Below are 57,671 nucleotides of genomic sequence, written 5' to 3'. Positions count from 1 at the left end.
AGTACCGCAACCAAGGAATCACCGCGCGGCTGATCGCGCCGGCGGCGCGAATCGTCAAGGGAACCAGCACGCTGGTCAGCACCGGCGACGACGACAAACGCTCGCAGTTGAAGCCCGACGTGGCCATGCACTTGAAGCTGACCGTGCAGCGCCGCGCGGCGCCGGATACCTATCCGGGCTCGCCGATGGGGGCGCTGGCCCTGGTGCGGCAAGCCTTCTACGACGCGCGCTGGTACGCCCAGGCGTGGCAGAAGTACGAGCAACCCGGCGTGCCTCGCCCGGAACAAAGCGCCGCGCTCGCCGTGCTGGGCAAGTATCTCGATCGTCAGGGGCGCGTGATCGTCTCGGCCGACGATCTGTTGTACTTCTTCCGCGCCGACCGGTTGGCTCGCGAGTTCGATTTGGATTTGATCGTGCGCGGCAGCGGCGAGGAGTATCAACGACTCGACGAGGTGCGCGCCGCCGGCTGGCCCGTGATCGTCCCGGTCAACTTCCCGCGGCCGCCGAACATGCGGACGCCCGAGGCGGCCCTGTCGACGTCGCTGCAAGGATTGATGCATTGGGATCTGGCCCCCGAAAACCCGGGCCGGCTCGACGCGGCCGGCGTGCCGATTGTCTTGTCGACCCACGGGCTGAAAAGCACCGATCAGTTCCTGGCGAATGTGCGTCGGGCGGTCGAGCGCGGCCTGACGGCCGACGCGGCTTTGGCGGCTCTGACCACGCGGCCGGCGCAACTGGCCGGCGTCGACAACCGGCTGGGGACATTGGACGCCGGCAAGCTGGCGAACCTGATTGTCACCGACGGCGAGTTGTTCGATCGCAAGACCAAGCTGGTCGAAACCTGGGTCGATGGTCAGCGCTACGAAGTATCGCCGACCAGTCAGATCGATCCACGCGGCACGTGGCAATTTCAACTCACACGTCACGACGGCGGCAGCGAAACGATCATCTGCGAATTGGCCGGCTCGCTCGACAAACCGACGGGCACGATCCAGCGCGGCGACAAGAAAATCAAGTGCAAACAAGTGTTGTTCGAAGGGGGACAACTGACGCTGCTGGTCGAAGGAGACGCCGTTGGGCAGAAAGGCTTTGTGCAACTGAGCCTGACCGTCACGGCCCAGCGCGATGGCAACGCGAAGTCCGCGGAATCGGGCGAAACGGCCAAGGCCCTGCGCGGGGAAGGCTCGACCACCTGGCCCAATGGCCACACTACGCCACTGAGCGGCAAGCACGAACCGGCCAAAAAGAAGGACGATAAGCCCGGCGACGACGAGGCCAAGAAGACGGACACGGACAAGAAGGATGAAGAGCCGAAGCGTCCGAAAGCGGCTCTTTACGCCGTGAACTTTCCCCTAGGCGAGTTCGGCTGGGAACAGCCTCCCGCGGCACCGAGTGCCGTCCTGTTCAAGAACGCCACGGTCTGGACCTGCGCCAAGTCGGGCACCACATCCGAGACCGACGTCCTGGTGCGCGACGGCAAGATCGCCGCCGTCGGCCGCGAACTGGCAGCGCCCGAGGGGGCCACGACGATCGATTGCCGCGGCAAGCACCTGACTCCTGGAGTCATCGATTGTCATTCGCACATCGCCACCGATGGGGGCGTGAACGAGATGACCCAGACGATCACGTCCGAGGTCCGGATCGGCGATTTCATCGACCCGAACGACATCAACATCTACCGCCAACTTGGCGGTGGGGTGACCGCGGCGAACATTCTGCACGGCTCGGCTAACACCATCGGTGGCCAGAACCAGGTGATCAAGTTCCGCTGGGGGCTGAATGCCGAGCAGATGAAGATGGCCGAAGCCCCACCGGGCATCAAGTTCGCGCTGGGTGAAAACGTCAAGCAGAGCAATTGGCCGAGCGCCACGCACAAGCGCTACCCGCAAAGCCGGATGGGGGTCGAGCAGTTGCTGCGCGACGCCTTCCGCGAGACGCGCGAGTACCAGGCACGACACCAGGCCGGCCGCGCCGACGCGAACGAGCTGCCGCCACGGCACGACCTGCAATACGAAGCGCTGGCCGAAGTGCTCGCCGGCAAGCGACTGATCCATTGCCACTCGTATCGCCAGGACGAAATTCTGGCCTTCCTCAAAGTCTGCGAAGAGTTCAACGTCCGCGTGGCCACGCTGCAACACGTGCTGGAAGGGTACAAAGTAGCCGACGCCATCGCCCGACACGGGGCCGGCGGGTCGAGCTTCTCGGACTGGTGGGCGTACAAGTTCGAGGTCTACGAGGCGATTCCCTACAACGGCGCGGTGATGCACCAGAGGGGCGTGGTCGTCTCGTTCAATTCCGACGACGCCGAAATGGCGCGTCGCCTGAACGCCGAGGCAGGCAAGGCGATGAAGTATGGGGGTGTCCCGGCCGACGAGGCGCTGAAGTTCGTCACGCTGAACGCGGCCAGGCAGTTGGGCATTGACCGTTGGGTCGGCTCGATCGAGGTCGGCAAGCAAGCGGACCTGGCCCTGTGGAGCGGGCCGCCGATGTCGAGCTTGTCGCGCTGCGAGCAAACCTGGATCGACGGTCGCAAGTATTTCGACCGTGCCGAGGATATCCAGCGTCGCGCCACGGTGGCTGAGCGTCGGGCCGCGCTGATTCAAAGGATTCTGGCATCGGGCGAGCCTTTTGCCGACGGGGATGACAACAAGAAAGATCAATGGCCGCGCGAAGATTTGTTCTGCCACGACCATGATGAAGAGCATGACCATGCCCACTAAGAAGCTTTCCAATTGTTTGAGCCTGTTGGTCGTCGTGACCGCGTTAGCGATGACCGGCGTAGCAATCGCATCCCCCGAGGTGCCCGGCGCGCCGCAAGCGGCGCCGATCGCGCTCGTCGGCGGCACGGTCCACACCATGACCGGCCCGACGCTCGACAACGCCACGGTCCTGTTCGAGCGCGGCAAGATCACCGTCGTCGGTCGCGAACTGCCGATTCCAGCAGGCGCCGTGCGGGTTGACGTGACCGGCAGGCATGTTTACCCGGGATTGATCGATGCCATGACGACGCTGGGGCTGGTCGAGATTCCTTCGGTGCGCGGCTCGGTTGACGACGCCGAGACTGGCGACATCAATCCGAATGTTTGTTCCTGGCAGGCGATCAATCCCGATAGCGAACTGATTCCCGTTACGCGGGCGAATGGCGTGCTGGTCACACACACGTCGCCGGTCGGCGCGCTAATCACCGGCCGCTCGGCCCTGATCCAGCTTGACGGCTGGACCAACGAACAGATGACCGTGCGTAAAGACGTGGCGGTCCATGCCCACTGGCCGCGGATGGCGCCGATCCACACCTGGCGGCTCGAAGAAACCACGGCCGATCAGTTGTCCAATCGGGACAAGACGCTGAAGCGGCTGCGCCAGACGATGCTCGATGCCCGAGCCTACTGGCTCGCCAAGCAAGCGGCCACCGACGGCAAAGCGCCGCAGCCGGCGCACGACGAGCGTTGGGAAGCGCTGATTCCGGTACTGGAACGGAAGCAGCCGGTGATGATCCACGCCGATGAGATTCAACAAATCCAGTCCGCGGTCGCCTGGGCCGCTGAGTTCAACTTGCGCGTGATTCTGTGCGGCGGCTACGATGCTCCGCGCTGCGTCGATCTGCTGAAGAAGCACGACATTCCGGTGGTGGTGACCGGTGTGCATCGCTTGCCCCAGCGGCGGGATGACCCTTACGACACGCCGTTCACTGTGCCGGCTCAGTTGCACCAGGCGGGTGTGAAATACTGCATCGCCGGGCTCGGGCGGATGGGCAATGTTCGCAACCTGCCGTATCATGCCGCGACAGCCGTGGCGTTCGGACTGCCTCGCGACGAAGCCGAGCGTGCGCTGACGCTGTACGCTGCCCAAATTCTGGGCGCGGCCGATCGGCTTGGCTCGCTCGAAGCCGGCAAGGACGCCACCCTGTTCGTAGCCACCGGCGACACCCTGGAAATCGACACGCACGTCACGAGCGCCTACATCCAAGGACGCCAGGTCGATCTGTCCGACCGGCAGCAGAAACTATGGAAGAAGTATCAAGAGAAATATCGCCAGCTCGACGCGGCGAAAAAGGATTAAGCCGCATGCGTCGACTCTCGTTTGCTGAACACGCCATGTGGCAACACACCTTCCGGCTGGTCGCCTTGGCCACGGGCTTTATACTTGGGAATATGAGCAGCGCCCGCGCCGATGACCGAGATCAACAGGTAATCCTGGCCATCCACGGCGGCATCGGCTTGGAGCGTCATGAAATGACGCCCGAACTGAGCAAGGAGTTGCGTGCGGCCCTGCGCGTGGCGATCGAAACCGGCCGCAAAGCCCTGGAAGCCGAGCGCGGCAGCAGCCTGGATGCGGTCGAGGCGGCGATTCGCTCGCTGGAAGATTCGCCACTGTTCAATGCCGGTCGGGGCGCAGTCTTTACTCACGAAGGTCGCAACGAACTCGACGCCTCGATTATGAACGGCCGCACCAAGGCGGCCGGCAGCGTGGCCTCGGTCACGATCATCAAGAATCCGATTACCGCGGCCCGGGCCGTGATGGAGCGCTCGCCGCACGTGATGTTGATTGGTCGCGGCGCCGAAGTCTTCGCCACGCGGCAAGGACTCGACATCGTCGACCCGGGCTACTTCTGGACCGAACAACGCTGGCGCGACATTCAGCGCCGCTGGGAGAAGGAGCGCCAAGAGAAGAAAACTCGCGACCAGCAAGGCGCGGCCGTCGAGCCGGGACACGCCTGGGGAACCGTGGGGGCCGTGGCGCTCGACCGTGGCGGCGACCTGGCGGCCGGAACCTCGACCGGCGGAATGACCAACAAGTTGTTTGGCCGCGTCGGCGACTCGCCGATCATTGGGGCCGGCACCTATGCCGACAACGCGGGCTGCGCGGTCTCGTGTACCGGTCACGGCGAGTTCTTCATTCGCTTCGGCGTGGCCCACGAGATCAACGCCTTGATGAAGTATCGGAACCTGTCGATTGACAAAGCGGCCGGCGAGGTGATTCACCAGCAACTGAAACCGGCCGGTGGCGAGGGGGGCGCGATCGCCTTGGACAAGCATGGAAACTTCGCCGCGTCGTACAACACCGACGGCATGTACCGCGCTTGGCTCACGCGCGACGGGAAGACTCAGGTCAAACTGCACGACGATTGATTTCACCCTCGCCCCTTGCGGGAGAGGGTGGCTTGCGTAGCAAGCCGGGTGAGGGGTCGAGGCTCGCGCGACCTTCAACGCCTTTACCCCCTGCCCCTCCCTGAGAGAGAGGGGTGTTGATTGATGACGATTGAAGCACGAACACGGACGTATGAACTTCTTGACGATCGTCTGGTTTCGCCACGATCTGCGCTTGGCCGACAACCCAGCGCTGGCGGCCGCGCTCGAGCGGCGAGGGCAGATTCTCCCGGTTTTCATCTGGTCGCCCGAGGAAGAGGGACGCTGGACGCCGGGGACCGCTTCGCGCTGGTGGCTGCATCATTCGCTGAGCAGTTTGTCGAAGAACCTGCAGGCATTGCACGCGCCGCTGGTAATTCGCCGTGGACCGGCGCTCGAAGCTCTGAATCAACTAATCGACGAGACTCGCGCCACGGCCGTGGTCTGGAACCGGCGGTACGAGCCGGCCGCGATTGCCCGCGACAAGCAAATCAAACAAGCGTTTCGCGAGCGTGGGATTGACGCCGAGAGTTACAACGGCTCGCTGCTATACGAGCCGTGGGACGTGGCGACCAAGACCGGCCAGCCGTACCAGGTGTTCGCGCCCTTCTGGAAAGCTTGCACCGCGCGCGAAGCGCCGACCGAGCCGCTCGACGCGCCGGAATATTTGCCGGGACTGCGCACGAAAGTGGCGGGTGAGCCGCTTGAATGCCTGGGACTGCTGCCCAAGCTCGACTGGGACGCAGGCATGCGCGAGCATTGGACACCCGGCGAGGCGGGCGCTCACGCGCGCCTGAAACAGTTCACTGACCGCGCTTTAGGTGAGTATCACGAGCTGCGCAATCGGCCCGACCTGGAGGGCTCGTCACAGTTGTCGCCTTACCTCCACTTTGGCGAAATCAGCCCGCGGCAGGTCTGGCATCTGGTCGATCAGTTCCGCCGAGTCCATCGCACGCCCACCGTCCAACAGGCGACCAAAACATTCCTGGCCGAGATCGGCTGGCGCGAGTTCGCCCATCACTTGCTGTACCACTTTCCCCACACGATCAACGCGCCGCTGCGCGAGAAGTTCACCCGGTTCGCTTGGGAGCAGGACGCCACGGGGTTGAAGCACTGGCAGCGCGGGCAGACGGGCTACCCGATTGTCGACGCGGGAATGCGTCAGCTTTGGCAGTGGGGCTGGATGCACAATCGCGTGCGGATGATCGTGGCGTCGTTTCTAGTCAAGGATCTGCTCATCTCGTGGCATGCTGGCGCCGAGTGGTTCTGGGACACGCTGGTCGACGCCGATCTGGCCAACAACACGCTGGGCTGGCAATGGACCGCCGGTTGCGGCGCGGACGCGGCGCCGTTCTTTCGCATCTTCAACCCCGTCTCGCAGGGACAGAAGTTCGACGTCGATGGCGAGTATGTCCGTCGCTGGGTGCCCGAGCTGGCCAGGCTGCCGACCGAGCATATTCACGCACCGTGGGAAGCCCCGGCCGACGTGTTGGCCGCGGCGGGCGTGCGCTTGGGTCAGGATTACCCGCGGCCGCTGGTCGATCACGCCCTGGCCCGCACGCGAGCGCTGGAACGGCTGGCAGCGATCAAGGATGGATGACAAGCTGAATCATTTCTGATGAGGTAGACTTGTCGGGGCCGGCTGGTTCTAAGCTGGCCATTTACGACTCCATCACCACGTGGCGCGCAGTAACCCTTCTCCCGCCGGGAGAAGGTGGCCGATAGGCCGGATGAGGGTCAGCTTTCCACTGTCCAAACCTGTGACGAGTTCACGTGGACCCTCATCCGGTTCGCNNGCTGCGCTCACCACCTTCTCCCCGAGGGAGAAGGGTTATTCGCATGCCATCTTCCGAAGTCAATCAGGCCCAACATGACGACTTGGCCAGGGCGTCCCGGCGCTGGCTTTGGCTTGCGGCGTTGATGTTCGTGGCCACGCGAGCCTATCTCGTCGGCTGGTTTCACCCGGCGGGGAGCGATGCCGACGTCTATTGCCAGACGGCGCTGCTGACCGTCGATGGCGGCCAGGTGGCCTATGCCGACGTGGCGGTGGAATATCCTCCGCTCGCGTACGCGGCGATCGCGCTGCCGCGCTGGCTGGCCCACGAACGATTTCCTCGCTTATCCCAGCCGCTGTTCCAGGAATTGCTGCCCGGCTATCTGCGGGCGTTCCAGCGGGAGATGTTCGCCGCCGACCTGGTGGCGTTCGCTTGCTTTGTCGCCGTGGTGTGGCGGCGCAGGCCGGAACTGGCCGCGGTTGCCACGTGGGGCTATGTGCTCACGATAACGCTCTTGGCCCATGTGTTGTACCAGCGGCTCGATGTTGGCCTGTGGATGTTCGTGGCCGTCTGGGCCTGGGGTGCAACGCGCGCGGAAACCTGTGAAAAGCTTGGTTGGACCTTGCTGGCGACGGCGGCTTTGGGACTTGGCGCCGCCTACAAGGTGTTCCCCGCGTTCATGGCCCCGGCTTTTCTGGTCGCCACATGGCGAGCCTCGGGCCATGCGTCGGCCGGGCGAAAGCTGAATCCCGTCGGCGTGTTTGCCTTGGCGGTGGTGCTGCCGCTGGCCGTGGCGGCGTGGAGTTCCGAGGGGGGCGTCTGGAAGCTGTTTAGCGCGCATGGGGCGCGCGGCTTGCAGATCGAATCGACCTATGCGTCGGCGCTGATGCTGTTGCGCGGCGCGGGCGTGGCGAGCGAAGTCGTCGGCCTGGCGCGCTGGACCGAGTTGCAAAGTACGGCTGCGAACCTGCTGGCCGCCGCCAGTCCCTGGATCACCGGGGCGTTAATCATGGCGGTCACCGGCTGGCTGGCCATCTTGAAGCGTTCGATCGACCGACGCGACGGTTATCGCTGGGGGCTCTGGTCACTGGCCGCGGCTGCAGTGACGTGCAAGGTGTTGTCGCCGCAATTCATGGTCTGGGTGTTGCCGACCCTGCTGCTATTGGGGCTCGACGTGCTCGAGCGGCGCGAGTTCTTCGTGCTAGTCGTATTGCTCGTCGTGGCAGCAGCGCTAACCACCGCAGTGTTCCCCTACCACTTCATGCCAGGGTTGGCGGGACTAAGCGATCAGCCGCGGGCGACATTGATTCCGAATCTTGACACATCGCCGGTCGCGTTACTGGCCGCGAGGAATGCGCTCTTGGTCGCGATTACCAGTTGGCTAGGCTGGCGCAGTTACAAAACGTCGCCGATTAACGCCGCTTAAAAAAGCGCTGTTAAGAGTGAATTCGACCACGACGGCACGACGTAGTTTCCAATTTGTCTTACGTCGTGACCGTCGTGCCGTCGTGGTCGATTTTCTCTCTGCCCGGCTGGGCTTGAATGAAGCATACTTTACGGCGCCAGCAGCAGCCGGCCCGGCACTTGCAGATAGTTCTTCACGTCGTTCAAGAACCGCGCCGCCGCGGCTCCGTCAACCACGCGGTGATCATACGAGATCGACAACGGCATCATCAGACGCGGCTTGATCGAATCGTCTTCCATCACCACCGGCAGCTTGCGCGAACGACCGGTGAGCAGGATGCCGACTTGTGGCGGGTTGATGATCGGCGTCGAGTAGACGCCACCGACCGCGCCCAGATTGCTGACCGTGAACGTGCCGCCGATCTGATCGTCGGGCATGAACTTCATGGTGCGGGCCTTCTCGGCCATTTCCTGCAAGGCCAGCCCGATTTGCGGAATGGTCATCCGGTCGACGTTGCGGACCACCGGCACGACCAGCCCCCGCTCGGTGTCGACGGCCACGCCCAAGGCCACGTAGTCCTTGTAGGTCAGCTCGGCCTTCTCCATGTCGAGCGAGGCGTTCATTAGCGGGTGCAGCCGCAGCGCCTGGGCCACGGCCTTCATCACGAACGGCATCATGGTGAGCTTGATGCCCTGCTTGGCGTAGTCGTCCAGGTTCGACTTGCGAATCCGTTCGAGTTCGGTGATGTCGGCTTCGTCAAAGTTGGTGACGTGCGGAATCGAAGTCGACGAATAGACCATGTTCGCCGCGATGGTCTTGCGGATGCGCGTCAGCGGTTGACGAACGATCGTCCCCCAGTTGTCGCTGCTTTCCTCGCCGGCGGGAAGATTTGGCTTGGCGCCGGTCGCCAGGGCTGGCGCGTGCGCCGCGGCGTTGCGAACCGCCGACACGATGTCTTCGCGAGTGATACGGCCGCCCGGGCCGCTGCCTCGGACGCGATTGATATCCACGCCCAGCTCGCGCGCCAGTCGGCGCGTCGAAGGACCGGCGGCCGACGACGCCGAGGCGGTTTCGTACTCGGGTTCGAGGACCGGCTTGCGCGCGGGGCCGCCGTTCGAGGCGGCAGCCGGGGCCGACGCCGGGGCCACCGGGGCAGCAGCCACCGGAGCGGGCGCGGGAGCCGCCTTCGGCGCCGCGGGGACCGGCGCAGGCTTGCTCGCGGCGGCGGGAGCGGCGGGCTTGGCGGCCGGGGCGGATGCCGCGCCAGCCAAGGCTTCGATCGAGATCAGCGTACCGCCGACAGGGACGCTTTGCCCCACTTTGACGTGAACTTTGGTGACCTTGCCCGCGTGCGGGCAGGGAATCTCGACCGTGGCCTTGCCAGTTTCCACTTCGACAATCGGCGTGTTGGCACCGATCTGGTCCCCTTCGCTCACCATGACATTCGTGATGTCGCCGGCTTCGATGTTTTCGCCCAGGGTGGGCAGCTTAAAGTCCACGGCCATCCAACAGTCTCCACTTGCGTCAGCAAAGTTAGATTAAAAGTTAGTGCGCACGCCGTCCGCCTAGGCGCGCATCGGGTCGATCTTGTCAGGGTTAATGTTCAGCGACTTGATCGCTTCGGCCAAGCGCGATTTGGGAAACTTGCTTTGTGTCGCCAATTCGTTGAGCGCCGCCAGCGTGATGCACTCGGCGTCAACCTCGAAGTGGCGCCGCAAGTTCTTGCGCAGGTCGCTGCGTCCCAGGCCGTCGGTCCCCAGCGCGCACAAGCCGCCGGGAATCCACGGCGAAATCTGCTCGGCTACCAGTCGCACGTTGTCACTGCTGGCGATGAAGGGGCCTTCGACGCCTTGGATGATCTGTTCCAGATACGACTGCTTCGGCGGCTCGTTCGGGTGCAGGATGTTCCAGCGTTCGCACTCGTGAGCGGCGCGGCGCAACTCGCTGTAGCTAGTCACGCTCCACACGTCGCTCGACACCTGGAAACGATCAGCCAGAATCTTCTGCGCGCGAAGCGCTTCGCGCAAGATCGCGCCGCTGCCCAGCAACTGGACGCGGGGCTTGCCGCTGCCGGCGTCGAGCGAGCTGACGCGATACATCCCCCGGACGATGCCTTCTTCGACGCCGTCGGGCATGGCGGGCATGACGTAGTTTTCATTGTGCAGCGTCATGTAATACATGACTTCGTGCCCCTGCTCGTACATCTTGCGTAGGCCATCCATCGTGATCACAGCCGTTTCATAGGCATAAGTCGGATCATAGGCGCGAATGCTCGGAAACGCCGTACAGAACAAATGGCTGTGGCCGTCTTGGTGCTGCAACCCTTCGCCGTTCAGGGTGGTGCGACCGGCGGTGCCGCCGAGCAAGAAGCCTTTGCAACGCATATCTTGAGCGGCCCAAATCAAGTCGCCAATCCGCTGGAAGCCGAACATTGAGTAGTAGATGAAGAACGGCATCATGTTGATACCATGCGAGGCGTGCGCGGTGCCGGCGGCGATGAACGACGACATCGACCCCGCCTCGGTGATCCCTTCTTCCAGAATCTGGCCGTCCTTGGCTTCGCGATAGTACAGGAAGTTGTCCGAGTCGACCGGTTCGTACAACTGGCCGGTGTGGGCGTAAATGCCGCACTGCTGGAACAACGGGTCCATGCCGAAGGTGCGCGATTCGTCGGGCACGATCGGGACAATGTATTTGCCAATGTCCTTGTTCTTCAACAGCCGGCCAAAGTGTTTGACAAAGGCCATCGTCGTCGACACTTCGCGGTCGCCGCTGCTGGTCAGCGAGTCGGCAAAATCAGACAACGGCGGAATCTTTGAAGTCGGCGAGGCCGGAACGCGCGTTGGCACCGGCCCCCCCAGGGCGGCGCGGCGTTCGCGCAAGTAATTCATCTCGGCGCTGTCCTCGGGCGGCTTATAGAACGGCGCCTTGGCGACGTCGTCGTCCGAGATCGGAATGTTGAAGCGCGTGCGGAACTCGCGAACCTCCGCCTCGTTGATTTTCTTTTGATTGTGGGTGGTGTTGCGGCCTTCGCCCGATTCACCCAGCCCGTAGCCCTTGATGGTATGCGCCAGAATCACCGTGGGCTTGCCGTTCTTGACTTCGGTCGCTTGCTTGTAAGCGGCGTAGACCTTTTCAGGGTCGTGGCCGCCGCGATTGAGCGAACGGAGCTTTTCGTCGGACAGGTGCGAGACCAATTCGAGCAGTTCGGGGTACTTGCCGAAGAAGTGCTCGCGGATGTAGCTGCCCGGCATGACGGTGTACTTCTGATACTCGCCGTCCACCACTTCGCCCATGCGTTGAATCAGCAGCCCGCTCTTGTCTTTCTCGAGCAAGGTGTCCCAGCCTTCGCCCCAGATCACCTTGATGACATTCCAACCGGCGCCGCGGAAGGCGCCCTCAAGCTCTTGAATGATCTTACCATTGCCGCGCACTGGCCCGTCGAGCCGCTGCAAGTTGCAATTGATGACAAAGATCAGATTGTCAAGCTTTTCGCGCGAGGCCAGCGTGATCGCCCCCAGCGATTCGGGCTCGTCACATTCGCCGTCGCCAAGGAACGCCCACACGTGCTGGCCCGAGGTGTCCTTGATACCGCGGTCGGACAGATACTTGTTGAATCGCGCTTGATAGATCGACATGATGGGCCCCAAACCCATCGAAACGGTGGGGAACTCCCAGAAAGTCGGCATCAAGTGCGGGTGCGGATAGCTCGACAGCCCGCCCCCTTCGGCCAGTTCCTGACGGAAGTTCTTGAGATTGGTTTCGGTGAGGCGACCTTCGAGAAAGGCGCGCGAGTAAATGCCCGGCGAAGCGTGCCCCTGGAAATAGATTTGATCGCCCGAGTAGTTGTCCCCTTTGCCCTTAAAGAAGTGATTGAAGGCCACTTCATACAGCGTGGCGGCCGAGGCAAACGTGCTGATATGTCCGCCCAGGCTGCTGTCAAACCAATTGGCCCGGTTGACCATGGCCATGGCATTCCAGCGGACAATGCTCTTGATGCGGCGCTCGATCTCGCGATTGCCAGGGAACACGGGCTGGCGATCGGGCGGAATCGTGTTCACATAGGGCGTGTTGATCGAAAACGGTAGCTCGACCCCTTGGCGGAAGGCCGCTTCGTCCAACACGCCTAGCAAGTACCGAGCCCGCTCTGGCCCCTTGGCCTGCAGAACGTACTGCAACGATTCGAGCCATTCTTTGGTTTCGGCTGGATCGACGTCTCCACTGGTGTTGGTCACCGTATCGACTTGCGCCATGCACACGACTCCCTGTGGTAATTCGCCGACCACCGATGCCCGTGGCGGTCGCCAACGCTAAAACTTGAGAAGACGGACAAACCTGGCCCGCTCGGCGGCGGTTCCAGCCCACCCCAGGCAGCCCCAGACAGACATCAAGCGCAGACCGGCGCGAATGCTACGGCCAACTCTCGGCGTACGACGGTATTATTTCCGCCGCACGGGCTTACGTAAAGCCCACCGGTCGCGCACCGGGGGCCAAATGGCACGCCGGGAAGGGTCAAAATGGCCGGAAATGGCAGGTTCGGCGCGCGAGAAGCATTACTAACCGTTAATCGGCCCGCGGGAGTGCCGGCTATTTCGCCGGAGCGCCGTAGAGCGATTGGGCTTCCTTGAGGTATTCAGCCAGCGGCGAAAGTCCCACCTGGGCTCGGCGCTGGTCGACGTGGTCGGGTTCTTCCAGGGGACGTGGCTGCCATTTCCCAGCCACCACCTCGAACTGAGTTCCGTAAACCTGTTTGCGTCCTTCGGCCAGGAACACCCGATCGGTCAAATAGGCCAGGTTCTCGGGTACTACCTGATCCTTGGGCAAGCGGGTCATCAGGTCCAGGCAGCGGCGCTGGAACTTCGGCTCGGCGTCGGCATGTTGAACGAGCAGCCATGCCGCGTGGGCGCCGTCTTTGCCAACTTGGGTGATGGTCGGCCAGCCTTGCTGGTCAACGATTTCGACGAGCCGTCGCGAGTTCTCGCGATCGACCTGCTTGCCGACGGCCGCGAGTTGATCGAACTCCGCCTTATCTTCGCCCCGCAGCGTGGCAGGGTCGATCATGACGCCGTTGCCTCGCTTTTGCAGCCACGACATGACCGCAGCCCGGGCGTCTTGGTCGCGCTGCACGCGCTCGAGCAGTTCGCGCCGCAAATCGGGCTGTTGCGCTATGCGTGGCGGCGGGGAGTCCTCGGCCGCGGCAAGTGCGGTCAGCGCGCAACACAGAATCGCGGCCCAGCGCAAATAGCTCATCCCGCCCCTCCTTGTCGGTACTGTCCGACTGGCCTCGCCGGCGAACGACTGTCCCAGCGCCAATGTCCCTGCGCCTAGTCGCGCTTGGGTCGATAGATTTCCGTGGCCGTGCCGAAATAAGCTTCGCTGCCAAAGGCGATCGTCTCGCTCAGCGTCGGGTGAGCGTGGATCGTCTGGGCCAGGTCGCGGGCGTCGCAGCCCATCTCAATGGCCAAGCCGGCTTCGGCGATCAGGTCGCCGGCGTTCACGCCGACGATCCCCACGCCCAGTACCCGATCGGTTTCCGGGTCGATGATGATCTTGGTCATCCCCTCGGTCCGCGCCAGAGCAATTGCCTTGCCGCTGGCCGCCCAGGGATAACGCGAGATTTCCACCTTGCGACCTTCCTTGGCCGCCTGGGATTCGGTGAGACCGACCCAGGCCACTTCCGGGTCGGTGAACACCACTGCCGGAATCACCAGCGCGTCGAATTGCACCGGCTCGCCGTGGATCACTTCAACGGCCACACGCCCTTCGTGCGACGCCTTGTGCGCCAGCATTGGCTCGCCCGCCACGTCGCCGATGGCCCAAATGTGCTCGTCGGCCGTGCGCAATTGCTTGTCGACCTGCACAAAGCCGCGCTGGTCGATCTTAACCTTGGTCTTTTCCAGCCCGAAGCCGGCGCTCGTCGGCTTGCGTCCCACGGTAACCATCACGCGGCTGAACGATTCCTGCCGCTTCCCCTCGGGCGTCTCGAAGGTGACCTCAATGTGGCTCCCCTTGTCGACCAGTCCGGCGACCTTGGTCCCCAGATAGATGTTCGCGAATTGCTTCTGCAAGCGAGCTTGCAGCGGCTTGACCAGGTCGCGGTCAGCGCCGGGAAGCAACGTATCGGTCAATTCGACCACGGTGACCTTCGAGCCGAGTTGCGCGTAGACTGAGCCCATTTCCAGGCCGATGTAACCACCGCCGATCACCAGCAGCGTCTCGGGAATGTCGCGCAGTTCGAGCGCGCCGGTCGAATCCATCACGCGATCGGTCGGCAGATCGAAGGCCGGAATCTTGGCCGGCACACTGCCGGTGGCCAGCACGCACTTGTCGAACGTGAGCGTGCTCCCTTCGGGGTAGGTCGCGGGATCGCCTCCTTCGAGGCGCAGCGTCGTCGAGTTCTCGAACACGCCGCGGGCGTTGATGATACGGACCTTGCGCTGCTTGGCCAGACTCTTCAGCCCGCCGGTCAGGGTGCTGATCACTTTTTCCTTGCGGGCGCGGAGCGCATCGAGATTGATCTGCGCCTTGCCGAGCGTCACACCCCATTCGTCACCGAGGTGTTGCGCTTCGTCGATCACTTTGGCCACGTGCAGCAGGGCCTTCGATGGAATGCAGCCGCGCAGCAAACAGGTACCGCCCAAGCGAGGTTCCTGCTCGATCATGATGACTTCCATGCCCAGGTCAGCCGCCAAGAACGCGGCCGGATATCCGCCGGGGCCCCCACCAAGCACCACCAATGGACTGTGCATTGCGACAACTCACAAGTGACGGTCAGACTGTAAAAGTCGCTCCATCTTAATAGCCACATGGGGCGTGCGGAAGGACGCCGGCGCGCGACGAAGAAGGATTTAACCATGACGAAAGGGCTGGATTCGACCACGACGACACGACGAACACGACGTAAATACAGAAAAGGCACGAGGAATAGAAACACTCGTCTTTCCGACGTCGTGTTCGTCGTGCCGTCGTGGTCGAACTTCCGCTTATGACGCGGCTGGAATGCAGAATTGCCCCAGGGCGCGGCTCAGGGGGTCGGCGTCGGCTGCGCAGAAGCCCAAATGCAAATGTTTGCGCCAGCCTTCGGCGAATTCGAACTTGCCGGACATCCGACCGACCTCACAGCCGACTTCCTGCATTGAGTGCAAATACGAATCGAGCCCCTGGCTCTGGTCGAGCCAGAGCTTCTGGCTGGCGTGGCAGGCCAGCATCTTGGTCTTGGTCGCCATGTGTTCGCCGATGTCGACGAACAACCCGGGCCGGATCGGATGCCCCAGCGGGTCGCAATTGCCGTGCGGCTGGGCATGGTAGACGGTCACTGGCTGCTCGACCGCCGGACGCGGCGGCGTGGTGGGAAAGTTCGGCATGCACCGCGCGAACGCCGCCGTCACGGCCAGCCGGCAGGTGTTCATGTGATCTTCCATGTAATCGGACGGGCCATGCGTTAGCACGATCTCCGGCGCCACCTCGCGGACCACGGCCGACAAGCGGGCCAGTGTCTCGCGATCGTAAAACACGTCCATGTCGTGGGCGATCGGCGTGTGGAAGACCGCGCCGGCCACCTGGCAGGCGGCCCGGGCTTCGTCGGTTCGCATTCGCGCCAACTCGTTGCGGCCATACACCGTCGAGCCGCAACAACCGTCGGCCACGTTCAGGTAATGGATTTCGTAGCCGGCATCGCGCAAGCGCAACAACGTGCCGGCGGCGACGAACTCGATGTCGTCAGGATGAGCAAAGATGGCGAAGGCGGTAGGCATGGGTGGGGGAGAAAGGTTGCTAGTTGCTGGTTCCTAGTTGCTAGAAGGAGGCAGAAGGCCGCTGCTTTTTACTAGCAACCAGCAACTAGCCGCTAGCAACTTCCCTCAATGCATCTCCGTGTCGCACGAGCCGATGCCGGGGCGGAAGTAATGGAACTGCACGTTCGGGTGATCGGCCAACAGCGACATCGGCACCGCCGAGTCGGGCAAGCGCTTCGAGATCATCAGCGCCGTCAGCCGGATGCCGAACGGATTGTCGTGATGGCCGTAGTGCCAGATTGACACTTTCTCGGCCAGCCAGGTTTCGGCGGGCCCGACCGAAATCGCTTGCATCGGCACGTTGGTCACCACGCCGCCCCCCGAGGTGCGAGCGTTCTGAATGATCGTCATCGGGTGCAGATCGACGATCCGCGTCGACAGCTTGCGATACTCGGCCGGCGGCGGCGGTTGATCGACCCATTTGCCGGTGCGGCGCGGCGGGTCGTTGAACGCCCAGTGCTTGACTTCCCCCTGCCCCCCTTGCATGACCACGCACCGCGCCTGTTGATAACTCTTCACATACTCGGTCGGGTCAGCGGCCGGAAAGTGCAAGTTCTTCATCGGCATCCGCAACTCGGGCCGAATGCGATTGAAGCACAGGTCCATGTCGGCTTTGGCAAAGCTGAGCGGGAAGTCGATCGACGCTTCGCGCCCGTCGACCAGCCATTCGTCCATGCCCCAAAAGTGGGCGTGACGCAGATCGAGTTCCAACTCGTTGACCAGTCGCGCCACCAGCGGCAACTGTTCGGTCGGGCCGATGGGACCACAGATTCCGGCGGGCCGCTCGGGTGTCGCTTGCTTCCAAGCGGTGATGTATTCCAGCGCCTCGGCCAGGTAGAAGTCTTCGCGAGTGTCGTAGAACTTCACCTGAAAGCCAGGCCGCGACAGGGCGAGCAAATCGTCCGCCGTCAACCGCGCCGCCTCGTCCAGCAAACCGCGATCCAGGGTCGTATAGTCCCACCACTCGGGACTGATCTTGCTCAATGGCCGCATGTTTCTCTCGAATGAATGTTTTTTAGTTTGCGCGATGAGCGGCAATGATCGCCACGCGTGCCTTACTTCGGCGCTGGGACGTTTTCCAGGGGGCCGACGCAGAGTGTTGCACACTGCGTCAGTCGGTATTGTTTCGCGACGGCGGCCAGTTGCTCGATTGTCACCGCGTCGACCACGGCCAAGTCGTCAGCCACGCTCCGGTATTCCTGCCGGTAGGTCCAATTGGCCCCGACGTTGAACAGCCGGCCGCGAGGGCGCTCGCTCGACAACACCACGCGCGAGTTGATCTTGTTCTTGGCTTGTTCCAACTCAGCCGCCGCGACCGGCTCGTTTTCGACTTGTCGATACAGATCGTGGATCGTCTGTAGGTTCTCGGCCACCGCTTCCGGCGCGCAGCTCATATAGGTCATGAACAGCCCAGCGCCGTGATAATCGTGATGGCCGAGCGACACCGACTCGGCGCGCCCCGGATCGATCAGTTCCCAGTACAGCCGGCTGCCACTGTCGTCACCCAAAATGCAGCCCAATATCTTGGCGGCGAATCGGGCATCGTCGGTCGCGGCGGGGCCGCTGGCCAATTGAATGACGTATTCCTGCGTGGCCGTGGCTTTGTGCATCGTTTGCTGGCCAAGGTGCCCTTGCGGTCGGGCGACGGCGCGCGGCGCCTCGACCGGTTGCCAAGCGCCGCAGTAACGCTCGGCCGCGCGTACCAGAGCGGCGAAGTCGACTTGCCCGCTGGCCACCAGGGCGATGTTGCCGGGGCTGTAGCGGCGGCGGAAGTAATCGCGCATCTGATCGACGGCCAAGCCACCCACGCTGGCCGTCGTGCCCAACACGCTGCGGCCCAGCGGGTGGCCGCCATAGAACATCTCGCGCACGCGGTCATCCGCGCCAAATGGCGGCTGGTCCTCGTACATCTTGATCTCTTCGAGGATCACCTGCTTTTCGGTCGTGAAATCCTCATCGCGCAAACTAGGGCGCATGATATCGGCCAGCAGCGCCACGCTGGCGTCCTGATACTCGGGCAGCACGGCCGCGTAGTAGACCGTGTTCTCCTCGCTGGTAAACGCGTTGTAGTGCGCCCCCATTGCGTCGAACTCGCGGTTCACGTCTTCGGCCGAGCGCGTGGGAGTTCCCTTGAAGACCATGTGCTCCAGGAAGTGACTCACGCCCGAGATGGCGTCAACTTCGTCGCGCGCGCCGGTCGAAACGAAAAAGCCCAGCGCGGTCGAGCGCGCTTGGCCGTCGCACTCGGCCACGACTTGCAATCCATTGGGGAGCGTGTGCTTCAAGAACTCCATTAATGAACCTCCAGCGCGCGTGGGCCCAGCGTGACGACCGTAAACTTTTCGGGCGGATGAGCCTCGAGATACTTGTGGATGCTGTCGCAAGTCAAGGCGTCGACCAGCAGCCCCACTTCGTCCAACGTCCGGGCTTTGCCCAGATAGTACCAGTCGCGCGAAATCGACGACGCCCGGGCGCCGCTCGACTCGCCTTGCATGACCAGCGAGCTTTTGATCCGAGCTTTCAGGCGGTCGAGTTCTTGCGGCTCAATGCCATTGGCCAAGCGGCGCAGCTCGCCGAGCATGACGTCCAGCGTCTCTTGGGCCCGATCGGCCCGCGTGCCGGCATAGGCCACTACGCTGCCATGGTTGCGCAAGGAAGTTTGCGTGGCATAGACGCTATAGCACAGGCCGCGCTTCTCGCGCACTTCGGTGAACAGCCGCGAGCTCATACCGCCGCTCAACACGCCGACGGCGCCGGCGGCCTGGTAATAGTCGGGATCGCGATATGGCACGCTAGGGTACGCAATCGCGACCTGGGTTTGACCCGATTCGAAGTTCATGTGGGTGTTGATCGGCGCGCCGGTCCCCTCGGCGGGCTCGTCGGCCGCTGCCCGCGCCCAGTCACCGAACAACTTCTCGACGTGTGCTTTCAATTGGGGCCAATCGACCCGACCGGCCACGCCCAGGATCGCGCCGTTCGGCCGATAGCCGCGCGCGAACATGGCGCGCACGTCGGCCATCGTCGAGCTTTCCAGGCCGGCTTCGGTCCCCTGACTGGGTCGGCCCCACGGCTCGACGTAGTACCGCTTGCGCAGCTCGAGCATTACCTTCTGGCTCGGCTCGTCGGCCACGGCGGCCAGTTCTTGCAGCGCCATCGCCCGGGCGGGTTCCAACTCGTCGTCCGGAAAATGGGGCCGGCGGACGATGTCGGCGTAGATTTCGAGTGCCGGAAACAGATTGCGGGCCAGCGTCGCGCCGCTGAACGTGGTGTGTGAATCGGCCACCCCTTCGCCACGTTCGACGCCCAGATTGTCGAGCGCGGTCACCAGCGCCCGGCTGTCGCGATTGCCACAGCCGCGCATCACCAGTTCCGAGACCAGGGTCGCCAGCCCGCCCCGCTCGGCCGGCTCATAGACACAGCCCGAGGGGACACGCAGCGTGAAGGCGGCCGACTCGACCGAGTCCATCGGCTCGGCCACCAGAACCAATCCGTTGGGAAACGTGTGCGAATAGATGGCTTGCGTCAAAAGAGGCTACCTCCGCCGATCCGTCCGTGCCGCGGGCAATCAAGCGGTTGAGCGTAACCCGACGCGAGAAACTACGCAACTGGCGAGGACAGAAGAGACTAAAAGCCCGGAGCAATCGACCACGACGGCACGACGGACACGACGTAGGAAAAGGTCGAATGGCGAAGCACGAATGACGAAAAGTTCGGCTTGGGCACGAGATCCTATGGCCCTGCGGCTAAGCGTACTTCCTCTCCCCTGCCCCTTTGCGCATTTACGTCGTGGTCGTCGTGCCGTCGTGGTCGAATGCGTCTTATTCAGAAATGCCAGCAAACGACCCGTGCTCACCGAACCGCGTACGACATCAGCTCGACGGCTTTGTAGACGGTGCGCGCTTTGTAGAAGCCGATGCGGCGGTAGAGGCGCACCGCCCCTTCGTTCTGGGCGGTGACTTCCAGGAACGCGCGGCGCAGACCGGCCGCGCGGAAGCCTTCGATCGCTTTCAACAGCAACATGCTCCCCACGCCGCGACCGCGATGCTCGGGCGTGACGCCCAGGTTCTGCACGGCCCCCATGCCGGTTCGATCGCGGATGCCTTGAATGGTGCCGCAGTTGACCAATTCGCCCGACTCGTTGCGGTTGACGATCAGCCACGTCGCGCCGGGCAGAAAGCCGTCTTTATGCGCGATCTCGTGCATCAGCCGCAAGCAGCCGTCGTAATCGCCCAGGCACGGAAAGACGTTCGAGTCGATCTCGGCGCGGAAGCTGTTGAACTTGGCGTCGGCGTGCGCGGTCAGCAGATTCGCATCCCAGCCGACGAACCAATAGCCCTCGGGCAACATCGGCGACGGCACCGGCCGGCCGAGGTCGATCTCCATCCGAAAGCGTTTGAAGTAAGTGAGGCCCATTTCCGGTAGCTCTGTCCGGTGGCTCTGTCGCGTAGCCCTGGCGGCACGCCTGATGCGGCCGCGATCCCCAAACCGCGGCCAACCTCTCTATTGTACTGGCCGAATTGGCGTTGCCCAGTTTTTTCCGTTAGGGCGGGATTTCGGGGGTGAAATCCAGCCCAGCCAGCAAAGTTTCCCACCGGTCAAATTGCCCGACCGGCGAACCTTGCCGGGGATGCGTCTTATGAGAAAGGGATGGAACCGCAAAGACGCAAAGGTCGCCAAGGAAATGCGGGGAGATTAATCGCAGAGAACGCAGGGGATCGCGGAGAATAAAGGGCGACCATCCCTACTCTGCGGCCCCCCGCGCCCTCCGCGTTTCAAATTACCTTTTGCCTGCTTTGCGCCCTGTGCGTCTTTGCGGTTCCACTCCCCGTCTTCTTCCTTCGTAGTGCCGTAGTGCCGTCGTGGCTGGTCTTTTCCTCCGTCAAGCGACGAGCGACCGGAGGGTTTTCAGGTTCACCACGTCCCAATCCTCGCCCCGGTCGGTCTTTTCCTTGGCCGTTTCCAGGTACATCGGCACCCGGGCGAAGCGAGGGTCGTTGACCAAATGCCGGAACGGTTCGAGCCCCAGCTTGCCGTGGCCGATGTGGGCGTGCCGGTCCACGCGCGAGCCGAACGGCTTCAAGCTGTCGTTCACGTGGAACGCCTTCACCCGTTTCAGGCCGACCGTCTTGTCCAACTGCTTCATCGTCGCCGCATATTCTTCCGGCGTCTCCAGCGGGTAGCCGGCCGCGAACGTGTGGCACGTGTCGATGCAGACGCCCAAGCGCTCGGGCTGCTTGACGTGCTCGATGATGTAGGCCAGGTGCTCGAACCGCCAGCCGAGCGACGAGCCCTGCCCGGCCGTGTTTTCGAGCAGGCATTGCGAGCGAATCTCAGGCAACTGGTCGTGGACCTCGTCGAGGGCTTTTACGATCCGATCTAGCCCGGCTTCCTCGCTGCTGGTGGTGAACGCGCCCGGGTGGGTGACGACGTACGGCACTCCCAATTGCTCGGCCCGCCGCAGCTCGTCGGCAAAGGCGTCGATCGATTTCTGCCACAGGGCATTGTCCGGCGCGGCCAGATTGATCAGGTACGAGTCGTGGATGATCGGATGGGTAATCCGCAGCTTGGCCAGCGCGCCAATGAACTCGGCCGCGTCGACCGGCTCGATCGGCCGCGCTCGCCACTGGTTGTTGTTCTTGGAGAACAACTGAACGCACTCGCAGCCCGCCTTGTGCGCCGCAATGACGGCGTTATCCAGGCCGCCAGCAATCGACATGTGAGCGCCTAGTGGGGGCATGCGAAACCGGCTCCGAATACAACAATGAACCTTGAGCTGCGAAGCGATGTCTTCACAGCTTAGAAACGCACTGCCGGGTGGGTCAACTCGCCGATTTGGTTTGTCATCCGCCGCCGTCACAGGGGTTTTGATTTTACGCACCCTGCGGGGTAGCATGGTCGTTTCAATTTGGCGTGCCGATGTCGTTTGATCGGTGCTTCGGCAGCACGCAATGCCCCCGGTCATTGACCGGGGGCCAGTAGCGTGTACCAGCACCGGCCCCCGGTGACTCACCGGGGGCTAATGAACATTGCAAAACACATAACGCCTCAAACACAACCACCGCACGACGTTCTTTCGACCAGGACTTCCCGCATGTCGCAGCCCTTGAACAAGTACAGCTCGCAAATCACCAGCCCCAAGTCGCAAGGGGCGTCGCAGGCCATGCTTTACGCCACCGGCCTCAGCGAAGCCGACATGCAAAAGCCGCAAGTCGGCATTGCCAGCGTCTGGTACGAGGGCAACCCGTGCAACATGCACCTCAACAAGCTCTCCGAGCAGGTCAAAGCCGGCGTGGTCGAGGCCGGCATGGTCGGCATGCGGTTCAACACCATCGGCGTCAGCGACGGCATCTCGATGGGAACCGACGGGATGAGCTACTCGCTCCCCTCGCGCGACATCATCGCCGACTCGATCGAAACCGTCATGCACGCCCAGTGGTACGACGGCAACATTTCGATCCCGGGCTGCGACAAGAACATGCCCGGCTGTCTGATCGCCATGGGGCGCGTCAATCGGCCGTCGCTGATGGTCTATGGCGGGACGATCCGCGCCGGGCACGGCGCCACGGGCGAAGCGCTCGACATCGTCTCGGCCTTCCAATGTTACGGCGAATACATCGCCGGCCGGATCGACGAAACGCGTCGCGCCGACGTGGTTCGCCATGCCTGCCCGGGCGCGGGCGCGTGTGGCGGGATGTACACGGCCAACACCATGGCCTCGGCCATCGAGGCGATGGGCATGGCGCTGCCGTACAGCGCCTCGATCCCGGCCGAAGACCCGGGCAAGCTCGACGAATGCCTGCGGGCCGGCCGAGCGATTCGCACCCTGCTCGAGCGCGACATCAAGCCGCGCGACATCATGACCCGAGCCGCGTTCGAGAACGCCATGGTCGTGGTGATGGCCTTGGGAGGTTCGACCAACGCGGTGTTGCACCTGATCGCCATGGCCCGCGCCGTCGAAGTGCCGCTCGCCATCGACGACTTTGCCACGGTCAGCAAGCGGATTCCTTACCTGGCCGATTTGAAGCCGAGCGGCCGCTGGGTGCAGGAAGACCTGCATTCGATCGGCGGCACGCCCGCGGTGATGAAGTACCTGCTCGAAAAGGGTCTACTCAACGGCGACTGCTTGACGTGCACCGGCAAGACGCTGGGCGAAAACCTTGGCAGCCTGCCGGGCCTGAAGCAGGGCCAGACGATCGTGCGGCCGCTCGAGAACCCGATCAAGCCGACCGGTCACATCCAGATCCTCCGCGGCAACCTGGCCCCCGAAGGGGCCGTGGCCAAGATCACCGGCAAAGAAGGCTCCAAGTTCAGCGGGCCGGCCAAGGTCTACGACGCCGAAGAAGACATGCTCCACGCCTTGGAGCGTAAGGAAATCAACAAGGGCGACGTAGTGATCATCCGCTACGAAGGCCCCAAGGGTGGCCCTGGCATGCCCGAGATGCTGACACCGACGTCAGCGATCATGGGGGCCGGGCTGGGCAGCGACGTGGCCTTGCTGACCGACGGGCGGTTTTCCGGCGGCTCGCACGGCTTTATCGTCGGGCACATCACCCCCGAGGCCCAGGAAGGTGGCCCGGTGGCGCTGGTGAAGAACGGCGACCAGGTGACCATCGACGCCGAGAGCAACAGCATCGCGTTCGACATCAGCGACGCCGAACTGGCCGCGCGGCGCAAGGCCTGGAAAGCACCGCCGTACAAAGCCTCGCGCGGCGTGTTGTACAAGTACATCCAGCGCGTAAAGAGCGCCAGCCTGGGCTGTGTGACGGATGAATAGGAGCGGAGCGTCCGTTGTCAGTTGTCCGTGGTCCGTTGCAAAGGACGCGGACACCGATTGAATATCGGCGGTGATCGCCAGGCGGAGTGCAACGGACAACTGACCACTGACAAGATAGGCCTCGGCTCGGCAGTCTCAATCCATGCCCACGCTTCGCATCGCTAGCGCTCAATTCTCCGTCGAAGCTGACATTGCGCAGAATCGCGATCAGATTCTGCAACTCATTCGCGATGCCGCCGACGGCGGCGCGCGGGTAGTACACTTCTGTGAAACGGCCCTGTCCGGCTACGGCGGCTTCGAGGTGCCCGACACACGCGCGCTGGACTGGGCGTTGTTGCACGACGCCACGGCGGCCATCTGTGAAGCAGCCCACAACACGCGGACCTGGGTGCTGCTGGGCTCGACGCATCGGCTCAGCGGTGAGCACCTGCCCCACAACTCGGTCTATGTGATCAACGACCAGGGGCAAGTCGTCGACCGCTACGACAAGCGATTCTGTACCGGCACGGCGGGCGGTGACCCGACGCTCGACCACCAGCAATACACGCCCGGCGATCGGGCCTGTGTGTTCGAGCTGGACGGCGTGACCTGCGGCGTGGGCATTTGCTACGACTATCGCTTTCCCGAACTGTATCGCGATCTGAAGCGGCGCGGCGTGCAGTTGCTGTTCCAGTCGTTCCACAACGCCCGCCGCGACTATCAGACCTATCGCCGCAAGAACATCTGGCGCGAGCTAGTGCCGGCCGTGATGATGACCCACGCGGCCACGAACCATTTCTGGGTCAGCGCCGTGAACAGCACCACGCGGTATTCGCTGTGGGGGAGCTTTTTCGTCCAGCCCGATGGGCGCGTGACGGGTAAGCTGCCGGTACACAAAACCGGAGTCCTGATCAGCGAATTGAACACGGAAAGCGAGATTTGGGACGCCTCGGCCCCCTGGCGCAACACGGCCCTCGAAGGTACGCTACACAGCGGCACGCTGGTCGACGACCCACGGAGCAAGGACCGGAACTGTTTTTAAAGTGATGAATGATGATTGATGAGTGCGGAATGAAAGACCCAATTGGCTGGCAACGATCCGCTACCCTCCTGATTTCATCCCGCGACACTATTCATCACTCTGCACTCATCATTCATCACTTCTGCCATGACTGACTCCCCTTCCCTCCCCGCCGCTCTCGCCGCCCACAACATCGCGCTCCCCGAGGACCAGATTGCGCAACTGGCCGATTACTGTGCGCGGCTGTGGGACTGGAACGAGAAGCTGAACCTGACGCGGCACACCGACTATGAAAAGTTCGTGGCCCGCGACGTGGTCGACACGCTCGAACTGTCCAAGGCGCTGGCGGCCGACGAGCGCGTGCTCGACGTCGGCACCGGCGGCGGAGTGCCCGGCGTGGTGCTGGCGATTGTGCGCCCCGACTTGCACGTGGCGCTGTCCGAGTCGGTCGGCAAGAAAGCCCGAGCCGTGGCCGACATTGTGGCCGGCATGAAGCTGTCGATCCACGTGCATGCCGGCCGGGCCGAAGACCTGCTCAGCGAAGATTACTTCGACACCTTGGTCGCTCGGGCCGTGGCACCCATGCACAAGCTGCTGCGCTGGTTCGAGCCGCGCTGGGGCTCGTTCGGCCGGCTGCTGCTGATCAAAGGGCCGGCCTGGGTCGAAGAGCGATCCGAGGCGCGGCACATGGGATCGCTGCGCCGGCTGGAGCTGCGCAAAGTCGCGTCCTGGCCCGTGCCGGGAGCCGAGAGCGAGAGCGTACTGCTCGAAATCCGTCCCAGCGAATCGTCCGGCGAATAGCCACGCCTTACTTGTGCTTCCTTGCGGCCGAGATTTGACCACGACGCTATCGTTATTAAGGCAGTGAAAATCGACCACGACGGCACAACGAGCACGACGTAGGACAATTTCAAAAATGCCTTTTTCTTACGTCGTGTCCGTCGTGCCGTCGTGGTCGAACCCCTCCGATCCTTGAGCGCGGCCGCGTCAGTCGAGGTGGTCAGTCTTTTCCATGAAGCGTCTGGTGGCCTCAGCGCTCGGGTAGTCAATCGGCGGCGAATTCGCTAACTTGCGGTATTACGCCGTTAAGATATGCCTGCCAACGCGCCCTGCTAATGGGCGCAAACGGCGCAGTCTAGCTAGCACGCGAGGCTTTAGCTCCACCGATGTCGGCCCATCCTTATTCTCTGACACACTTGAAGCTGCTGGAAGCCGAGAGCATTTACATCATCCGCGAGGTCGCCGCCGAGTTCGACAACCCGGTGATGATGTTCTCGATCGGCAAGGACTCGATGGTGATGTTGCGCCTGGCGCAAAAGGCGTTCTCCCCGGCGCCGCTGCCGTTCCCGTTGTTGCATGTGGACACGACGTGGAAGTTCCGCGACATGTACGCTTTCCGCGAGCGCGTGGCCAAGGAGATGGGCGTCAAGCTGATCGTCCACATCAACCAGGAAGGGATCAAACAAGGCGTTGGCCCCATCACGCACGGCAGTCAGAAGCACACCACGATCATGAAGACCGAGGCCCTGAAGCAGGCCCTCGACATGTACAAGTTCGACGCGGCCTTCGGCGGTGCTCGGCGCGACGAGGAAAAGTCCCGCGCCAAGGAGCGCGTCTATTCGTTCCGCGACCAGTTCCACCAGTGGGACCCCAAGAACCAGCGCCCCGAGCTGTGGAACATCTACAACGGCAAGGTCAACAAAGGCGAGAGCATTCGCGTGTTCCCCCTGTCAAACTGGACCGAGTTGGACGTGTGGCAGTACGTCCAACTCGAGAACATTCCGATCGTGCCGCTGTACCTGGCCAAGGAACGCCCGGTGGTCGAGCGCGACGGCAATCTGATCATGGTCGACGACGAGCGTTTCCCCCTGAAGCCGGGCGAAAAGCCCATGATGAAGAAGGTGCGCTTCCGCACGCTGGGCTGCTACCCGCTAAGCGGCGCCGTGGAATCGTCGGCCACGACGCTCCCCGAAGTCATCCAGGAAATGCTGCTGGCCCGCACGTCGGAACGCCAAGGCCGGGTAATCGACTACGACGAACAAGCGTCGATGGAGCAAAAGAAACGGGAAGGATATTTCTAGTTCGCGCCGAATCCCAGAACTGGCGTTGCGCCGGGGCTCCCTGTCCGTTGTCAGTGGTCCGTTGTCAGTTGCAAAAGACAGCAATCAAGGACAACGCACCGCACAACGGCTCTCCAACAACTGACAACTGACAACTGACCACGGACAACTGACAAAAAAGCCAATGACTGCCACCAGCGACTTAGACCTGATTGCCAAAGACATCGACGCCTACCTGGATCAGCATCAGCGCAAGGAGCTCTTGCGGATGCTCACCTGCGGCAGCGTCGACGACGGCAAAAGCACCCTCATCGGCCGGCTGTTGCACGACTCGAAGCAGATCTACGAAGATCAACTGGCCGCCATTCAGCGCGACAGCGACAAAAAAGGCTCGGCCGGCGGCGAAATCGATTTGTCGCTGTTGGTCGACGGCCTGAAGGCCGAGCGCGAGCAAGGCATCACCATCGACGTCGCCTATCGCTACTTCTCGACCAGCAAGCGCAAGTTCATCATCGCCGACTGCCCCGGCCACGAGCAGTACACCCGCAACATGGCCACCGGCGCCAGCACGTGCGATCTGGCCATCATCCTGATCGACGCCCGCCACGGCGTGATGCAGCAAACCCGCCGGCACAGCTTCATTGTCTCGCTGCTGGGTATCAAGCACGTGGTCGTGGCCGTCAACAAGATGGACCTGGTCGACTGGTCGCAAGCCAAGTACGACGAGATCAAAGCCGACTACGCCGACTTCGCGGCCAAGCTCGAAATGGGGGACGTGCACTTCATTCCCATCTCGGCTCTGCGCGGCGACAACGTCGTCGAGCCCAGCGTGAACATGCCCTGGCACCAGGGTGGCACGCTGATGCACTACCTGGAAAACGTCTACATCGGCTCGGACCGCAACCTGATCGACCTGCGCTTGCCGGTCCAATATGTCATTCGCCCGAACCTCGACTTCCGTGGCTTTGCCGGCACGTTGGCCGCCGGCGTGATCCGCCAGGGGGACGAGGTGATGGCCCTGCCGTCGGGCAAAAAGAGCCGCGTCACGGCGATCACCACGTTCGAGGGGAACTTGCCCCAGGCCTTCGCGCAACAGGCGGTTTGCGTCTCGCTGGCCGACGAGATTGACATCAGCCGCGGCGACATGATTGTCCACCCGAACAACCTGCCCCGGGTCGATCGGCAGTTCGAGGCGATGCTGGTCTGGATGGCCCAAGAGCCGATGCTGCCCGGCAAGCAGTATTGGATCAAGCACGCCAACAAGCTGTCGCTGGGGACGGTGAACACCCTGCGCTATCGGGTCGACGTCAACACATTGCACCGCGAGCAGACGCCGGCTTTGAACATGAACGAAGTCGGCCGCTGCAACGTGGCGGTCAATCAGCCCCTGTGCTTTGACCCTTATCGCCGCAACCGGGTGACCGGGGCGTTCATCCTGATCGACCGACTGACCAACGGCACGGTCGGCGCCGGTATGATCATCGACCAGACAACCGCGGCGGCCGGCGCAATTGGCCACGATTACTGGAACACCGAGGCGCCGACCGCCGACAAGGGCGCCCACAGCCAGGTGACCGCCACCGAGCGCGAAGCCCGCTTTGGCCAAAAGCCGGTGACGCTGCTGCTTACCGGTCTGACCGGCGCTGGCAAGACCACGCTGGCCTATGCCCTAGAACGCCGGCTGTTCGAGGCCGGCCGCACGGCCTGCGTCCTCGACGGCGAGCAGATGCGCCGCGGCATTAGCCGCGACCTGGGCTTCTCGGCTGGCGAGCGGAGCGAAAACCTGCGCCGCAGCGCGGAAGTGGCCCACCTGATGAACGACGCGGGCATGATCTGTATTTGCGCCTTCCTGGCCCCCGACGCTGGCGTGCGCGGGCGCGTCCGCGAATCGCTCGGCGCCGAACGGTTCCTGGAGGTCTACCTGTCAGCGCCGCTCGATGTGTGCCGCAAGCGAGACGCGTCGGGCATCTACGGCAAGGCCGACCGGGGCGAAATCGCGGAAGTGCCGGGCGTCACTGCCCCGTACGAGGCGCCGACGTCGCCGGACCTGACCCTGGCCACGCACGAACTGTCTGTCGACCAATGCGTCGACCAACTGATGAAACTTCTGACCGCGAAGAAGTTCATCTAACACAGTCAGGGCAATCAACCGCGACGCCTTCGTGTGATCGAGAGAAAGCAAACCGACCACGACGGCACGACGATCACGACGTAAGACAAATGCGTTGATGGCCTCTTCCGACGTCGTGTCCGTCGTGCCGTCGTGGTCGAATCCTTCTGAGCCTCGAAATGAGCGTCGTCGTGGTGCGCTTCAGCGATTATCTTCGACCGGTGATTTTCATTCTCGATATTATCAGAATGAGAATGCGTCTTGGATTGGGACGGTTTTGCATGTCCCGGCCCCCCCAGAGTATCTAATACGGGCTGGATGCAGCCTTTGCCGCAAACCATTATCTAAAAGTCACTTGCGGCAAATCGACTCTCGGCGCTGCGCGATTCTGACGACGCGGCATCCCAATTGCGTTCCTCTTAGTACGCAACTGGGAGTCAACGGCGCAGCCGGGCCCAGCGGCGGCACATGACCCGTGGCCGACGAGCGAACGATGCCAGGTCCAGCCTGGCCAGAGAATCCGGACGGAAGGTTGCCCCGCCTGGTATCGAGCATCGGTTGAAAGCCACCTGGGTCTTGAGTCGTCGCGAGCAAATGTTTCGGTGCCACTCGTCCCGCGCGGGCGAGTGACGCACGCAACAGACCGGCTCGCGCCACGAGAGGGATCATCCACATCAGGAAGGTGTCGCCATGTTAGTACTCAGCAGGAAAGTTGGGGAAAAGATCGTCATCGATCATCGCGTCGTGATCACGGTCACCCGCATCTCCGGCGGACGCGTCAGCGTGGGCATCGAAGCGCCCAACGGCGTGCATATTATCCGCGGCGAATTGAAGCCGTTCGACGAACCGTCGCCGGCCGCCAACGAGCCAGGCCAAGCCACGCTCGGCGCCGATGTGTTTCGCGAAGCGCCCGCCGCGCCGGCGATGGCACCCACGCACCAGGTGTCGCCACCATCGAACTATGTGGCGTGAGCGAGCGTTGCTCGATTTATTCACCGCGTAACTCATCGGCACGCACCGCCTCTCACGTCGGTGTGCGCTAGCCCTTCTCCCCCGGGGAGAAGGTGGCCGATAGGCCGGATGAGGGTCCACTCAGCACTTCGAGTCGCGCACGCCTGAGGGTTACCCCTCACCCGGCGAGCGAAGCTTGCCACCCTCTCCCGCAAGGGGCGAGGGTGAAAGACGGCAGGCGCTCGCCGTGAAAGATTGAATTGGCGCGCAGCGTTCAGCGCACTTCGGCCAGACGTTCTTTCATGAACTTCTGAAAGTGCGAATCGAGCAGGGCCAGGTCGCCGAACACGCCGGTGAAGTCTTTCACCCGCTGGGCCGACGAATACTCGCCCGACTGGGGCCGCGCCACCACCACGCGCAGATACTGACCATAGCGCTGCGATTGGGTCTCGTTCAGAAAGAAACTCAACGCCCAGGCCTCGGCGTACGCCAGATTGACGTTCTGCTGGAATAGCCGGTCCGAGCCGACCAGGTCAACGAGCGTGGCCGCCTGGCGCGTCTCGGGCAGTTGCTGGAACTGTTTCAAGCGGCCGCGGTTGATTCGATCTCCTTGCGTGGTGTACGCCTTCGAGTTCCAGACGCCTCGGGCCTCGAACATGGTGGCCATTCCTTCCACGACCCATCGCGGAGTGGCCGAGAACCGGTTGTGCAACCCCGTGTTGAACGCCGTCTGGTGGGTCGCTTCGTGAATGATCGTGTCGGCGGTCGAGTTCAAATCGCCGGGGCCCTTGCCCGTGTCAAACAGAGCAATCCGGTTCGTGCGGGGCGAATAGTAACCCAGCACGTTGCTGTTGCTAGGGGCGTTGTCCTGCTGGGCGTAACGCATGAAGTCGGCTTGCGATGGCCAGACGATCGCCACCAGCGGGAACTCGGGCTCGCTCAGGGGGATGCCGCGGCGGTTGAAGTAGTGGACGAACGCCCGATACAAGTCCTCGAACTTGGCGGCCCACAAGTCGCGCTGCCCGCGGGGGAAGGCGACGACAAAGTGTGCCGTGCTGCTGGTGTCGAGTTGCTTGCCAAACTCGCGCTGCAACTGCGAGCGGACTTCATTCACCGAATAGCCGCGGAACGATTCGCTCAGTCGCGTGGCCCGCTGGGCTTTGTCGGGCGCGAACGAAAGCCAGCGCCCGTCGCGCGACAACAAATGCACCTGGCTCGATGACCATGACAAAGGCCACCCTTCCAGGTGCGAGCCGTTCAGGTCCAAGCCCATCGTAAACCGCTTGGCGTCGTCGGCCGCGGCGCTCGTCGCGAGCAACGCAACGAAGGCCATCACCAAGCCGGCGCAAGCGCAGCGAGTCGATTTGTCGTGATGCGTAACCATGCGAAAAAGCTCGCCAGAAACCGAGAACGCGGCCCTGTGCAAGCTTAGGTCACGCGGTGTGCCCTGAGTCCGGTTATGCGGGCCACGCGGCCTATGACGCTCCAGCATGGAAATGCTGTAACGCGACAGTGTCTTAGCGAGGCTGTGGGCGGCTGAGAATCATGTGGACCAACTCGACCGTGGTCTCGACTTCCATCTTTTGCAAAATCTTGGCGCGATGGTTGTCGATGGTCTTCGAGCTAATGCCCAACTCGGCCGCGACTTGCTTGGCCGAGCGGCCAGCGACCAGTCGCTCGAGCACGTCCTGCTCGCGCCGCGACAGCGTGGCCAGCCGGTTGGCGATTACCTGGTCGTGGGCGGCATCGCCCCTCAGGCTCGCGTCGCGCGCGACCGCCGCTTTGACCTGGCCGACAAACTTCTCGAGGTCGAGCGGCTTGGGAATGAAGTCGATGGCGCCGGCCTGAACTGCCTGCACGGCCATCGGCACGTCGGCAAAGCCCGAGACCATGATGATCGGTGTGCGCACCTTCCGCGTGTTGAGAATCTTTTGCAGCTCCAGCCCGTTCATATCGGGCAGGCGCACGTCCATGACAATGCAGCCCGCCTGTTGCGGATCGAAGCCGGCCAGAAAGTCCGCCGCGGTTGAGAAGAATTGGGCGACAAAACCAGCGCTTTCCAGCACACGCGCCAAGCCCTGGCAAAGCGCTGGATCATCGTCGACAACAAAGACGGTGGCGGACGATGTTGCCATGATCGAAACCGAACCCAGTCCTCCCGCGCGAGTTCCGAGCCACTCGCTTCGGGTGATGCCGCGCTCCCTTGCCCTGGGGGGCTGGCACTAAGATCGGATGATACATTTCACCTAGCGCGCCTCCAAACCGATTACCTCTTTAGCGCAATTCATTACCGAATCGAAACATTCTTGTTACGGCAGTCACAGTCTGAAAGTTGACCGAACGATCTTCTTCTGGGCAGTGCGGCCTCTAGAATTGGCGCTGCGGCACCCTGGCCAGCAACGCGCCGCCGGCGCGAGATAATACAGCCCTCACCGCAGGAGACCCGATCATGCAACCGCAAACGGCCGACCAGCTCACCGCTCGCAAGTGCGCGCCGTGCGAAGGGGGCGTGCGTCCTTACACGCTGGCCGAGTCCCAGGCCCAACTCGAAAAACTTCCCGCGTGGCAGCTTACGGCCGATGGCCAGCGGATTCGCCGCACCTGGAAGGCCAAGAACTTCATGGCCGCGATCAACTTCTTTAACCAAGTGGCTCAGTTAGCCGAAGCCGACGGCCATCACCCCGATTTGCACTTGGAAAGCTATCGCAACGTGGCCATCGAGCTGTGGACGCACGCCATCGGCGGCTTGTCAGAGAACGATTTCATCCTGGCGGCGAAGATCGACCAGGTGCCGCTGGAACTGAAAAAGTGAGAAGCGAGGGGCACTTAGCGGCTAGCAATTAGACCGGCGGTCTAACTGAGTGGTTAACCTTCTAGATCATCAATGTCAGCCGATGGCGAGGCTTCCCACATTCGCAAGGCCGTCACTGCCACCAGGGCCACCAGGTCGACACCCCAGCCGACGGCCAAAAGCGCCGCCAAGCGGACCATCCAGCGCGTGCCGTCGGCATCGCCCATGGCGTGCAAGATCGCGCCGACACCAACCAGCAGCAACAGCCCGATCGGCAGCAGCAACAGCCCAGCCAGCAATCGGACGAGCAGGGTGCGAGAAAACATTGGCGATCTCGGCCAGGAAAGGTGCGTCAACAACGAGGGGTATTCTGTTTCGAGGCCCGGCGCGTGTCAACGTGGCGCTGCCCCGGACTCAAACAGTTCTCAGAACTCTGTCGCGTGGGTGGCCCAGGTGCTTGCACCTGGGTGGCCGAAGGCCACAAGAAACCTCGGGCGCCGTCCCGAGCGGGTGGCGAGATTCCAATGGGTTACGCGTGCCCATCAAGTTTCTTGTTGCCGCGCAACACCGATGGGCAAGCCATCGGTGCCACCCCGTTGATGGGACCAACCTCGCATTTAGTGCTGGAACCCCTGCTGCAAGAGCTTCCCTTTGAACAGCCAGTAGATTTCATAGGGGCCGAGCGCGCGCGAGCCGGGCTGGGTGGCCGTCCAGCGCGCTTGATGGCCGTCGCCGATCACCACTCCGGGGCGGCCATCGTGTGTCGCCGTCGCGATCCAATAGCTGGTGCCGAAGAACTCGCCGCGCAGCGCCAAATCGGGATTCTCGTAACCTGCCGCGATCAGTCGCTCGCGCTCGGCTTGCCACAACGCCAGCGCTTCGATCGACAGCTTCTCGACATTGGTTTCGACAATTTCCTCGTGCTCGGCATTGCGACCTGCATAAAGGGCAAAAATGTCCGACGGCGGCAAGTCCTCCAAGTCGGCGGTCACGATGTCGCTCGCGGGACCGGCCAGGGCGATGGCCGTGAAGCTTTTCTCGCCGGCTCGGTATTCGACGTCGAACAGAAAGCAATCGACCGGCTCGTCGAACCCTGGCCAGGGCTGTCGGCTTTCGTCGATGAGTTCCAAGCTCGACGGCGCAGCGCCGAATTGAGTGGGCTGGGACAGCCAGGCCACCAAAGCCGCTTCGGCCCGGGCCAGCGGCGTGCGAAAGCGCTCGTCGACTCGTTCGATCGCCCCCAGGTGTTCCAGCAGCACGAGCGCCCGCGCCCGGACCAGCGGAAACGCCGCCAACTCGATTAACTGATCCAGGCCGGTTTTGTCTCCCAAGGTGGCCAAGGCGGCGGCGGCCTCGCAGCGGACCTGACGGTGCGACAGGGCCAGCGCCTGGTGCAACTTGCCCGACACGACCGGCTCGCCGATCAACGCCAGGGCGTTGCAGATGGCCACGATCAAGCCCACGCAGTCGCCGACCAGCGTGGTCAGCGCCTGAGGCGTGGCGGCGAACTGTTGAGGATTCTCTTCGACGAGTTGTAATTGTTGAACCAACGCCCCCAGGATGCTGGCCAGTTGGTCGACGAGCTCGGCCGCCGGGTGACGCGGCACACGATTGCTATGCGTCAGGTAGTTGGCCAAGTCCAAAGCCGCGCCGGCCACGACCGGATGCCCCAGCCCGGCGAACAGCGCGGGAAACAAGTCGTCGACCGGCAACTTGTCGGCTTGAAACAGCGGCGCGAACGCTAGCAACGTGTCGGTCGCGTCGGCCGGAGGTTGCTCAGTGACCAGCGCGACGAACGCGCGAAGCGCCGCCGGTTGCCCCACGGCGGAAAAAAATTGCAAAATTGCGCCCCGCGTCCGATCGTCGGCCGGAAGCTGTCGATAGTACTCGGCGACATGCTCGGCCTGCGCCGCGCTGAAGGTGCCGCGCGGCGCGGTTTGCTTCCAAAGTTTCGTCGCCTGATGCCAGAACGCGCCGCGCGCGGCGGCGTTCTTTTCTGGTTCGTGATCGAGCGTCTCGGCCCATTGGCGCAACTGGGCCCAGTCGGCGCTAGAGTCAGAAAAACCCGAAAAAACCGCGTCAAATGTCGTTGCGAGCGTGGTGGTCATGGGAGTTGTCATGGGGGCGACGCGGTGTACGAGTAATGGTCGCCGCGCGGCGCGGCGCTTGATTGAAACAAGTCGCATTGTATGCCGCGGCGCGGCGCGACATAAGCCAACGCGCGACGATTCGTGCTGAGCGTGCGCGACTTGGTTGGCACCGTGCGTCACTTGCGATCGCGCGCTTGGCGCTGGTTGAATTGTCGCGCGAATGCCCGATTCATATTGACGGATTTTGCGAAACATGGTCTGAATAGTCCCATCGTGGTGGTCATCGCAGTGATTGAGTGACTAACGGTTGGTTCGTCGCGCGATCCTTGGCGATCGACAACTACGATCAAGTTGGGATTCGTTTCGCGGTTGTCTCGCGCCCGGATGTTCCGAGACACGCGGTTTTGAACTGAAGAACGTCCACTTGCGGAAGGAGCCATACCCATGGCAGCCAAGAAGAAGACTGTGAAGAAGGCCGCTAAGCCATCGCCGAAGAAGAAGGCCGCTAAGAAGGTCTCGAAGAAGAAGTAGGATTTCCTACTCGGCTCCGGTTCTCGTGCGATAAGTGCGGGGCCCGACCACAGATGGTCTGACAACAACGAGAAAAGCCGGCCGCTCTGTTCGTCAGAGCGGCCGGCTTATTTTTTGCGCGTTAAAAACGGAAATGCACCTCAGCTTCGCCGTGCCGGAGTGAGCGAGAAACGGCGATGCAGCGCGCGGGCCTATGGCCCTGCGGCTAAACCTCAAGCGTTCTTCCTTCCACGTTCTACTCTCTGTTCTCTCCTCTCTCCGTCCCCCGTGCCCCCCGTCGCCCCTGCCCCGGTTTTCTCTGCGTCCTCTGCGCCTCTGCGGTTCAAATTGCCCCGCTGTCGTCGTGGTTAAGCCCTTTTGCCCGAGATTCGGCCTAGTGACTGCCAGCACGGCGGCCGGTATTCTATGGGTCTACGGTTCACGACCTTTTTTCCGCATCCCAGGTGGGCGTTTCTGACATGACAAGCTGCGTTCTGGCGTACTCGGGCGGTCTCGACACCTCGGTCATTCTCGGTTGGCTGCAAGACGAAGGCTACAAGGTCCACGCGGTCTACGTCGATCTGGGCCAGCCTTGCGAAGACCGCGAAGCCACGCTGGAAAAGGCCCGCAAGTGCGGTGCCGCGTCGTCGCGCATTGTCGACGTCCGCGAAGAGCTCTGCCGCGATTTCGCCTTCCCGGTCCTGCAATGGCAGGCCAAGTACGAAGGGGTCTACCTGCTGGGCACGAGCATCGCCCGGCCGTTGATCTCGAAGGCATGTCTGCAGGTGGCGCGCGAAGTCGGGGCCGAAGCCTATGCCCACGGTGCGACCGGCAAGGGGAACGACCAGTGCCGGTTTCAACTGGCGGCCGAAGCACTGGAGCCCAGCGTGAAGTTGATTGCCCCCTGGCGAATCGAAAAGTTCCGCAATCTGTTCCCAGGCCGCAAAGAGCTGATCGCTTATTGCGAGTCGAAAAAGATTCCGGTCAAGGCGACCGCGGCCAAGCCCTATAGCTCGGACGAAAACTGCCTGCACATCAGCTACGAAGCCGGCAAGCTCGAAGACCTGGGCGTGAACGGCGTCGAGCTGGTCGACTTTGGCATGACCACTTCGCCGGCCAAGGCGCCGGACAAGCCCGAGTTGGTGACGATCGCCTTTGAGTCCGGCGTGCCGGTAGCGGTAAACGGCAAACGAATGTCGGCGCTCGACGTCGTGCAGGAACTGAACAAGATCGGCGGCCGCAACGGCGTGGGGCGGATCGACATGGTCGAGAACCGCTTTGTCGGCATGAAGAGCCGCGGCGTTTACGAAGCCCCTGGCATGACGGTGTTGTACGACGCCCATCGTTACGTCGAGCAGTTGACGATGGATCGCGACCTGATGCACCTGCGCGACCGGCTGGCCCCTGAAGTGGCCGAGATGGTCTACTATGGCTTCTGGTACTGCGCCAAGTTCGACGCCCTTTTGGCATTCATTCGCGAGGCGCAAAAGCCGGTGACCGGCGAAGTGACCCTCAGCCTGTACAAGGGAAACATCAACATCGCCAGCCGCACCAGCCCCAGAAGTCTGTACGACGAGGCCATCGCCAGCATGGAAGGTGGCGGCTCGTACAACCAGACCGACGCCGAGGGCTTCCTGCGGATTCAAGGCCTGCCCGTGCGAGTCCAAGGCCGGGTGAATAAGAGAAGTTACTAGCGGCTAGTTGCTGGTTGCTAGTGAAATGCAACTGGCTACTACGTCGAACGAGCCTCGATCTGTCCTGTATTCTCATTTCTAGCAACCAGCAACCAGCAACTTCCCTCACCATGATCCACCTCGTTGTCCATCTGACGGTCAAAGCCGAAGCCGATATTCCCAAGGTCAAAGAGCTGCTCATGGAGCAGGGTCGGCTCTCGCGCCAGGAGCCGGGCTGCGTGCGGTTCGAGTGCTACCACTCGGAAGTCGATGCCAAGGTCTTCTTCCTGTGCGAATACTGGGACTCGCAAGAATCACTCGACGCCCACCGTAAGGCCCACGCCTATCTGACGATTTACGCGCCCCAGGTCTTGCCGCTGGTCGATCGCACCGGTCACAAGTCCGTGTTGCTTCGCTAGAATACGACGCTTCGGTAGAATCCGATCGGGGCTCCGCTAGAATAGAATCTGAGGGCAGACGTTGGACACCTCGGCTATCGCACCACGAGGCACCCAAACGTGACCATTCGCATCGGAAACGGCGCCGGCTTTTTGGGGGACAATCTCGACGCCCCGCGCCGACTGGTCGAGTCGTCGGAACTCCACTATCTGACGCTCGAATATCTGGCCGAGCTGACGCTGTCGATCCTGGCCCGCAGCCGCGAAAAGGACCCGCAGGCCGGCTATGCCCAGGACTTCATCGAAGTGCTGGGAAGCTTGCTGCCGGCGCTGCGCGAGCAGGCGACGTTGCGCATTGTGACCAATGCCGGCGGTATGAACGCGCCGTCGTGCGTGCGTCGCGCGTCCCAGTTATTGGTCAATGCCGGCCTGGGGGATATGCCCATCGGCATGGTGACCGGCGACGATCTGTTACCGCGGCTGGAAAGCCTGCGCCGCGCCGGCTGTGCGCTGGCCCATCTGGACACGGGGAAGCCGCTTGATTCGCTGCACACCGATGTGGTGAGCGCGAACGCCTATCTAGGAGCCCGCGAGATGGTCACCGCCCTGCACCGCGGGGCGCGGATGGTGATCACCGGTCGCGTGGCCGACGCATCGCTGACCGTCGCGCCAGCCGTGCACGAGTTCAACTGGCGGTGGGACGACTGGCACCGGCTGGCCGGGGCGAGCGTGGCCGGCCATTTGATTGAATGTGGCGCCCAGGCCACCGGCGGCTATCACTCGCGTTGGAACTCGTTGGACCTGGCACACGTCGGCTACCCGATCGCCGAGCTTAACGCCGACGCGACCTGCACGATCACCAAGCCCGACGATTCGGGCGGAGTGGTGAGTCGTGAAACGATCTGCGAGCAGTTGGTCTACGAAATCGGCAACCCGGCCCACTATTTGACCCCCGACGTGGATGTTGACTTCACGGGGGTCGAGGTCGCCGAGATGGGGGCAAATCGTGTGGCCGTGCGCGGCGCGCGCGGGCACATCGCCCCGGAAATGTACAAAGTCTCGCTCACCTACCGGGCCGGCTACATGGCCAGCGGCTCGCTGTTGGTCTATGGCCCCGACTGTCGGGCCAAGGCGCAGGCGTGCGCTGACATCATCTTCGCCCGACTGGAACACGCCGGCTGGACCTACGATCGCAAGAACGTCGAACTGCTGGGGCTTGGCCAAGGCGTGCCGGGGCTGGCACCGTCGTCGGGTGCGGAGCCGAGCGAATTGATGCTGAGGATCGCGGTCAGCGACCCGCGGCGCGAAGCGGTGGAACGATTCACGCGCGAGTTCGCGCCGCTGGCGACCGCCGGACCGGCCGGTCTGGCGGGCTATACGGCCGCCCGCGGCACGGTGCGGCCGGTCTATGCCTATTGGCCGACGCTGGTGCCGCGTCACCTGATCGAAACACGCTGCGACGTGAAGACCGCTCAACAGTGGCTTGACGCGGAAGTCGGCACGGAGGCGCACCGATGAGCGACGCCCCGCAAATCACCCTCAGCGAGATTGCCCATTCGCGCAGCGGCGACAAAGGGAACCACGCCAACATCGGCGTCGTGGCCCACACGCCGGCTGGGTACGAATGGCTGTGCGAACACCTGACCGTTGAGCGCGTGGCGGAATACTTTCGCGGGCTCGAGCCGACGCGCGTCGAGCGATTTGAATTGCCGCGGATCGGGGCGCTGAATTTCGTTTTGTACAACGTGCTCGGTGGTGGCGCGAGCTTGTCGTTGCGGATGGATACGCAAGGCAAGTTGCTGGGGACCGCGATTGCCCAGTTGCCGCTGCCTCGGCCGGAACATTTGAGCGAGATGTTGCGACGAGTTTAGCGATTGATTGTCAGAGGCTCGGCGTCAGGAATCGTACGCACAAGGCCCCCGGCGACTCGCCGGGGGCTAAAGGGTTGATGGTTCGCGGGGCGTGGATCGAAGGTTCATAAGCAGAGATCGTTTCGATGACTGCGTTAGTCAAAGTTCACGTCCACGAGCATGTCGCCTCGATCATTTTGAATCGGCCCGAGAAGCGCAACGCCCTCTCTCGAGCGCTGCTCCAAGAGCTGCACCAGGCGCTGGACGATTTGCACCAGGAGCGCCGTGTGCGCGCCGTAGTGGTCACGGGAGCCGGCACGGTGTTTTGCGCGGGGATGGATCTGTCGGAAATGCTCGCCACCAGTCAGGAGCCCGATGCCCACGCCCAGTGGTATCGCGACGCCGAGACGTATCAGGATCTGATGCTGAAAATGCTGCGGTTCCCCAAGCCGCTCGTGGCCGCGGTCAACGGGCCGGCCTTGGCCGGCGGGGCGGGCATCATGCTGGCGTGCGATATCGTCGTCGCGGCGCGCGCGGCCTCGTTTGGGCTGCCCGAGCCGCTACGCGGCATTGTGGCCGGGGTGGTCTCGCCGATGTTGCACTTTCGTGTCGGGGGCGGGCAATCGGCGCGGCTGTTACTCAGCGCGCAAACGGTCGACGCCGAAGAAGCCCACCGGATCGGGCTATTTCATGAGCTGGTCGACAACACTGACCTGGTCTGGGCACGGGCCAGCGAAGTGGCGGGCCAATGTGCCCAGTGCGCCCCCGAGGCGTTGCAACTGACCAAGCGGATGCTGAACGAAACGATTGGCGATCACCTGACAACGATGCTCGCCGCCGGCGCCGCCGCCAGCGCCACCGCCCGGACCACCGAAGCGGCGCAAGAAGGCTTGAAGGCGTTTCTTGAAAAGCGCAAGCCGGAGTGGAAGTAGGTGGGGGTAGAGCGATTAGCTGTTAGCAATTAGCGACTAGCCGGAGCCGCACAGCGCAGCGCCACGTTTTTCTGCTGTTCCGAATCTAATCGCTAGTTGCTAATCGCTTCTCGCGACTCCTGTTGCCAATTCTCCCCTGTTGCCTTTCGGCAACATCGTGGTGTTGTGCGGTGTTGATTCTTGGCAACATGGCCCACCTTGCCTCCTTTTGGCCAGCAATTCGCCGGAACACGCAAGACTGCTAACTGCAATGACTTACGGCCAGCTACTCGAAGAACCATCACTTCTTGGCATCGGGCGTGCTTTTAACCTGCTCCGCGTCACGACCGTCGACACCGAGCACGCCAGCCAAGGAGAGCGCTTTGCGAAAGTCAGCCCCCAAGTCGGCCTTGTCCACCAAGCCTGGTCGTCTGTCCGAGGACGATGTCCTAGACGCCGTGCATGACGAGTTCGAGACGCCGGCCCACGGCGACGCCGAGGCCCGCAACGAAAGCGTCGAGCGCGACGAGGACGACTTCGACGCCGAGGTCGAATCGCTCGACGAGGAAGAGGAAGCAGAAGCGGAAGGGGCGGCCGACGACGAGCATGGTGACAATCTGCTCGAAACCGGCGGCCGCATCGACGACCCGGTTCGCATCTATCTGATGCAGATGGGCGAGATTCCGCTGATGACGCGTGACCAGGAAATCTCGGCCGCCCGCCGCATCGAACACGCCCGGACCCGCTTTCGCCGCAGCCTGCTGTGCAGCGATTTCATCCTGCAAGGGGCGGTCGGGCTGTTGAAGAAGGTCCAGGCCGGCAAGCTCCGTCTGGATCGTACGGTCGACGTCTCGGTAACCGACATCAAGGAAAAGAAGCAAATCCTCGGCTTGCTCGAGCCCAATTTGCGGACGCTGTCCCACTTGCTGGCCCAGAATCGCCAGGACTTCCGTATTGTCATCAGCCGCAGCCAATCGGCCGACGCGCGGCGCACCGCCTGGCGCCGGTTGATCAAACGCCGCTACAAAGCCATTCGCCTGATCGAAGAGTTGCGGCTTCGCACCCAGCGGTTGCAGCCACTGGTCGAATCGCTGGACCAAATCGCTCGGCGGATGACCGAAGTGGCCCGTGAACTGGCGGCTCACTTGAAGGCGGGTGACGACGCCAACCGCGTGGCGCGGCTGCGCAAGGAGTTGCGTTACCTGATCCGCATTACGCTGGAAAGTCCGACCACGCTGCGCAAGCGGACGGCCCGGACCACTTGCTATCAGATCGAATATGACGAGGCCAAGCGGGTGCTGTCGGCCGCGAACTTGCGGCTGGTGGTCTCGATTGCCAAGCGGTATCGCAATCGCGGCCTGAGCTTCCTGGACTTGATCCAGGAAGGAAACACCGGCCTGATGCGCGCCGTTGACAAGTTCGAGCACGCCCGCGGCTTCAAGTTCTCGACCTATGCCACGTGGTGGATTCGCCAGGCGATCACCCGGTCGCTGGCCGACCAGAGCCGGACGATTCGCTTGCCGGTCCACATGATCGAGACGATGGGTCGCGTGCGGCTGGTGTCGCGTGACTTCCTGCAACGCCTGGGTCGCGAGCCGACGCTGGAAGAGCTGGCACTGGCCACGAACTTGTCGATTGACGAGGCTCGCTGCGTGCTGAAAATGACGCGTCAGCCCCTGTCGCTCGACCAGTCGGTAGGGGACAACGACGACAGCTTCTTCGGCGAGTTCGTCGAAGACCATCGCGAGATCGATCCGCTGCACAACATGAGCCAGGATCTCTTGAAGCAGCGCGTGACCGACGTGCTGAACAACCTGAACTATCGCGAGCGGGAGATTCTTCGCCTGCGATACGGTCTGGCCGACGGCTACTCGTACACCTTGGAAGAGGTGGGCAAAATCTTCTCGGTCACCCGCGAACGCGTCCGTCAGATCGAAGCCAAGGCCGTTCGCAAGCTGCAACACCCGCAACGAGCCCGCGACCTGGCCGGCTTTGTGGACGGCGCGGCGGGGATTGCGTAAGGGAATGCTTAATGCTTAATTGAGGTGCCACGGACGGCTGGCTCGATGCCGCTACTCTCCTGCTAGCGGCGATGCTGTACAAATGCCTATTGACTGTGTACAGCCGTATATTATATTGCCGATAAGGGGAGAGGTGGTGGATCGGTGGTCTAGCGGTATTTGCCGCTGAATCGCCTGATTCCGCCGAGTGAACTCAACCTTATTGAGTCAATGGACCTAAAGCCCCATTTCGAGCGGTCCCAGCCCGCCGAGTGCTTGAGGGTGGCACGGCCCACCTAAGGATTCGATCGGCAAATCAACAAACATGCGTGGTTGCCGCCCCGTTCTCGCGGGTCGGCAACACAACGGAGGACAACGCGCCATGGTGAACCTCGATTGTTTGACGGAGCGGCAGCGCGAGGTCTATGAGCTGATTCGCGACAAGATTCGCGCCCGCGGCTATGGTCCAACCGTTCGCGAAATCGGCGAACACTTCAAGATCAACTCGCCCAACGGCGTGATGTGTCACTTGAAGGCCCTGGAGAAAAAGGGGCTGATCATCCGCGAAGCCAACATGTCGCGAGCCATCACACTGGCCAACGAACCGGTCGAGCGGCGGGGCCTGCGCCTGGCCGGGCAAATCGCGGCCGGCGTGCTGCACGAGGCGGTCGAGCAGGACGAGCAGATCGACTTCGGCGACTTCTTTGACTCGGACGAGCATTACGTCCTGAGCGTCAAAGGGGACTCAATGATCGAGGACCAGATTTGCGATGGCGACTATGTGGTCGTCCACAAGCAAGAGACGGCCTCGCGCGGCCAGGTGGTCGTGGCCATTACCGACGAAGGGGAGGCTACGCTCAAGCGCTGGTATCCCGAGGGGAAACGCATTCGCCTGCAACCAGCCAACTCGTCAATGGCACCGATTTACGTAACCAACGCGCGAGTGCTAGGCGTCGTCGTCGGCGTGGTCCGTAAGGTGCATTAAGAGGCAGCGTAGAGAGTCCGCGTGCATCGCTTTGTAGGGTGCTATGTGAGCACCAGCTTTTTACGCCGCAGGCCTTTCACCATTGCACAAGGCCGCTTGGCCTGCAGCGCGATGATTTGGTGCCCACAGGGCACCCTACGAAGGCGGTCGCGTCAGCGTCGCGTCGGTACGCTTTACGCCTCGGCTTCGGCCGATTCCTGGTTCAGCTTGTTGTACAGCGTCTTCAGGCTGATGCCGAGTTCCTCGGCCGTCTTCGGCTTGCTCCCCTTGTGCCGCTCGAGCGATTGATGGATTGCGCTCATTTCCAGCTCGCGCAGGGTCTTGCCCGCGGGACCAATCTTGAAGTGCGGCCCGCGGAGCCGCTTCTCGTGAAAGCGAATTGGCAGGTGCTGTGTCGTGATCGGCAATGAATCGGCCATGATCGAGGCATGCTCGATCACGTTGGCCAACTCGCGGACGTTGCCGCTCCAGACGTAGCCCTGCAGCGCGTTGAGCGCGTCCTCGGTGAACAAGGGATCGTTCGGCCGAGCGTGCGGCCGCTGACGCCGCAACAGATATTCGGCCAACTCGGGCACGTCGTCGCTCCGCTCGCGCAGCGGTGGCACGCGAATCTCGAATGTATTGATCCGGAACAGCAAGTCCTCGCGGAAGTCACCCTCGGTGACCATTTTTTCCAGATCGCGGTGCGTGGCGCATACCACGCGCACGTCGACCGTCAGCGCGTCGTTGTCACCCACGCGACGAATCTCGCCGCTTTCCAGCGCGCGGAGCAGCTTGGCCTGCATCGCCCGCGGTAGCTCGCCGATTTCGTCCAGGAACAACGTGCCGCCGTTGGCCACTTCGAACAGGCCGACGCGGTGCTCGTCGGCGCCGGTAAACGCGCCGCGACGATGGCCGAATAGCTCGCTTTCGATCAGGTGTTCCGGCAGCGCGCCACAATTGATTGCCACGAACGGCTTCTCGGCGCGCAGGCTTTGATCGTGAATCGCCCGGGCCACCAGTTCCTTGCCGGTGCCAGTTTCGCCCAGAATCAACACGGTCGAATCGGTTGGCCCGACCTTGCTGATCCAATGGCGGACCTGCTGCATGGCCGGAGACTTGCCGATCAGTTGCGGCGTTCCCTCCAGTTTTTGCAGACGCAGTTGCAGCGCCCGGCACTTGTTGGTCATTTCGCGCTTATCGGCCACGCGTTCAAGCAGAGCCTTCAGCTCGGCCAGCTTGTAAGGCTTGGTCAGGTAATCGAACGCGCCATGCCGCAAGGCGTGGATCGCCGATTCGAGCGAGGCCTTGCCCGTGAGCACGATCGCTTCGGTATCGGGGGATAATTGCTTGCAACGATCGATCACCTGCAGGCCCGTCAGCTTGGGCATGTCCAAGTCGACCAGGATACAGTCATAGGTGTTCAGTTCGAGCGCAGCCACGGCCGTCGCGCCATCGGGACAGATGGTCACTTCGTGCCCCATGTGCGGCAATTCGACGCTCATCAATTGCTGCAGCGACGCTTCGTCGTCGGCAAACAACAACTTCAGTCGGTTAGGCTGCTTGGTAGTGATAAGCCAACTCCTTTTGCATCTCGGCCAAAGGCAACCGCACCGTAAAGCGCGCGCCCCGACCCGGTCCATCGCTGTGGGCTTCAAGTGCTCCGCCGTGGTCGGCGACGATTCGATAGGCGATCGACAATCCCAGGCCCGTCCCCTGCCCGCCGCGTTTGCGCGTGAAGAACGGCTCGAACAAGTGTTCGAGCACTTCCTCGGTCATGCCGTGTCCGGTGTCGGTCACCGACAGCTCGGCCTGGTCGCCGTGGGCGTCGATGCGGACGCGCACCTCGCCCTCGTCTTCCAGGCTGTCGAGTCCGTTGACCAGCAGGTTCAACACCACCTGCTTGATCTCTTGTTGGTTGATCATGACGAACAGCGGCACACCCGGTTCGAGTGTCACGTGCTTCGAACTGTAGCGCCCCAGGTGGCCGATCATGTCGATCACGCCGCCGACCAGCCCGCGCAACTCGACCGGCTGGCGGCGGACCTCGCCGATCCGCGAGAAGTCGAGCAGCTTTTCGGTGATTTCCTTACAGCGGAACGCCTCGGTCTGGATCATCCGCAGGTATTTGTGGGCCAGGTCGCGCTGGGACTTGTCCGACTTCAACAGCTCGTCCAAACGCCCTTCCAGCGACTCGGCCGCCATGGCGATCGACGCCAACGGATTGTTGATCTCGTGTGCCACGCCCGCGGCCAGAAAGCCGACGCTGGCTAGTTGCTCGCTGCGCACCACCTGCTTGGTCCGTTCCTGGACCTGCCGATCGAGGTCATCGCGAATCGTGCGGAAGCGAACGGTCATATCGTTCATCGCGCCGGCCAACTCGGCCATCTCGTCGTGCGAGTTCATCACGATGCGGTACTCGAAGTTGCCCCCCGCCACCTTGCGCGACCCCTTGATCAGCACCCGCAACGGCCGGAAGACCCAGTCGTAGAATAATTTAACCAGCAGAATAAACATGCCGGCCGCGAGAATGCTGGTCACGCAGCACAGCACGATCAGCGCGCGGTACTGTCCGCGGGCTTCTTCGGTGAACTCCTCGATGTTCAGGTGAAGATAGCTGGGCAGTTCGACCGCCCGCTCTTCCAGGTATTGCAACTCGGCGTTCAGTCGCGCCAGTTGGACGGCGTCGAACAGCCAATCGGGCTGTTGCATCGTCTTGTCGATACGTTCCAGTGAATGCTCGATCGAACGAACCGTGTCCCACTCGCGCTGGCTGTCGCCGATGGGATCGTCGGGCGAGTTGTCCGCCAGTTGAAAGCGATAGTTGGCCAACGTATTGCGGGTGGCGTCAACGTGGTGGCGGAACTCTTCCTGGGCCCATTGCAAGCTGGCCGACCGACCAAAGGGCGTGTCGGCCGGCGCCTCGCCCTGGCCGCGAATCTCGCTGAGCGCGACGCGCAAATCGCCGACGTGCTGCATCAGCTTGGTGGCGATGGGCAACTCGTACACGCGGCGCAGGCTGCGGACCAGGCTGCGGTAGGAATAGAGCCCTTCGATGCCGCCCCAGGCAATGAGCACCACCATCACGACTAGCAACGCCAGTCCGACGAAGAGCTTGTTCCGAATGGGCCAACGAGCCAGCAAGGCAAACTCCTTACCCAGCAAGCCGATTACCACGCGGGAATCGGCGATTCTCAACCACGCCACTGGACCATGAAACGGGGGCGATCCGGCCGGCAGAGGGCGGGAGTGTACCTATTCGGCCGTTTTGAGCAAATACGAACGGCCGGCCCGCTTTGCGATGCACCGGCCCGCTGCTGGCACGCTCGGGCTGTTCGGGCCGAATGAGAAAAACTACGCAGCTTGCCAGCAAATGCCGATCTAGGCGCAAAGGCTTTTGGTCGTTAGACTACAGCGTTTCGCACCCAGCATTTTCGTTCCCTTAGTGCCCTAGAGTGAGGATCGTGTGGTTAAGTTGACCGTTCGGGACCGTGAATCGATTCAAGAGGCGGTTCGCCGGTTCCGCAAGTTGGTGGAACGCAGCGGCATCAAGAAGGAAATGCGCCGCAAGGAATACTACGAAAAGCCCAGCGAAATTCGCCGTCGCGCCCGGCTGCGTGCCGAACGTCGCACGCGCCGCGTGATCCTCGGGCCGATGGCTCGCGTCTAGGTCTCGGCGGAATCGCCTAGCCGGCTGGTTTGCTCAGGCTGAAGATTGGCAGCATGATCGCCATGCCAATCGTCCCGACCACGCCACCCATCACCGTAATCATGATGGGCTCAAGCATGGCGGTCAGCCCTTTCAACGAGGTCTCGACTTCCTGTTCGTAGAAGTCGCTGACTCGTTCCAGCACCTGGCCCAGGCGACCCGTCCGCTCGCCGGCCGAGATCATCTGGACCAGCATCTGAGGAAACAACGGCTGGCCAGCTAGCGACTCGTGAATCTGCTGCCCTTCGACGACCTGATCCGAGACGTGCTTCCAGAGTTGTTCGTAATACCAGTTGCCCGCCACGTCGGCCGAAAGCTTCAGCGCGTCGAGCACCGGAATGCCGCTCCCCATCATCGTGCCCAGGGTGCGGATACTGCGGCCGATAGCAACCTTGCGTGACATCGTTCCCAACAGCGGCGCTCGGATCTTGATGCCGTCCCAGACCTTCTTGCCCGCTTCGGTTCGTAGCCCGTAAATCAGCCCCCCCACGACCACGGTGGTCCCCAGCAAGCACCAGTACCACTGGTTCACCAGCACGTTCGAGGCGGCCATCATTACCTTGGTCGGCAACGGCAGCTTGGTTCCGCGACTGGCGAACATCGGCGCGAACTGGGGCATGACGTAGGTCAGCAAAAAGATCGTGACCATCACGGCCAGCACCAACATGACCATCGGGTAGGCCAGCGCGGCCCGGACTCTGGCCCGGCTTTCCAGTTCCTTGCGCAAATAGGTGGCAATCCGTTCGAGCATCGGCCCCATCGTACCAGTCGCTTCGCTGGCCTTGATGAGCGAAACGTAAGTCTTGTCGAACAGCTTGGGATGCTTGGCCAGTGCGAGCGAGAAGTCTTCGCCCTGTTGCACGCTGTCGTGCAATTCGAGCAAGACACGCTTCAAGGTGGGGTTCTCTTCCTGAGCGGCCATCGATTCGAGCGCCTCGGCCAGCGCGATGCCGGTGTCGATCATCACCGCCAATTGCGTGCTGGCGTAGACCACTTCGGCCCGGGTGACTCGGCGCGGAAACAAGCTCGGCGGTGGCGAGAGGTCTTCGTTGATTTCCAGCACGGTGAAGCCGTCGCGGCGCAATTGCTGGCCGGCGTCTTCGGCGCTGGCGGCCTCAATTTGTCCTTCGTGCAAGCTTCCCTGGGGGTCGCGTGCCTTGTAGGCAAAAGCAGTGCTCATGATTCATCTCCCGTGGCGGCGGCGACCGCTTCGGCGTTCGGCGCCTCGCCGGTTTCGCCCGCGTCGCCGACGACATGCATGATTTCCTCGACCGTGGTCAGCCCTTCGCGCACCTTGCGGAAGCCGTCATGTCGGAGCGTGACCATTCCATTGCGCTGGGCGATTTGCCGGATGTTGATCACCGACGGGTTCGAGACGATCACGTCGCGCAGCTCATCAGTAATGTTCAACAATTCGTGGATACCCACGCGGCCGGTATAGCCGGTGTTGCGGCAGCGTTTGCAGCCGATGCCGCGATAGTAGGTTTCCATCGGGTAGCCCATCCGCTCGACCGTGCGACGGAGCGTGCGCGGCGGCTCGTAGGCCTGGCGACATTTCGAGCAGATCCGCCGCACCAGCCGCTGGGCCAGCACCATATTCAACGCCGCGCCGATCAGGTACGGCTCAACGCCGATATTGATCAGCCGCGTAATCGCCGAACAGGCGTCGTTGGTGTGCAGCGTGCTGAACACCATGTGGCCGGTCAGCGCCGCCTGGATGGCGGTGCGAGCCGTGTCCTCGTCGCGGATTTCGCCGACCATGATCGCGTCGGGGTCTTGCCGCAACAGGGTTCGCAGCGCCTTGGCGAAGGTCAGCCCAATGCGGTCTTGCACCTGGAATTGGTTGATCAGCGGCAAGTTGTATTCGATCGGGTCTTCAACCGTGCAGATGTTGTTTTCCATTGAACTGATCGAGTTCAAGCAGGCGTAGAGCGTGGTGCTCTTACCGCTGCCGGTCGGACCAGTGACCAGACAGATGCCGTTCGGCTCGCGGATGTTCCCTTGCAGGTCGGTCAGGATGTCTTCCGAAAAGCCCAGTTCTTCGAGCACCAGCGAGACGCTGCGCGTGTCGAGCACGCGAATCACCGTCTTTTCGCCGCGGGTGGTCGGAAACGTGCTGCAGCGCAAGTCGATCTTGCGACCGTCGAGCATCACGTGGATGCGGCCGTCCTGCGGCAAGCGGCGCTCGCTGATATCCATGCCGCCCATGATCTTGATACGGCTGGTAACCGCGTTCAGCAAGTGGACCGGCACTTCGAGCGACTTGTACAGCCGGCCGTCAATGCGATAGCGCACCCGCAGCACGCGCTCGGCCGGTTCGATGTGGATATCGCTGGCTCCTTCCTTGACGGCGTTGTAGATGATGAAGTTCACCAGCCGGATCACCGGCGACATGCCGGCCGATTCCTCGATGTTGCCGATGTCTTCGATCGCCTCTTCAATCAACTCGACGTCGCCGGCCTCGGACTCGTCGATGATGTCGTCGATGACGAACACCTTCGAGTTGGGCAGCGTGGTGAGCATGCGGCGAATGTCTTTCGCCGTCGACACCACCACCTGTACCTTGCAGCGGGACAGCGTGGCCACTTCCTCGAACAAGAACAGGTTGGCCGGCTCACAGACCGCCAGCGTCAACGTGTCGCCCACCTGAAACAGCGGCAGGACCAGGTTCTTTTCGATGAACTCGCGCGGCAAGACATCGACGATCTTGTTGTCGAAGATGCGCGTTTCGAGCTTGGCGTAGGGGAGCCGGTATTCGTGCGCGATGCACTCGGCGATCTGGTCCTCGGTACACGCGTCGATCTCGACCAGAATCTCGCCCAGCAGCTTGGTCTTATTGCTGTCGTGCTGCTCGCTGAGCGCGGCCTCGAGCTTCTCTTGCGTGACGTAGCCACGCTCGACCAGCAGATTTCCCAGGCGAAGCGGCGGTTGATTGGGAGTGGTCATCGACGTCCTCGCGCTATTGGTAGCTGCGTACCGCGTCGACGACGCTTTCGAATACTTCAAACCGCTGATCCAGCCGCGTGATCTCTAGAATCTTGCGGTTCTGCAGATTCGTCGTGGCCAGCTTCAGCTCCCCCCCTAGCCCGCGCAGCGAGTCTTGCGCCTCGACCAGCGCGGTCAACCCCTTGCTGTCGATCGTTTCGGTGGCGTCCAAATCCACGACCAAATTGCGGCGTTCCAATTGGCAAAGCGCGACCGAGATTTCGGACGCTTGCTCGTTCGCCACCTCCTCGGGAGTGTGGACGACGATCACGCCGCCAAAGATTTCCGTGGTCAGATTCATCGCCTAGTCCCTCGCCCCCGTCGTTTCGTCCGCGTCCGATCGACTAGACGGTGGCCGGCTCGTGGGCCACGCCGATGGCTTGTTCAACCAGGGTCAACAACTCGCGTGGGCTGAATGGCTTGCCCAACACGGCCCGCACGTCCCAGCGCCGAGCCAACTCTTCGTGCGACAATTCCATGCTCTTGCCCGACAGCATGAAGATCGGCATCGATTGCAGCTCGGGCTGCTGGCGAATGCGCTCGACCAGTTGCAGGCCGTTGAGTCGCGGCATCTGGCAGTCGGTGATCAGCAGGTCCGGCTTCACGCGTTGAATCGCCTGCCAACCGAACTCGCCATCACACGCGCACTCGACCTCATAGCCGGCTCGGACCAGCTTGAACTCCGCCGCCTTGGTGATGTGCAACTCGTCGTCGCACAGCAGGATTCGTTTTCCCATGATGTTCCGTCCCGTGAGCTGTAAACCTCAGAACGCCCCACTGCGATCAAGTGTTCCGATTGGCCGCCGGCAGGTTGATCCGGAACGTACTGCCCACGCCCAACTGGCTGGTCAGCGTCAGCTTGCCGCCATGCACGTCCTCGACAATGTGCCGCGCCAGCGGCAACCCCAGGCCCGTGCCCGAGGCCATCTGCGTGTCTTTCTCGACGCGGTAAAACTTCTCGAACACGCGCTGGCAATCCTTGGGGGACAGCCCGACGCCGGTGTCTTCGACCTCGAATTGCACCTGGCCGTCATCCAGTCTGCTGCGCAGCGTCACCAGCCCGCCCGGCGCCGTGTACTTGACCGCGTTCGACAACAGGTTGAGCGCGCCTTGCAGCATCAGGTCGCGATCGACAAAAACGCCCAGGTACAGCGGGCTCAACTCAGCCCGCAAGGAAATCTGCTTGGCCTCGGCCATCGGCTGGACCACGCGGATCGCGTCGTTCAGCACATCGTTCAGCGACTGGCTTTGCTTGCTGACCTTGACCACGCCAGCTTCGATGCGGGCGATGTTCAACAGGTTCTCGATCAGTCGTTGCAAACGCTCGGTCTGTCCGGCGATGACTTCCAGGAATTGGTCCCGGGTTTCCGCGTCTTCGGCCTCGCCATCGGCCAACATCTCGACATAGGCCTTGATGCCGGCCAGCGGGGCTTTCATCTCATGGCTGGCGTTGGAAACAAATTCAGCATGACTGCGGAGCAGTTCTTTCGTCGTGCTTACATCACGCAGTACGGCCACCACGCCTTGGCTGCCCGATTGTTCATCGGCATTGGCTTCGTCGGCCAGATTGGTGACCAAGACGTTGTAGGCGCGGCGTTCGCCGCCGGCCGTTTCAAACTCGATGTCTTCGCTTTTCGCCACCGGACCTTTGCGGCGGCGGGCATCGGCCAACAGCGCGACCAGCTTGTCGCAGTGGGCCAGCCGCGAGAAGACACGCGTCTCGGCCTTCCCGAGATCAAGCGACAACAGCGACTCGGCCGTTTCATTGGCCAGCAGCAATTCGTCGAACTGGTCGACCACCAGGACCGGAGCGTCGATCTTGTCGACGATGGCCAGCGCGCGTTCCTTTTCAGCGGCTTCCCGGCGGCAGCGCAATTCGAGCGCCGTGCGGGCGTGGTCGGCGTCGGCCTGGCGAGCGGCCTGGGCGGCCAGCACATCGCGCAGCCGGAACAAGGCCGACGCGCACGGCGTGCCATTATCGATCGAGGGCAACGAGTCGAGCACCGCCGAAGCCGACTGGCCTGGTTGATCGAAATCGGCCAGGCGGGTGATGAATTGCCGCGCCTCGCGTAGTTGTTTCACCTGACGCCGCCGCAGGTAGTCGGCGACACAAGCCGCGACTAGTGCTGAGCAGAGGAACAAGCACCACTGGGTCAAACGACCCAGCGACGTCGGCGCAAGCAGCGCGACGGCGCAACCTGTCGATAGCGCGAGTGCGCCGATCGACAGGCTCGCTTCAACTGCCCAACCGTTTCCTTTGTTCAACGCCTTCATCATTCGCACACGGCAAGTGATCTGATCGTGGTAGCGTCTCGGAAATCGTCGAGGAGCGAACTATGATCGCACGTCGAACGATCCGACGGCTGCCAGACCCGGCTTGGGGGTTATCCCCTCGGTGGGTCTCTTTTTGGCAACACGAATGGCGCGAAATTGTAGCTTGCCGTTAAGGGCGGGTTACGCGCTCAGGCCCGAAGAGGGCCGCAACTTGCAACCGCCAGTGCGATGTCGCACATACGGCAACGTCAGAGAGGACCGAACGCAATTCCGTCTACGCCGGTCGCGCCGATTGTGACGGCGTCTAGGGCTGAGTGGCGAACCGGCGGTCGAGTTGCCGGGCCCGTTGCAGATGCTCCTGGGCGGCGTCATCTTCGCCCAGTTGACGCAACGTCGCCCCCAGCAGGAAATGCGTGGTGGCCCGCGCTTCGTCGAGGGCTACGGCCCGCTCCAAGGCGCCGCGAGCCTCTTGATAACGCTTCAGGCGGTACTGGGCGGTTCCTTCGATTTCAAGCAGTCGCACCGCACGCGGCCAGCGTTCCCGCGCCGCCGCGCACAGTTGTGCCGATAATTCCGGCTGTTCATGCCTGAGGGGTAACACTGCCGCGTCGATTGCCTCGGCTTCGGTGGTGTCCGTCTGGTCGATCAACCGCGTCAGATATTTCTCGGCGGTGGTCACGTTATCGGACGCCAGGGCCTTGGTTGCCAAGGCCAACAACCGCCCGGCAGTCTCGGGCTTGGCCGCGATGTGATCGGTGGGAAGCAGCGGTCGAGCGTTCGTGTTCAATCGCCCTGGCGCGTTCGACTCGGCGGGTGTGCGATCACTGGGACCGTCGGCCGAAAGGCGAAGGATGCGAGGCTCGTCGGGGCGCCGCGCCTGGCGACGCGAACTGGCCCCCGAGTGGCGTGAGTCACTGGAGTCGCCTCGCGCTGGAGCTTGATTGGAAACGGGGGCGGTTTCCGGCACGTCGGGCGGCGGCACGGGCATGGCGTCAACTCCCACGCGGGCCGCGAGTTCGTTCACTGCATCGGCGTCGGGATGCCGCTGTTGCAGCGCGCCGACACGCTCGGCGCCTTCGTTCTCGTCGCCGAGCGCAACACTGAGTTCAGCCTTCAGCAAATCGCCCGAGGCCTCCTCGCTGGGCGGTTCAGGCATCGCTAATGACGCCTTTTTGGCCGAGCGCCCGATGGACTGGCTGACACGTCGCGTACGATGGGCCTGGGTCACCCGATCGATCGGAGCGGGCGCGGTTCCCTCGGCGCGCGCCGCCCGATCGAAACAGGCCAAGGCGTCTTTCTCATGACCGGCAGCGTCGTAGACCACGGCCACGGCGTGCAAGGCGTCGGCGTCTTCGGGAAACGCGGCCAGTACTTGCCCTCCACGCTTGCAGGCCTCGTCCCAGCGTTCGTCGGCGGCCAGCGATTCGAGCAATAGCAAATGAGCCTCGCGCAGCTTGGGATTGCGCTCGATGAGTGGCCTAAGCTGTTCGTTGCAGGCCCGGTAGTTCTGATGATCGAGGAACGACTTGGCCGCAGCCAATTGGGCCTGATCGCGGCGCGATTCAAAGTCCTGGCAAGCGGCCGCCATACGCTTGGCGCGCATCGGCCGGACATCCTCGGCCACCAATTGGCGGCGCAGCGCGCCGCAGCCAGCCAATAGGCATAGCCCTATCGCGATGGCGCCGATTTGTCGTGCGCTATTTCCCATCGCTCACCGCTTCCGGAACCTTGATGGAGCGGATCTCGCCGGAGATGCCCGGATCCTTCGGGTGCATGGCCCGACCAGTGCCCGGTCGTCCCTGCAATTCATCGAGCAGCCAGGGCGAGACGTTTTCGCCGTCGAGCAGTTTTGCAGTCGTGTCGTTGGCCGGAGGCGCCGGCGGCGTGTTTGGCATCGTGTTTCGCAACGTGCGATCGACCTTGCGGTCCAGCGGTTCGGGCCGGCGCAACGTCGGCGTCCCCATCAGCTCGGTTCGTAAATCCATCGCCTCGCGGTTGCTGGGATCGAACTTGACGGCCATGTCGGCATAACGACGGGCAGTAATCAGATCCCCTCGTTCGATCGCTTCGCGCGAGCGGCGAATGAACCGACGAGCCGAGTGCGACCGGCTCAGCAGGGTCTGGCCGTCGCGGGCCACGGTCTGTCGGCGTTCAAAGTCTTGTCGATCTTCGACGCTTTCCGCGTCGTAATCCGGCGAGTAGACAATCCGCGGGGTGACCAGCACCAGGATTTCGCGGCGCACGATCGAGTCGGTCTTGGTGCGGAACAACTGTCCGACGTACGGCAGGCTGCCGATGAACGGCACTTGCGTCGTATTGCTCTGCAAGTCTTCTTCCAGCAAGCCGCCGATGATCACCGTGCAACCGTCGTAGCACATGATGTTGGTGGTGACTTGCGTGACGTTCTTGGATGGCACGTTGTTCACGCTTTGACCGGCGCTGGAGATTTCGGGGTGAACCTCCATGCGAATCGACCCATCGGCCGAAATGAACGGCCGCAAGCGCAGTTGCGTGCCAATGTCCAGAAACTGGACCGTCTGCGTCGTGAAGGTTTGAGTAACGGTCGAGGTCGTGTACGGAATCTGCGAGCCAATCAGAATCTCGGCGCGCTGCTTGTTCAGGCACAACAGCCGCGGCTGGGCGATGACGTTGATGTCGCCGATCGTTTCCAAGGCCGTGATGAACACGCCGAGCGAATCATCCAGAAAGGCGAATGACAGCCCTCCTTGGGTGAAATTGAACTGCCCCACGGTGCCGCCGGTGGTGCCGTCGGGCACACCCGTGCCGTTCAGCGGATTGACGCGCGGCTGGCCGATGCCAAAGCGGACGTTCTGTTGATCGCGGAGGAATTGCCAATTGACGCCGAATTGGTTTTGGTCATTGAGCGTGACGCTGAGGACCATCGCCTCGATCGCCACTTGCATCGGCCGCCGATCGAGTTCACGCACGACTTCGTCGATCTGGCAAAGGACGGCTTCGTAGTCCTGGACCAGCACCGCCTCGCCGTGCGCCGGGCCGTCGCCGCCGGCGTCGTTACTGTTCACGGCAATGCCAATTTGGGCCGGCGTGGTTACGCTCAGCTTGCCGACCGACGGCGTCAACAGCGGCGTCAGCAACGCCATCAATTCCTTGGCGGGCACGTAATTGGGCCGATAGACGCGCGTGCCGATCTTGTCGAGCGCGACTCGCAAGTCGGCGAAATCCTTCGGCGTACCCACGTATAGGAAGGCCCCTTCGCGCCGGCTGACAAAGCCCGTGCTCTTCAGAATGGCGTCCAGGGCATCGTCGACTTCCACGTTGTTGAGGACCGCGGTAACGCGTCCCTCGACGTTGGCGCTAGCCAGGATGTTCAAGCCGGCCTGCTCACTGAGCAAGTCGAGCACATCGCGCAGGTCGGCCGACTGCATGTTCAGCGTGATCTTCTGCACGCCGTCGGCGTCCTTCTTCATTACGAATTCCGACTTGCCGGCCGGCTCGGCCGGGGCCGGGAGTTCAGCCTTCGGTTGCGCTGCTGGTCCCACGACATTCGGATCGTCCGCGCCCCGCGCTGGAGTGGGGGCCGCATTTACCGGCGGGGCAATGGCTGGTCCGCCGGGCGCCGCTCCCGCCTGGTTTTGCGTCGCGGCCGCCTGCGCGCTTTGCGTGAGCATCTGCTTCACTTCGGGAGGGAAGCCGGCCGGCATTTGCCCATTCAAGACCTGCTGCATCATCTCGGGATTCGATTGAATCGTAGTGAGCGCCTGCTGCAGCGCTTGCTGCTTCTCGGGTGGATACTGGCTCAGGATCGCGGCCGCCTGGTCGGGGCTGATCGGGTTCGAAGTGGCCATCGTCGGCGGCAAGGCCGCCACGCGCAGCGTCGTGGGCCCGGCAATTCGCGGCTCGGTGCGCATCGCCTGGGGATAGCCATAGCTGAACACCGGCGGCGCGGGAGGCTCGCTGGGATGAGACGTGGTGGCTGGCGGCAACATTTCGACCGCGCGAGGGCCGTCGGGCTGGCTGAGTTGCGGCACGGGCTCGACGCGAGCTTTGACAACAATCGACGGAGCCACGCTCGCGACGGTCGCCGACCGCGGAGTCGTGAACAGAGCGAGCATGACGGCGGTGGTCACGCCCAGCGCGCCACAGCCCATCAACAGCCATGCTTTCAACGATCGGTTCATCGTCATCCGTGACGCAATAGGGGGGCGTTCGCCCCGCGGTGTTAAGGCGTTAGGGCCGCCGCGGTCTGCTTGCCGGTCGGTTGGTTGCTGGTCATTGTGTTGCGGCGAATCTTCAAGGGAAACTCACTACCTTCACGGGCGAGAACCACATGCCCCACTTCGACGCCGACGAGCGTGAAGACAATCGCCCGGCTGACCGGCACCTCGTCGCCAAGCTGGTAGGTCTTGCCATTGATCGTTGCCTTGCGCACTCGCGCGATCATGGTGCTGCTCAGTTCCAGGCCTGACTCTTGTGGCGTGCATACCGACCGGCTCTGTTGAACCGCCTGTTCCTGTTGGGCGGCTTTAGCCTGGGCCTCGGCAATTTCTGTTTCACTCGGTGGCAGCTTGACCAGGGCGAACGGGTTGCGCCCTTGATCCTCGGTCCACACGAACGGCTTGGTTTCCAAATCGGCGGTCATCCACTGGTCCAGGTCTTGCCAGCGCCAAGTTGGCGCCTTGTTGTCGTGATTGATTGGCGAAGCCGGCGCCGGAGCAGTCCCCGCGGCTACTGGCGACGGCGCGGGTGCCGCAGCGGCAGTGCTCTTCGGCATCAGCAACGGCAGCCAGAACCACACAGCCACCAGGCCGAGCAGTCCGAGCATGGCCGCCTTCTTCTGGTTGGCCTTCAACTCGCGTTGTAATTGGTTGGCGTAACGTGATAGTGACACGGTCATCTCACACGGCCCGGCAGCACAGCGGCGCTATACCACGCGGGCTCTTCTGTTATCGGCCAGAAAAGTTTCCCTATTCAGTCTGATCGGAATTTACGGCAAAGATTGCCAGGTTTGCCTCGCATTCCAACTTCGCGGTGGCATCGCTGCCATGATGGATATTCAGATCCTCGACCCAGATTCGCGCCGGCAACCGCTCCCAGGCCGCTAGCAACTGCAGCAATTGCGAATAGCTCCCCCGGCAACCAATGCGTACCGAAACGCGCTGCATCTGGGCCAGCGAAGTTCGGCTGTCAGGCGTAAAGCGGGTCGCCTCGACGCCAGCGTCGCGCATGGCGTCGGCCAGGCGTGAGAACACCTGGGCCAGGTCGGCACTGCTGCTTGACGGACCTTGCCAATCGGCGACGTAGGTTTCGATTTCGGCTTGCTCGGCCTGGGCGCTGCGAATTTCGGCGCGCAGCTTGTCGGCGGTCATGGCGAAGGCCAGTTTGTTCTGGATGTCGGTACCCATGGCGGCCACCTCGCGCTGAGCCGGCAGGAAGAGCAGCCAAACGTAAGCGACCGTCCCCAGTGCGATGGGCATCGTGACCAGCCAGGTTTTGTTCTTCAGGCGATCGAACATGATCGTGGCGGCATGCGGTTAGGGATT

General features: G+C 62.6%; 47 protein-coding genes (1 of these 47 cut by a window edge). 20 read left to right on the top strand and 27 right to left on the bottom strand.

Annotated elements, in window-relative coordinates:
* Nucleotides 1-755 precede the first annotated feature (755 nt).
* The 5 genes from JSS27_13570 to JSS27_13550 all read left to right on the top strand — a co-directional run bounded on the left by JSS27_13570 (nt 756) and on the right by JSS27_13550 (nt 8,327).
* A complete protein-coding gene (locus JSS27_13570; protein ID MBS0209972.1) occupies nt 756-2,720 on the top strand; it encodes an amidohydrolase in 1,965 nt (654 codons plus the stop codon).
* Nucleotides 2,704-4,059, top strand: coding sequence for an amidohydrolase family protein (locus JSS27_13565; GenBank protein MBS0209971.1), 1,356 nt, complete (start codon nt 2,704-2,706; stop codon nt 4,057-4,059). The genes JSS27_13570 and JSS27_13565 overlap by 17 nt, the downstream gene beginning before the upstream one ends.
* A 92-nt stretch (nt 4,060-4,151) precedes the next feature.
* Nucleotides 4,152-5,129, top strand: a complete 978-nt coding sequence (locus tag JSS27_13560; protein ID MBS0209970.1) for an isoaspartyl peptidase/L-asparaginase — start codon at nt 4,152-4,154, stop codon at nt 5,127-5,129.
* A 151-nt stretch (nt 5,130-5,280) separates the two neighbouring features.
* Nucleotides 5,281-6,726, top strand: coding sequence for a deoxyribodipyrimidine photo-lyase (locus JSS27_13555; GenBank protein MBS0209969.1), 1,446 nt, complete (start codon nt 5,281-5,283; stop codon nt 6,724-6,726).
* A 239-nt stretch (nt 6,727-6,965) separates the two neighbouring features.
* A complete protein-coding gene (locus JSS27_13550) occupies nt 6,966-8,327 on the top strand; it encodes a hypothetical protein (protein MBS0209968.1) in 1,362 nt (453 codons plus the stop codon).
* 128 nt (nt 8,328-8,455) lie between these two features.
* On the opposite strand, the gene JSS27_13545 is transcribed toward JSS27_13550, so the two are convergent.
* The 10 genes from JSS27_13545 to JSS27_13500 all read right to left on the bottom strand — a co-directional run bounded on the left by JSS27_13545 (nt 8,456) and on the right by JSS27_13500 (nt 21,836).
* Nucleotides 8,456-9,811 (bottom strand): 2-oxo acid dehydrogenase subunit E2, encoded by a 1,356-nt coding sequence (locus JSS27_13545; GenBank protein ID MBS0209967.1) that lies wholly within the window; start codon nt 9,809-9,811, stop codon nt 8,456-8,458.
* A gap of 60 nt (nt 9,812-9,871) precedes the next feature.
* The gene (gene aceE / locus JSS27_13540) at nt 9,872-12,559 is read right to left on the bottom strand and encodes a pyruvate dehydrogenase (acetyl-transferring), homodimeric type (protein MBS0209966.1); all 2,688 of its coding nucleotides are present in this window, start codon (nt 12,557-12,559) and stop codon (nt 9,872-9,874) included.
* Nucleotides 12,560-12,893: 334 nt separating this feature from the next.
* Nucleotides 12,894-13,556, bottom strand: coding sequence for a hypothetical protein (locus JSS27_13535; GenBank protein MBS0209965.1), 663 nt, complete (start codon nt 13,554-13,556; stop codon nt 12,894-12,896).
* A gap of 74 nt (nt 13,557-13,630) precedes the next feature.
* Nucleotides 13,631-15,055 (bottom strand): dihydrolipoyl dehydrogenase, encoded by a 1,425-nt coding sequence (gene lpdA, locus JSS27_13530; protein MBS0209964.1) that lies wholly within the window; start codon nt 15,053-15,055, stop codon nt 13,631-13,633.
* 234 nt (nt 15,056-15,289) lie between these two features.
* Complete coding sequence (locus tag JSS27_13525; protein ID MBS0209963.1) at nt 15,290-16,060, bottom strand: PIG-L family deacetylase; 771 nt, start codon at nt 16,058-16,060, stop codon at nt 15,290-15,292.
* Between the two features lie 105 nt (nt 16,061-16,165).
* Nucleotides 16,166-17,092, bottom strand: coding sequence for a glucosamine-6-phosphate isomerase (locus tag JSS27_13520; protein MBS0209962.1), 927 nt, complete (start codon nt 17,090-17,092; stop codon nt 16,166-16,168).
* 62 nt (nt 17,093-17,154) lie between these two features.
* Nucleotides 17,155-18,393: an insulinase family protein gene (locus JSS27_13515; GenBank protein ID MBS0209961.1), complete on the bottom strand. Its 1,239-nt coding sequence runs from the start codon at nt 18,391-18,393 to the stop codon at nt 17,155-17,157.
* Nucleotides 18,393-19,565, bottom strand: a complete 1,173-nt coding sequence (locus JSS27_13510; protein ID MBS0209960.1) for an insulinase family protein — start codon at nt 19,563-19,565, stop codon at nt 18,393-18,395. The genes JSS27_13515 and JSS27_13510 overlap by 1 nt, the downstream gene beginning before the upstream one ends.
* 383 nt (nt 19,566-19,948) lie before the next feature.
* A complete protein-coding gene (locus JSS27_13505; GenBank protein MBS0209959.1) occupies nt 19,949-20,512 on the bottom strand; it encodes a GNAT family N-acetyltransferase in 564 nt (187 codons plus the stop codon).
* 466 nt (nt 20,513-20,978) lie between these two features.
* Nucleotides 20,979-21,836, bottom strand: a complete 858-nt coding sequence (locus JSS27_13500) for a deoxyribonuclease IV (protein ID MBS0209958.1) — start codon at nt 21,834-21,836, stop codon at nt 20,979-20,981.
* Nucleotides 21,837-22,190: 354 nt separating this feature from the next.
* Here JSS27_13500 and ilvD point away from each other — a divergent pair, with 354 nt between their 5' ends.
* The 6 genes from ilvD (at nt 22,191) to JSS27_13470 (ending at nt 30,015) form a co-directional block, all read left to right on the top strand.
* Nucleotides 22,191-23,873: a dihydroxy-acid dehydratase gene (gene ilvD / locus JSS27_13495; GenBank protein MBS0209957.1), complete on the top strand. Its 1,683-nt coding sequence runs from the start codon at nt 22,191-22,193 to the stop codon at nt 23,871-23,873.
* A gap of 142 nt (nt 23,874-24,015) precedes the next feature.
* Complete coding sequence (locus JSS27_13490; protein ID MBS0209956.1) at nt 24,016-24,894, top strand: carbon-nitrogen hydrolase family protein; 879 nt, start codon at nt 24,016-24,018, stop codon at nt 24,892-24,894.
* Between the two features lie 126 nt (nt 24,895-25,020).
* Nucleotides 25,021-25,674 (top strand): 16S rRNA (guanine(527)-N(7))-methyltransferase RsmG, encoded by a 654-nt coding sequence (gene rsmG, locus JSS27_13485; protein ID MBS0209955.1) that lies wholly within the window; start codon nt 25,021-25,023, stop codon nt 25,672-25,674.
* A 365-nt stretch (nt 25,675-26,039) separates the two neighbouring features.
* On the top strand, nt 26,040-26,954 hold the full coding sequence (gene cysD, locus JSS27_13480) for a sulfate adenylyltransferase subunit CysD (protein ID MBS0209954.1): 915 nt from the start codon (nt 26,040-26,042) through the stop codon (nt 26,952-26,954).
* Between the two features lie 163 nt (nt 26,955-27,117).
* Nucleotides 27,118-29,064, top strand: a complete 1,947-nt coding sequence (gene cysN, locus JSS27_13475) for a sulfate adenylyltransferase subunit CysN (GenBank protein ID MBS0209953.1) — start codon at nt 27,118-27,120, stop codon at nt 29,062-29,064.
* Nucleotides 29,065-29,733: 669 nt separating this feature from the next.
* Nucleotides 29,734-30,015, top strand: a complete 282-nt coding sequence (locus JSS27_13470) for a carbon storage regulator (protein ID MBS0209952.1) — start codon at nt 29,734-29,736, stop codon at nt 30,013-30,015.
* 253 nt (nt 30,016-30,268) lie between these two features.
* On the opposite strand, the gene JSS27_13465 is transcribed toward JSS27_13470, so the two are convergent.
* Nucleotides 30,269-31,378: a DUF1570 domain-containing protein gene (locus JSS27_13465; protein ID MBS0209951.1), complete on the bottom strand. Its 1,110-nt coding sequence runs from the start codon at nt 31,376-31,378 to the stop codon at nt 30,269-30,271.
* A gap of 133 nt (nt 31,379-31,511) precedes the next feature.
* Nucleotides 31,512-32,129, bottom strand: a complete 618-nt coding sequence (locus tag JSS27_13460; protein ID MBS0209950.1) for a response regulator transcription factor — start codon at nt 32,127-32,129, stop codon at nt 31,512-31,514.
* A 314-nt stretch (nt 32,130-32,443) separates the two neighbouring features.
* Here JSS27_13460 and JSS27_13455 point away from each other — a divergent pair, with 314 nt between their 5' ends.
* Nucleotides 32,444-32,806 (top strand): 4a-hydroxytetrahydrobiopterin dehydratase, encoded by a 363-nt coding sequence (locus JSS27_13455; GenBank protein MBS0209949.1) that lies wholly within the window; start codon nt 32,444-32,446, stop codon nt 32,804-32,806.
* A 53-nt stretch (nt 32,807-32,859) separates the two neighbouring features.
* Here JSS27_13455 and JSS27_13450 read toward each other — a convergent pair whose 3' ends face one another.
* The 3 genes from JSS27_13450 to JSS27_13440 all read right to left on the bottom strand — a co-directional run bounded on the left by JSS27_13450 (nt 32,860) and on the right by JSS27_13440 (nt 35,045).
* Nucleotides 32,860-33,111, bottom strand: a complete 252-nt coding sequence (locus JSS27_13450) for a hypothetical protein (GenBank protein MBS0209948.1) — start codon at nt 33,109-33,111, stop codon at nt 32,860-32,862.
* A gap of 291 nt (nt 33,112-33,402) precedes the next feature.
* The gene (locus tag JSS27_13445) at nt 33,403-34,893 is read right to left on the bottom strand and encodes a HEAT repeat domain-containing protein (protein ID MBS0209947.1); all 1,491 of its coding nucleotides are present in this window, start codon (nt 34,891-34,893) and stop codon (nt 33,403-33,405) included.
* Between the two features lie 8 nt (nt 34,894-34,901).
* Nucleotides 34,902-35,045 carry a hypothetical protein gene (locus JSS27_13440; GenBank protein MBS0209946.1) on the bottom strand — a complete coding sequence of 48 codons (144 nt, stop codon included), beginning with the start codon at nt 35,043-35,045 and terminating at the stop codon, nt 34,902-34,904.
* Nucleotides 35,046-35,864: 819 nt separating this feature from the next.
* On the opposite strand from JSS27_13440, the gene JSS27_13435 reads away from it, so the two are divergent.
* From JSS27_13435 to lexA, 7 genes are all read left to right on the top strand, one after another.
* Nucleotides 35,865-37,079: an argininosuccinate synthase gene (locus tag JSS27_13435; protein ID MBS0209945.1), complete on the top strand. Its 1,215-nt coding sequence runs from the start codon at nt 35,865-35,867 to the stop codon at nt 37,077-37,079.
* Between the two features lie 110 nt (nt 37,080-37,189).
* Nucleotides 37,190-37,477 carry an antibiotic biosynthesis monooxygenase gene (locus JSS27_13430; GenBank protein ID MBS0209944.1) on the top strand — a complete coding sequence of 96 codons (288 nt, stop codon included), beginning with the start codon at nt 37,190-37,192 and terminating at the stop codon, nt 37,475-37,477.
* 48 nt (nt 37,478-37,525) lie between these two features.
* Entirely contained in the window at nt 37,526-38,974 is a 1,449-nt protein-coding gene (locus JSS27_13425; protein MBS0209943.1) for a DUF1446 domain-containing protein, read from the top strand.
* Nucleotides 38,971-39,327 (top strand): hypothetical protein, encoded by a 357-nt coding sequence (locus JSS27_13420; protein ID MBS0209942.1) that lies wholly within the window; start codon nt 38,971-38,973, stop codon nt 39,325-39,327. The genes JSS27_13425 and JSS27_13420 overlap by 4 nt, the downstream gene beginning before the upstream one ends.
* Before the next feature lie 125 nt (nt 39,328-39,452).
* Nucleotides 39,453-40,238, top strand: coding sequence for an enoyl-CoA hydratase/isomerase family protein (locus JSS27_13415; GenBank protein ID MBS0209941.1), 786 nt, complete (start codon nt 39,453-39,455; stop codon nt 40,236-40,238).
* Nucleotides 40,239-40,600: 362 nt separating this feature from the next.
* Nucleotides 40,601-42,238 (top strand): sigma-70 family RNA polymerase sigma factor, encoded by a 1,638-nt coding sequence (locus JSS27_13410; protein MBS0209940.1) that lies wholly within the window; start codon nt 40,601-40,603, stop codon nt 42,236-42,238.
* A 361-nt stretch (nt 42,239-42,599) separates the two neighbouring features.
* Nucleotides 42,600-43,202 carry a repressor LexA gene (lexA, locus tag JSS27_13405; protein ID MBS0209939.1) on the top strand — a complete coding sequence of 201 codons (603 nt, stop codon included), beginning with the start codon at nt 42,600-42,602 and terminating at the stop codon, nt 43,200-43,202.
* A gap of 173 nt (nt 43,203-43,375) precedes the next feature.
* Here the strand turns inward: lexA and JSS27_13400 are convergent, their stop codons facing one another.
* Both JSS27_13400 and JSS27_13395 read right to left on the bottom strand, forming a co-directional pair.
* Complete coding sequence (locus JSS27_13400; protein MBS0209938.1) at nt 43,376-44,731, bottom strand: sigma-54-dependent Fis family transcriptional regulator; 1,356 nt, start codon at nt 44,729-44,731, stop codon at nt 43,376-43,378.
* 4 nt (nt 44,732-44,735) lie between these two features.
* Nucleotides 44,736-46,388 carry a HAMP domain-containing histidine kinase gene (locus JSS27_13395; protein ID MBS0209937.1) on the bottom strand — a complete coding sequence of 551 codons (1,653 nt, stop codon included), beginning with the start codon at nt 46,386-46,388 and terminating at the stop codon, nt 44,736-44,738.
* A 259-nt stretch (nt 46,389-46,647) separates the two neighbouring features.
* On the opposite strand from JSS27_13395, the gene rpsU reads away from it, so the two are divergent.
* Complete coding sequence (rpsU, locus tag JSS27_13390) at nt 46,648-46,851, top strand: 30S ribosomal protein S21 (protein MBS0209936.1); 204 nt, start codon at nt 46,648-46,650, stop codon at nt 46,849-46,851.
* A 16-nt stretch (nt 46,852-46,867) separates the two neighbouring features.
* Here the strand turns inward: rpsU and JSS27_13385 are convergent, their stop codons facing one another.
* From JSS27_13385 to JSS27_13340, 10 genes are all read right to left on the bottom strand, one after another.
* Nucleotides 46,868-48,070, bottom strand: a complete 1,203-nt coding sequence (locus JSS27_13385) for a type II secretion system F family protein (protein ID MBS0209935.1) — start codon at nt 48,068-48,070, stop codon at nt 46,868-46,870.
* Nucleotides 48,067-49,836, bottom strand: a complete 1,770-nt coding sequence (gene tadA / locus JSS27_13380) for a Flp pilus assembly complex ATPase component TadA (protein ID MBS0209934.1) — start codon at nt 49,834-49,836, stop codon at nt 48,067-48,069. Before tadA ends, JSS27_13385 begins: the two co-directional genes overlap by 4 nt.
* A gap of 13 nt (nt 49,837-49,849) precedes the next feature.
* On the bottom strand, nt 49,850-50,176 hold the full coding sequence (locus tag JSS27_13375; GenBank protein ID MBS0209933.1) for an STAS domain-containing protein: 327 nt from the start codon (nt 50,174-50,176) through the stop codon (nt 49,850-49,852).
* Nucleotides 50,177-50,219: 43 nt separating this feature from the next.
* Nucleotides 50,220-50,612, bottom strand: a complete 393-nt coding sequence (locus JSS27_13370) for a response regulator (GenBank protein ID MBS0209932.1) — start codon at nt 50,610-50,612, stop codon at nt 50,220-50,222.
* A 46-nt stretch (nt 50,613-50,658) separates the two neighbouring features.
* Nucleotides 50,659-52,149: a hypothetical protein gene (locus JSS27_13365; protein MBS0209931.1), complete on the bottom strand. Its 1,491-nt coding sequence runs from the start codon at nt 52,147-52,149 to the stop codon at nt 50,659-50,661.
* A gap of 304 nt (nt 52,150-52,453) precedes the next feature.
* On the bottom strand, nt 52,454-53,752 hold the full coding sequence (locus tag JSS27_13360) for a hypothetical protein (protein MBS0209930.1): 1,299 nt from the start codon (nt 53,750-53,752) through the stop codon (nt 52,454-52,456).
* A 94-nt stretch (nt 53,753-53,846) separates the two neighbouring features.
* On the bottom strand, nt 53,847-56,309 hold the full coding sequence (locus JSS27_13355; GenBank protein ID MBS0209929.1) for a hypothetical protein: 2,463 nt from the start codon (nt 56,307-56,309) through the stop codon (nt 53,847-53,849).
* A gap of 41 nt (nt 56,310-56,350) precedes the next feature.
* Nucleotides 56,351-57,019 carry a hypothetical protein gene (locus tag JSS27_13350; protein MBS0209928.1) on the bottom strand — a complete coding sequence of 223 codons (669 nt, stop codon included), beginning with the start codon at nt 57,017-57,019 and terminating at the stop codon, nt 56,351-56,353.
* A 76-nt stretch (nt 57,020-57,095) separates the two neighbouring features.
* Nucleotides 57,096-57,644 carry a type 4a pilus biogenesis protein PilO gene (gene pilO, locus JSS27_13345; GenBank protein ID MBS0209927.1) on the bottom strand — a complete coding sequence of 183 codons (549 nt, stop codon included), beginning with the start codon at nt 57,642-57,644 and terminating at the stop codon, nt 57,096-57,098.
* 18 nt (nt 57,645-57,662) lie between these two features.
* Nucleotides 57,663-57,671: the 3' portion of a hypothetical protein gene (locus tag JSS27_13340; GenBank protein ID MBS0209926.1), read on the bottom strand. The gene runs 735 nt beyond the window's last position; the window shows 9 of its 744 coding nt (coding positions 736-744); its start codon lies off the right edge, out of view; its stop codon occupies nt 57,663-57,665.

This window comes from Planctomycetota bacterium (assembly GCA_018242585.1).
In the GTDB taxonomy this organism is placed as follows: Bacteria; Planctomycetota; Planctomycetia; order Pirellulales; family PNKZ01; genus JAFEBQ01.
This window is presented reverse-complemented; position numbering and strand designations above follow the sequence as displayed.

Excerpts from the sequence above, each read along its gene's own strand:
- JSS27_13420 (MBS0209942.1), top strand. The coding sequence starts at position 38,971 with ATGAGCGACGCCCCGCAAATCACCCTCAGCGAGATTGCCCATTCGCGC.
- JSS27_13360 (MBS0209930.1), bottom strand. The coding sequence starts at position 53,752 with ATGCGCGCCAAGCGTATGGCGGCCGCTTGCCAGGACTTTGAATCGCGC.
- JSS27_13460 (MBS0209950.1), bottom strand. The coding sequence starts at position 32,129 with ATGGCAACATCGTCCGCCACCGTCTTTGTTGTCGACGATGATCCAGCG.
- JSS27_13505 (MBS0209959.1), bottom strand. The coding sequence starts at position 20,512 with ATGGGCCTCACTTACTTCAAACGCTTTCGGATGGAGATCGACCTCGGC.
- JSS27_13555 (MBS0209969.1), top strand. The coding sequence starts at position 5,281 with ATGAACTTCTTGACGATCGTCTGGTTTCGCCACGATCTGCGCTTGGCC.
- cysN (MBS0209953.1), top strand. The coding sequence starts at position 27,118 with ATGACTGCCACCAGCGACTTAGACCTGATTGCCAAAGACATCGACGCC.
- JSS27_13370 (MBS0209932.1), bottom strand. The coding sequence starts at position 50,612 with ATGGGAAAACGAATCCTGCTGTGCGACGACGAGTTGCACATCACCAAG.
- JSS27_13520 (MBS0209962.1), bottom strand. The coding sequence starts at position 17,092 with ATGCGGCCATTGAGCAAGATCAGTCCCGAGTGGTGGGACTATACGACC.
- JSS27_13560 (MBS0209970.1), top strand. The coding sequence starts at position 4,152 with ATGAGCAGCGCCCGCGCCGATGACCGAGATCAACAGGTAATCCTGGCC.
- JSS27_13545 (MBS0209967.1), bottom strand. The coding sequence starts at position 9,811 with ATGGCCGTGGACTTTAAGCTGCCCACCCTGGGCGAAAACATCGAAGCC.
- ilvD (MBS0209957.1), top strand. The coding sequence starts at position 22,191 with ATGTCGCAGCCCTTGAACAAGTACAGCTCGCAAATCACCAGCCCCAAG.
- JSS27_13355 (MBS0209929.1), bottom strand. The coding sequence starts at position 56,309 with ATGAACCGATCGTTGAAAGCATGGCTGTTGATGGGCTGTGGCGCGCTG.
- tadA (MBS0209934.1), bottom strand. The coding sequence starts at position 49,836 with ATGACCACTCCCAATCAACCGCCGCTTCGCCTGGGAAATCTGCTGGTC.
- JSS27_13535 (MBS0209965.1), bottom strand. The coding sequence starts at position 13,556 with ATGAGCTATTTGCGCTGGGCCGCGATTCTGTGTTGCGCGCTGACCGCA.
- JSS27_13455 (MBS0209949.1), top strand. The coding sequence starts at position 32,444 with ATGCAACCGCAAACGGCCGACCAGCTCACCGCTCGCAAGTGCGCGCCG.
- aceE (MBS0209966.1), bottom strand. The coding sequence starts at position 12,559 with ATGGCGCAAGTCGATACGGTGACCAACACCAGTGGAGACGTCGATCCA.
- JSS27_13445 (MBS0209947.1), bottom strand. The coding sequence starts at position 34,893 with ATGACCACCACGCTCGCAACGACATTTGACGCGGTTTTTTCGGGTTTT.
- JSS27_13525 (MBS0209963.1), bottom strand. The coding sequence starts at position 16,060 with ATGCCTACCGCCTTCGCCATCTTTGCTCATCCTGACGACATCGAGTTC.
- JSS27_13385 (MBS0209935.1), bottom strand. The coding sequence starts at position 48,070 with ATGAGCACTGCTTTTGCCTACAAGGCACGCGACCCCCAGGGAAGCTTG.
- lexA (MBS0209939.1), top strand. The coding sequence starts at position 42,600 with ATGGTGAACCTCGATTGTTTGACGGAGCGGCAGCGCGAGGTCTATGAG.
- JSS27_13365 (MBS0209931.1), bottom strand. The coding sequence starts at position 52,149 with ATGAAGGCGTTGAACAAAGGAAACGGTTGGGCAGTTGAAGCGAGCCTG.
- cysD (MBS0209954.1), top strand. The coding sequence starts at position 26,040 with ATGTCGGCCCATCCTTATTCTCTGACACACTTGAAGCTGCTGGAAGCC.
- JSS27_13465 (MBS0209951.1), bottom strand. The coding sequence starts at position 31,378 with ATGGTTACGCATCACGACAAATCGACTCGCTGCGCTTGCGCCGGCTTG.
- JSS27_13450 (MBS0209948.1), bottom strand. The coding sequence starts at position 33,111 with ATGTTTTCTCGCACCCTGCTCGTCCGATTGCTGGCTGGGCTGTTGCTG.
- JSS27_13550 (MBS0209968.1), top strand. The coding sequence starts at position 6,966 with ATGCCATCTTCCGAAGTCAATCAGGCCCAACATGACGACTTGGCCAGG.
- JSS27_13470 (MBS0209952.1), top strand. The coding sequence starts at position 29,734 with ATGTTAGTACTCAGCAGGAAAGTTGGGGAAAAGATCGTCATCGATCAT.
- JSS27_13500 (MBS0209958.1), bottom strand. The coding sequence starts at position 21,836 with ATGCCCCCACTAGGCGCTCACATGTCGATTGCTGGCGGCCTGGATAAC.
- JSS27_13375 (MBS0209933.1), bottom strand. The coding sequence starts at position 50,176 with ATGAATCTGACCACGGAAATCTTTGGCGGCGTGATCGTCGTCCACACT.
- rsmG (MBS0209955.1), top strand. The coding sequence starts at position 25,021 with ATGACTGACTCCCCTTCCCTCCCCGCCGCTCTCGCCGCCCACAACATC.
- JSS27_13490 (MBS0209956.1), top strand. The coding sequence starts at position 24,016 with ATGCCCACGCTTCGCATCGCTAGCGCTCAATTCTCCGTCGAAGCTGAC.
- JSS27_13515 (MBS0209961.1), bottom strand. The coding sequence starts at position 18,393 with ATGGAGTTCTTGAAGCACACGCTCCCCAATGGATTGCAAGTCGTGGCC.
- JSS27_13430 (MBS0209944.1), top strand. The coding sequence starts at position 37,190 with ATGATCCACCTCGTTGTCCATCTGACGGTCAAAGCCGAAGCCGATATT.
- lpdA (MBS0209964.1), bottom strand. The coding sequence starts at position 15,055 with ATGCACAGTCCATTGGTGGTGCTTGGTGGGGGCCCCGGCGGATATCCG.
- JSS27_13415 (MBS0209941.1), top strand. The coding sequence starts at position 39,453 with ATGACTGCGTTAGTCAAAGTTCACGTCCACGAGCATGTCGCCTCGATC.
- pilO (MBS0209927.1), bottom strand. The coding sequence starts at position 57,644 with ATGTTCGATCGCCTGAAGAACAAAACCTGGCTGGTCACGATGCCCATC.
- JSS27_13510 (MBS0209960.1), bottom strand. The coding sequence starts at position 19,565 with ATGGACTCGGTCGAGTCGGCCGCCTTCACGCTGCGTGTCCCCTCGGGC.
- JSS27_13565 (MBS0209971.1), top strand. The coding sequence starts at position 2,704 with ATGACCATGCCCACTAAGAAGCTTTCCAATTGTTTGAGCCTGTTGGTC.
- JSS27_13435 (MBS0209945.1), top strand. The coding sequence starts at position 35,865 with ATGACAAGCTGCGTTCTGGCGTACTCGGGCGGTCTCGACACCTCGGTC.